This is a genomic window from Pararobbsia alpina (assembly GCF_902859895.1).
GTDB lineage: Bacteria > Pseudomonadota > Gammaproteobacteria > Burkholderiales > Burkholderiaceae > Pararobbsia > Pararobbsia alpina.
Genome location: NZ_CADIKM010000032.1, coordinates 1 through 56,094, shown reverse-complemented (window position 1 = coordinate 56,094; position 56,094 = coordinate 1). Strand labels below are relative to the sequence as shown.

The following is a 56,094-nucleotide window of genomic DNA, read 5'->3' as shown; positions in this document are numbered from 1 at the left end:
GTGAACTGAGTGCATCCATTGTTCACGAAATCGGCCAACCGCTTGCTGCCATCCTGATCAACGGCGATGCCTGCCTTCGATGGCTGGACCGGGCGACACCTCAGCTGGACGAGGCGCGGGCCTGCGTGCAGAGCATGGTGAGCGAAGGCGACCGAGCGAGCGAAATCGTCCGGCATATCCGCACGCTCATCAAGGGGGCGACCCCGCAGAAAACGCGGCTCGAGCTCAACGAGGTCGTCAACGAAGTTGTGTCGCTCGTTCAGCGCGAGGTGTCCAACCATCAGGTCTGGTTGCGTCTCAACCTCGCCCCCGAGTGCCTGCGCTGTTGGGCGACCGGGCCCAGCTCCAACAAGTGATCATCAATTTCGTCATCAATGGCATACAGGCGATGGCCGGCATCCGGGACAGGCCGCGGGAAATCTTGATCGAGTCTCGTCGTGCCGAGAATGGCAATGTGGTCGTCGCCGTGCAGGACTCTGGCACGGGCATCGATCCGAAAGACGCGGATCGGCTGTTCGAGGCTTTCTTCACCACGAAGTCCGACGGAATGGGCATGGGCTTGTCGATCTGCCGTTCGATCATCGAAGCCCACGGAGGCCAGGTTTGGGCGTCCAACAACGCGGGGCACGGTGCCATTTTCCAGTTCAGCCTGCCTTCGATCGGCGCGAGCGCCTCGTGAGGGGAGAGGCGTGTCGCTGTCACGCGTACTCCTTGGCGCGAGACATACTTGCAGTGCACGCTTGCTGAACGTGGCACAATCGGCACCTGGGAGGGATTTCAGGGATGCTGAAGAAAACCGAATCCGCCTGTTTCGTGATCGCCGATATTTCCGGCTACACCCGCTTTCTCGCCGGGGTCGAACTCGATCACGCACAAGACATTATCGCCGACCTGATGGACACGGTCGTGAGATGCCTGCGCCCCCCGTTGCGACTCGCCAAATTCGAGGGTGACGCAGCCTTTTTCTACGCGATCAACGAGAAGGTTGACGGATCGCTTCTCCAGGACGCCATCGAGTCGGCCTACTTCGCCTTCCGCAAGCGTCTGCGCAACATCAAGCAAGCATCATCCTGCGGATGCAGTGCCTGCAGGAACATACAGAACCTTGACCTGAAGTTCGTCGGCCACCATGGCGAGTTCATCAGGCAGAGGATGGCTGGCCGCGAGGAGCTTGCCGGTCGGGATGTCATCGTCATTCATCGTCTCCTGAAGAATGCAGTGAACGAGCGCCTCGGTGGCCACGCCTATGCGCTGTATTCCGACCCCTGCATCCAGGCGATGGGCATCGATCCATTCGCGCAGGGCCTCGTCGAGCACCGGGAGTCGATCGACATCATCGGCGAGGTGAAGTGCTGGGTGCGCGATCTCGAAGAGGCATGGAAGAAGGAGAGCGAGCGCCAGCGAAATGAAGTGACCCGCGGCAAGGCGGCCTTGGTGATCGAGTTCGACATCGCGGCCCGGCGTCCGATCGTCTGGGAATATTTCATCCTGCCTAGCCAACGGCCGAAATGGCGGGCCGCTGACGAGGTACGCGAAATGTCGGAGAGCGGCCGCCGAGGGGTCGGCACGATCAACCACTGCATGCATGGTCCCCACGCCGTCATCGAGGAGGTGATCGACTGGCACCCGTTCGACTATCTGACACTGACCACGCTGCTGCCCATGCCCGAAGCTCCCAAGGTGCTTATGACGTATGCGTTCTCGGAAAGCACGGGTGGCGGCACGCACATCGAGATTCGCGTGGCCCGGCCCAAGCCGAAGGACCAGGCGTTCCTCGAGCAGGTCGGGCCGGAATTCCAGAAGAACATCACCAATGAAGTCGCGACCCTTCGACAGATGCTCGAGGGGCAGCAGGGGAGCGCGGGGAGTGTCGAGGAGCCTGATTTACCGGTATCGGCGGAGCGATTCCTGACCCAGCCTGTTCAGTCGCGCTGAGATGCCGGGGGCGGCAAATCTTCAATTCTTGCTGCAAGAATTCGCTGATAGCTCGAATTGTGGGCAAGCACCAATCCGTTGGCTAAATGCATCGAGCCATCGCGAGTATTGATTTCATGTGCCATAGATTCACTTCTTGAACGGGATCGAGAACACCGGCGTCAGCGAATTTTGTACGCCGTGTATGCGCGTTTCTTGTTACCAGAAACGACGAACCTGGCTCGGGCCGGGCCCTGCTTCCCAGAAGTGCGGCTTCGCCTTCTCCGCGTGATTAATCGCCACTAGGAAGATCCCACCCCTCTAGAAGTAGTTCGAACTGTGCGAGACGATGGGAAACGTCTGGCGTCCCTCGAATGTTTGATTCCATTTCCCAGCGCTCAGGCCCGAGATCAATAGGATGAAGTAGTACGCATAGCTTCGCTTGTTCAATGGCTTCCACCAGTAGCCGATAGTTTGCCAGCCAATCGACATCAGGACTCCGGCCGAGATTGTCCTTTAGCGATAGTTCTAGTAGTTCTGCATACTTTTTAAGCTTGAGAGCATCCATCATCGGATCCCTTTAATTTCGCCAATCTTGTTAGCATTCGGGTCAGTCCACTGGTTGCGATGTGGAACGAGGACTTGCTGTGCCCCGCCCGTAGCCGAGTATCCGCCTTGTTGGACCGGTGCGACCTCACTGGTAAAGACCTTAGGTAAGCTTTCCGCGAAAGGCTTCATCGCATACACATCGAAGCCAAGCTGCGAACCTCGAGTCGCCTGTTCAGTAGGCAGACCAAGAATTACCCAATTTAACGACAAGACGCCTTCTTTTTGTAAATCCACATAATCACCGAGCAAACGGGAGAAATAATCAAAATAAACTTTCCCCACTTGTACAAGCGATCAATTGTTGGAAGTTCGTAGCCAGTAGCACCTAATTGCCATGAAAGAAAAGGCCAAAACAGAAGTTCGAAGAAGACCCCTGCTGCAAGCACTAGCCCCAAAAAGAACAGAAATAAGGATCCAATCGCAATTACCTCGCGCTTTACTCGAATCATTTTTTGGGATCCTTGGAGGGAGCATTAAAGATTGCGCTGACCGCGCCGCTTGTTCCTTCTGAACCAATAGCGCCAAACATTGTTCCACCAAGCGAAGATAATACATTAGGCGTAACGTATTTGGAGATACCCAAGCCCAAGTCAAGCCACTCCGGTCGGTACCACGGATTCAGTTTTGCGGTCAGCGCCCCCTCGAGCGAGCCGCCTGACTTGTAGCCGACCGCGGCACCTACAGCCGCTCCTGCATGCTCACATTCGGATTGTCGCCCTTGATACCCGAGCCGGCCAATGCACCTCCCGTATTCATCAGCAAGCCGGGTAGGAGGCCCGTGCCAAACGTCAGAGCTCCTGTCGCTCCGGCTATCGCAGTATCGGCTAGACTGATTTTCCCGTCGTTGAATACATACTGCGCTCCGGTGTTCGCCGCTGCGCCGATGCTGCTGCCGGCTGCCATTCCAATAAGTGTCGGCGCACCTCCTGCTGCAGCAACACCCATACCGCCGGCACCGCGCCGAGCAGCAGCATCGCGGCACGAGCTGTATGAGCGGCACGTGCAGTATGAGACCGTGCGAACCCTGACATGACCGCCGCACCGCGCGCGGCGGCGTCCGCTGCAGAGCGCGAGGCAGAGTCCGATGCAGAACCCCTTGCAAAACCCCTTACAAAGCCCGAGACAGAACTCACTGCAGAACCCGAGACAGAACCCATTGCAGCCGTCTCGTCCTGGCCGGCCTTGCCGGCGCCGCGCGCTGTTTCTTCCACGGCCACCCGCATGCCCCGCCGCCGGTTGAACACCAGGCGATAACGACGATCATTCATTTTTTTTGCACAACGTAGCGATGCCGCAGACGATATCGAAAGCCGATCTCGAATACTGTCAGAAGGCACTAATTCGCGACGCTCAACACAAACTCAAAACTATTCGGAATCGTCTGAATGCCCAGGCATGAGGACGATGGGTGCGGCATATCAGCGCACACCATCGATGCGTGGTGAGCGCAATCGGGCTGCGACCGGAAGTCGAAAGTTCAGGAAGTCGAAGGTCCCGCGCAGATTGATACCTTCAGGCGAGGTCGGCGCGCACGCGAGCAGCTTCACCGCACGCGCCGTTAAAGGAGGCCGTGTCTCTTCAAACGGTAGGCTAACTGAGCTCGCGTCAATCCCAGCTGGCGTGCGGCTGCGGCTACGTTGTAGCGGTTCGACGTGAGCGCATTCCGATAAGTCGCGACTTCCTTTGCGGACACAGTTGCCTGGGAATTCGAGCCGGGCAGGGGAGTTCCTGCCTTACGCGCCGGAACCTCAGGCGCGGACGCCGTCTCGACCAGGCGCCCCCCCTCGTTGAGGGAAAGCGTGTTCGCATGATGCGGCTCTTCACCGCGGAACATATGGTTGACGTCAATCGGTTCGCCGTGAGCAACCATGATCACGCCCCGCTCGACAAGGTTTTGCAACTCTCGGATATTTCCGGGGAAGTCATATTGCAACAGCGCCTGCACGGCGCGAGATGTGAACCCGGGCACCAAACGCTTGTGTTGCTCGGAGTAGCGGCGCAGAAACACTTCCATTAGCAGCGGAATGTCGTCACGGCGCTCCTTGAGCGGCGGAAGGACGATCGGAAACACGTTGAGCCGGAAGAACAGGTCTTCCCGGAACCGTCCTGCCGCCACCTCATCGCGCAGATCCACATTGGTTGCCGCAACGACACGTACGTCGACCTCGATCTCCCGGGTTCCTCCCATGCGTTCGATTCGGCGTTCCTGAAGCGCACGCAGCAGCTTGCCTTGCGCGACAAAGCTCAGTGATGCAATTTCGTCCAGAAACAGCGTGCCCCCGTGCGCCCGCTCAAACCGTCCGGGACGGGAGGCCAGGGCGCCCGTAAAGGCACCTCTTTCAACACCAAACAGCTCGGACTCGATGAGCGTGTCAGGGATGGCGGCGCAGTTGATCGCGATGAAAGGAGCGCCGGCTCGCGGACTGATGGCGTGGAGGGTCTGGGCGAACAACTCCTTGCCGGCCCCGGAAGGGCCTGTAAACAACACGGTGGCCTGTGTCGGCGCAACTCTTTCGCTGAGATGACGCGCGGCGCTGAAGCTCGAAGAGATCCCCACGAGTTTGGATGCCGCCGCGTCGTATCGGCCATCTTCCGAATTCGCCTGCTTACGCGACTTCGTCACTTCCGAGACCACGGGCACGAGGCTGCGGCGTACCCGCATCGCAGACGCCTCCGGCGCGAAGTAGTGCAGGTCTTGTTCCGGGTTGTCCCATTGATCAGCGGGGCGACCCACGATTCGGCAGACGTCGGCTCCACTCGAGCGGCAAGCCACTTCGCGGTAGATGATCATCTTTCCCATGAACGCACTGGCATACCCGCTCGCATAGCCCACCTGCATCCAGCAGGCAGGTTCCGCACCGATGCCAAACGCCGCAATGTTTTCGTCGTCTTCGCTTGAGTCATGCCACCAATAGTCGGCGAAGAAATCACCGCGCGCGATATCGAATTCGAAGGTGATGGTTTCGGGTCGAACAATGCCCTCGAGCTGGTGCATCCGAGGACCAGCATGAAATGCATTCGCATAGTCGCTGTCTGGCCACACGCGAAGGACGAGTTCGGCATCGCGCGCGCCCGCGGCATAGCCGACACGGGTCAGCAGGGATCGAGCTTGCTCCTGACCCATGCTCGAGATCAGCTCGCGTCGAAGGGCGCCATACGTTGAAGAACGCCATAACACCATACGTTGATCGTTGAGCCAGATTCGGCCATCGCCTGGCGAGAACACCAGGGACTCGGTCAGATCCCGGAGCGTCGGCGCGGCACCTTCGTCGATGTCGGCGCTGGTGCGGCTCAAGGCCGCCTGTTGCTGCAATTCAGCCAGCGACAAACGTGACGGCGTTTTCTTCACGAAGGGGAAACCATGAGATAGACCACCGGCTTGATCAGAAATTGATGATCAATTCTAGATTAAAACAAAACATTTGAACTTCGGGAATGTACCGACGCTCGTCGCGTAAGTGCATGTTTTAATTGTGGATGAAGCGGTGCCTCGTGGTTGGCACTAGCCTTGCGTTGAGTACGGCCACATCGCGTTTCATTTCAAAAACGGAGACCGTCTCACATGCTCAATGGCAAGACCATCATCGTAACGGGCGCCTCATCCGGGATCGGCGCTGCAACGGCGGCGTTCGTCGCGTCGAAAGGTGCGAGTGTCATCTCGGTGGATATCGTGCCCCCCGCCAATCCCGTGGGTCAGTTCGTCCAGGCCGACCTCGCCAGTCAGGACTCCATTGACCGGTTGGTCGCGCATCTGCCGCCCGGTGTAAATGGCCTCGCCAACATCGCGGGCTTGCCGCCTACTCGGCCCGCGACAGAGGTGATCAAGGTCAATCTCATCGGCCTGAAATACCTCACACGACAGCTTGTGCCGAAACTGGCCGATGGCGCGTCTATCGTCAATCTGGCGTCTCTCGCCGGGCTTGGCTGGGCAGACACGAAAGAAGCCATCCGTGCCAGCGAGACACTCAGTTTCGATGACGTCCCCGACTTTTGCGCTGCCCACAAAATCGAAGGGGCCCGCAGCTACTTCTTTTCGAAAGAGGCGCTGATTGTCTGGACGATGCAAAACCGTTGGACTTGGCGCTCGCGCGGGATACGGATGAACGCGGTCAGTCCCGGACCCGTCGATACGCCGATTCTCAAGGACTTCATCGAGACACTCGGCCAGCGAGCCGAAGAAGACATGCGAACCATGGACCGCGCGGGCACACCCGCCGACATTGCACCCGTAGTGGCCTTTCTGCTCTCGGACGAGGCTTTGTGGATCAGAGGCACCAATGTGCCGGCCGACGGTGGAATGTACTCCGACGTGCTATGCCGGATGCATGACTACTAGTCCACTGCTCAGTCTGGTTTAATCTCAACGCGCCCAAGTGGCTTGGCGCTACCCCATCCGAGGAGCCTTTCTCGAAGAAAACGCGATCGAGAAAGGCCAAAACAGAGGAAGTCGGCTCGTCCGACCGTTTGGAAAAATACATGAAAAAAATTTCGATGCTAATCAATGGCGAGCCTGTAGAGGCACGTTCGGGCGCAACCTTCACGCGCGCCAATCCGCTCGATGGGACTGCTGCGACTGTCGCGCCTGCCGCATCCGCGGAAGATGCGGTTGCCGCTGTCGATGCCGCTGCGGCAGCATTCCGAGAGTGGTCCCTCAAGGGGCCAGGCGAACGCCGCGCACTGCTGATGAAGGCGGCACGCGCATTGGAGGCGCGCGGTGCCGACATCGCTGCCGCGATGGCCGCCGAGACTGGCGCCTCAGGCATGTGGGCCGGCTTCAATGTACACCTGGCTTCTGAAATGCTGCTCGAGGCGGCGTCCCTGACGACGCAAATCAATGGGGAAATCATTCCCTCGGACGTCGCCGGAAACCTGGCGATGGCGGTTCGGCAGCCCGCTGGCGTGGTGCTCGGCATGGCGCCCTGGAACGCGCCGGTCATTCTCGGCGTACGCGCAATCGCGGTACCGCTCGCTTGCGGAAACACCGTGGTCCTTAAAGGTAGCGAGCTGTGCCCTGCGACTCACGGGCTCATCATTCAGGCACTTCAGGACGCGGGATTGCCCAAGGGGGTCGTCAATTTCGTGACCAACGCGCCGCAGGATGCCGCGGCGGTTGTCGAAGCGATGATTGCGCACCCCGCGGTCAAGCGTGTGAACTTCACGGGTTCCACGCACGTGGGTCGAATCATTGCGACGACCTGCGCCAAATATCTCAAGGCGTCGGTGCTTGAACTCGGCGGTAAGGCACCCCTGCTGGTACTCGACGATGCGGATCTCGATGCTGCCGTGAACGGCGCTGCATTCGGCGCATTCGCCAACTCAGGACAGATCTGTATGTCGACCGAGCGGATCATCGTTGATCGGCGTATTGCCGACGAGTTCGTCACAAGGCTCGCGGCCAAAGCGCAGGCCTTACCCATCGGTGATCCGCGAAATGGACCCACAGTGCTCGGCTCGGTGGTGGACATGTCGACGGTCCGGCGGTGTAACGAGCTGATCGACGACGCTCTTGCCAAAGGCGCACAGCTCGTCTGTGGCGGCAAGGCAGATAGCACGCTGATGCCCGCGACATTGATCGATCACGTGACGCCCGCGATGCGCATCTTTTCCGAGGAAACGTTCGGCCCGGTCAAGGCGATTGTCCGCGTCGAAGACGAGCAGGAGGCCGTTGCATGCGCGAATGACAACGCATACGGCCTTTCGGCCGCGGTCTTTACACGTGACACAGCAAGAGGATGGCGTGTGGCGAAGGGCATCGAATCCGGCATTTGCCATATCAATGGGCCGACGGTTCACGACGAAGCGCAAATGCCATTCGGCGGGGTGAAAGGAAGCGGCTGGGGACGTTTTGGCGGACGAGCGGGAATCGAGGCGTTTAGCGAATTGCGCTGGATCACGCTTCAAACGGTAGATCGGCACTATCCCTTTTAAGGTCAGCGGAACACGGATTTGATTGATTGACCAGGCGACTGTTTGCGATCCCTCGCATCGGTCGCCACGCGTCTGCGCTAGTGGACAAACCTAAAATATATATAGGAGACGAGCATGGCTGCTTCCAAAGACAACACACACTCCCCGCGCAGCGCGTCACGGCGGAGCGTACTCGGTGCTGCAGGCGCAACGGGCTTGGCACTGATGATGCCGAAGCTGGCAAAAGCCCAGGCAGCAGGAACCCTCAAGATCGGGTTCGTGAGTCCGCGTACCGGCCCCCTCGGGAGCTTCGGTGAAGGCGACGGCTACGTGCTTGATCTCGCAAGGAAGTCACTGGCGGGAGGCCTGGTTGTAGGCGGGAAAAAGTATGCCGTCGAAATTCTCGACCGCGACACGCAATCGGATCCGGCCCGCGCCACCCAGTTGGCCAAGGCGCTGATCAACACGGACAAGATCGATTTGATGCTCACGACCTCCACGCCGGAAGTCGTGAATCCCGTCTCGGACGCTTGCGAAGCAGCGGGCGTACCTTGCCTGGCCACCGTGATGCCCTGGGAGGCGTGGTACTTCGGGCGCGGCGCAAAGCCGGGTGAGCCGTCGCCGTTCAAGTGGACATACCTGTTCTCGTTCGGCGTATCGAACTTCGTGAAGTCCTACCTCTCGCAATGGGCGGCGGTCCCGAACAACAAGAAGCTGGCGACCCTGCTACCCAATGATGCGGACGGCAACGCAATCCGTGCAGCGATGCTGCATGAGTTGCGCAAGGCCGGCTACACGGTCATCGACGGTGGTCCGTACGAAACAGGGACAACGGATTTTTCGGCGCAGATCGCAAAATTCAAAGAGGCAAACTGCGAGATGCTGATGTCGTTCCCGATCCCCCCTGATTTCGCCACCTTCTGGCGTCAAGCTGCCCAACAGGGGCTGGCTCGCAAGATGAAGATCGTACAGGTCGCCAAGACGGGCTTGTTTGCGTCGACGATCGAGGTGCTGGGTCCACTGGGCTACAACATCTCGGTGGCGGCCTATTGGCACAAGAACTTCCCGTACAAGTCGACCCTGACCGGGGTGACGGGTGTGCAGCTCGCAGACGGTTATGAAAAGGGAACGGGAAAGCAGTGGAATCAGCAGTTGGGGGCGACGTTGTCATTGCTCGATGCCGGGTTTGCCGCACTGACAGCCAGCGCGGATCCGAGCAATAAGGCCGCTGTAGCGAAGGCGCTCGGATCGCTGCGGACATTGACGATGATGGGTCAGATCGACTTCACCAAAGGCCCGGTGCCCAATGTGTCGCCGACCGCGATGATCGGTGCGCAGTGGGTCAAGGCCCCTGCGGGTTCGAAGTTCAAGTACGAGTACATCATTACTGAAAACTCGAGCGATCCCTCGGTGCCTGTGTCGCACAAGCCCATTCCGTACGCGTAAGAACCGTGGAGTCTTCGAGTGCCATGTCAGAGCAAACACTTTTAGCGGCCCAGGGGGTCGTCAAACGGTTCGGTGCGAATACGGTGCTCGCCGGAGTGGACTTTACGGTCCGTTCTGGCGAGGCAGTTGGCATCGTGGGGCCCAATGGGGCGGGCAAGACGACTTTGCTTGCCGCGCTGTCGGGTTCAGTCAACGTGTCTGCCGGAACCATCAGTCTGCGCGGCCAGGATATTTCGATGCTTGATGCGGCGCGTCGCTGCCGCTTGGGCATTGCAAGAAGTCATCAGGTGCCGCGCCCCTTCGGTGGTTTGACAGTCTTCGAGAACGTGCTGACTGCCGCCCAGCAAGGCGGGGGTTTTCGCCGGGAAGAGGCCTACGACCGCAGTATCGACGCCATCGAGCTCTGCGGCATGATGTCCGTCGCCAACCGGCGGGCGGAAGCGTTGGGGCTGCTTGATCGCAAGCGTCTCGAGCTCACGCGCGCACTCGCGACAAATCCCGAGCTACTGCTGCTCGATGAGATCGGAGGCGGTTTGACCGATGGCGAAGCCATCGAGCTCGTTGGCACGATCCGTACCCTTAGACAACGCAATATCACGATTGTGTGGATCGAACACATCGTCCACCTTCTGGTTCAAGTGGTCGAGCGTTTGGTCTGCATGGACGCCGGACGCGTCATCGCGGACGGTCCCCCGAATGCGGTGTTATCCGACGCTGCTGTGGTGAGCGCGTATTTGGGAGGACATCCCGCATGAGCATATTGAAAGTCAGGGGGCTCGAAGCTCGCCATGGGCTTCTCCAAGCCGTCCGAGGTGTCGATCTGGACCTCCGGGAGGGAGAGCGCCTCGCGCTGGTGGGCGCGAACGGCGCGGGAAAGACAACGCTGTTGCGCACGCTGGCCGGGATTCATCCCGCCTCGGCAGGAATGATCGAGTTCGATGGCACCGACGTGACATCCGTGCCGGCCTATCGACGCGCAGCAATGGGGATTGCGCTGGTACCGGAAGGAAGGCGGCTATTTGCATCAATGACGGTGGCCGAAAACCTTCAGGTCGCGCTTTCAACCCGCCGGACGGGGCGTTGGAATCTCGATTCCGTCGTCGAGGCATTTCCGCAGATCAAACCGAAGCTCAAGGCGCTTGCAGGCTCCCTGTCGGGGGGGCAGCAACAGGCCGTTGCAATTGGTCGAGCGCTCATCACGAACCCGCGTGTCCTGCTGCTTGACGAGGTGTCGCTAGGCTTGTCGCCAGCCGCTGTGCAGGGCGTCTACGACTCGCTCGCAACGGTCGTTGCCGAGGGAACGACGTTGATCCTTGTCGAACAGGATCTTCAGCGCACCTTCGACGTCGCCGGGCGACTTCTGTGCATGCTGGAAGGCGTTGTCGTTGCCTCCGGACACACCGATGAAATGACCCGGGACGAAGTCATGGCCCACTACTTCGGGCATCACGTCACGGACGAAATCAAGGAGCGCGCATGAGCTGGGTCAATCAGATACTTCAGGGCGTGCTCCTTGGGGGCTTCTACGCGCTGCTTGCCTGTGGCGTGTCATTCATGTTTGGTGTGATGCGGATTATCAACCTGGCGCATGGGAGCCTGGCTGTGGTCGCGGCCTACGGCGTATTCTGGCTGGCGGAACGCTACGACATGAATCCCTTTGTCGGCCTCGCGATCGCGATCCCGGCGATGGCGGTTCTCGGATGGCTGCTGCACCGGTTGATACTCGAACGCAGTGCGCGCGCCGGCGAACTCGTACCCATTCTCGCAACCTTCGGGCTTGCTGTTGTTCTCGACAATAGCTTGTTCGTCACATTCGGGGCCGACACCCGGTCGCTTGCCCCCTACATTGACACCTTGGCCTATGACGGGATTGACATTGCGGGAATGAATTTCGGCCATCTCTCCCTTCTCACGTTTGGGGTGGCGGTCGTTCTGCTTGGCGGATTGCAACTGATGCTCAAACACACCTCCATGGGGCGCAAGATCCGAGCGGTCGCTGACGATGCGAGTACCGCGCAGCTCGTGGGTGTCAATGCTTTCGCAGTCAATGCTTTCGCCAGCGCCATCGCGATGGGAACTGTAGCGATTGCGGGTGCCTTTCTTGCGCTAAGAGCGACGGTCGATCCTTATGCCGGAGGCCCCCAACTCATCTTCGCTTTTGAGGCCGTGATGATCGGAGGCATCGGTTCACTCTGGGGCACCTTGGGCGGCGGCATTGCGCTGGGTGTCGCGCAAAGTCTAGGGGCAAAGGTCCACAGCCAGGGGTTCCTGATTGCGGGCCACGTCCTGTTTCTCCTCGTGCTGTTTGCCCGCCTTGTGCGGGACGGCCGCCCGCTTCGTTCCCTTTTTATTCGTTTTCGCTGAACCGATGAACGCTAAAACCACCGTGTCTCATGTTGGAACGATCAAGCCCGGGCAGCTCGACGAGGGCACTCGAAGTCATGCGCCCACGATCCAACGCTGGTCGCCCGTTTCAAGAGCCTCTGTAGCCGGGCTCATCCTTGGGCAGTGCGCGTTGGCATTGGCTCCTTTCTTTCTGGAGCCCGGGCTCGTCGACCGACTGACGACCTTGTACATTTACGGGATTCTGGCTTTGATGTGGAATGCCCTGGTCGGCTACGCGGGCCTCGTTTCGGTAGGTCATCAGGCCTTTTTTGGACTGGGCGCCTACGCCACGGTCCGATTGGCCAATGCAGGGGTGAACCCCTATCTCGCTCTGTTCGTGGCCGCGGTATTGATCGCCATGCTGTCGCTGCCAATCTCCGCTTTCATGTTACGTCTTCGAGGGGGGGAGTTCGCGATTGGCATGTGGGTCGTGGCTGCGCTGTCGCATTTGCTCGTCAACCTCGACACGCTTGTCCAGGGCGAGACGGGCACGTCGCTGATAGCGCTGCAGCAGTATGCTTCCCACGATCGCCGCCTGTATACGTACTGGCTCGCTCTTGGCGCAATGGCAGGCCTCGGTTGGTGCGTCTTTGGACTGCTGCGCAGCAGGACCGGAAACGCACTGCGGGCGATCCGGGACAGCGAAGAGGCGGCAGCATCCATCGGTGTGCGGGTCCTTCCCACGAAGCGTCTGATCTTCGTGCTCTCGGCGTTTGGCTGCGCGATGGCGGGCGCTTTGTGGCTTGCCACGTCGATCACATTCCAACCGAAAACGTATTTCAGCGTGCAGTGGACCGCATACATGCTGTTCATGGTTTTGGTCGGTGGCATTGGCACGTACGAAGGACCGATCATCGGTGCCCTGGTCTTTTTCACAGTCGAGACATTGTTCGGTGCTGCGGGTGTCGCCTACCTCATTGGGCTCGGCGTGATCGCGGTGACCTTTGCGCTTGTCCTTCCGAAAGGGATATGGGGTGCTGTCGAAGCAAAATTCGGGCTCCAGCTGCTTCCGGTGGGCTACAGGGTCCGTCGCGGCGAGACCCGCCAAGAATGATTCATCACCTTCGCGATTGCCCAAGGGCGACGGGCTGAAAGAAAAGCAGTCACAACGGGAGCAAAGAGGACACCGGGGTCCAGTGAAATGACTCAATTCGAATGTGCGTCGAATTCGCCGGTAGGCGGGGTGTCTGTCCATGCAGTAGACGATGGATGAGCGAAATCAGTTCGGGGGCGGAAGCGGGCTTTCGTGTGAATTCATCCCAGAGCGGCGGGTGAAGCCCAGGTCGATTCGCTGAGGAGGTGAGAACAACCTTGATCTGCCCTAGGGCGAAGTATTTTCTCAACTGCCGACATAGTTCGATGCCGTCCATGTGCGGCATCATCCAGTCTGTCAAGATCAAATGCGGGAATCGCGCCGACGCGATCCGGAAAGCTTCGGTACCGTCGCGCGCGACGAGAACGCGAAATCCCGACAGCGTCAGCATCACCCGAGTCGCCGTTAGGATGTCGGGTTCGTCGTCAACCACGAGAATTGTCAGCACGTGCACTCCTTCGATCCCCCATGTCGAGCATTCGCCATGCCTAAGGAGGCTCGGCTTTGCCAGCGATGGCGTGCCTATCGTCGAATGAAACTCCGCCCCGGCAATACGCAGCAGGATCGCGTCGCGGTGGCTGGCTGAAGAGGCGGGAAAATGGAGAGAGAATCGGTGGAGAGAGAATCGGCGCTTACGTGTGGCTTTCCACGCCAACACCAAACGGAGGGCGAAATGGACGATCCCTATCACCTTCAGCGCTTTGTCGACGCACAGGACCCTGTGTATGCACAGGTATGTGATGAATTGCGTGATGGTCGTAAGCGAAGCCACTGGATGTGGTTCGTGTTTCCGCAGATCCAGGGCCTCGGGGAAAGCGCAATGGCGCAGCGGTTCGCGATCTCGTCGTTGGCCGAGGCCGAGGCCTATCTGCTTCATCCCTTGCTCGGCCAACGGCTGCGGGAATCAACGCGACTGGTAAGTCTTGTCAAGGGCCGTTCGATCGAGGAAATTTTCGGCTACCCGGACTACCTGAAGTTTCGGTCGTCAATGAGCCTGTTCGCACGGGCCACGAGCGACAACGAGGTATTCACGGAAGCTCTGCGCAAATACTTCGCCGGTGAACCCGATCCGCGAACGCTGCAACAGCTTTAGACAGTCTTCGCGCTGCACTTGCGCATCGTTGCGCGCGATGCTATCGCTTTGGCCCCTTCATGCCTTCCGACTCCATTGCGGCATGCCATTCCTCGCTCGCCTCGATGGGTTCCATCGCTTCGTCGACTGACGACATTGCACGCTCGGAGGCCGCTTTCGTTTCGTCTGCCGACGCGTCGAATTCATCATTGCCGTCCGTGGGCGGTTGCAGCATGTCCTTGAGCATCGCGCTCAGTTCGGACGTGTCCCACGGCAAGCCACGCTGCTTTCTCACCTTTATGTAGTGTCTTACTTCGGAGTCCTGCTCCGGGGTAAGCGGCAGCCCTCGGAAGGTGCTTTTAGGGTCGGTGTTCCTCATGGCTCTCTCCTGTTCCCAGGCTCTCAGTGTAGTCCCATTGCAGCCACCCGAGCCGTGATCGCGGTGCGAAGTCGCTGGTGGACGGTGAGCTGGAAGCGTCGTGGGTCAAGTGAAACAACGCTCACGGGAAAGGGTTTTGATCGGGCGTATATTGACCACGAGGTGACCCATCTTCTACTTGTGCAACTTCCACCCCACGAGGAGCCGCGATGAACGAAGCGCCTGCGTACTGGCGGGGTCGGTATGCGTGGACGATCCTGAGCTTGATCGTTCTAGCAGCAAGCTCATACGCGCAAGCGCGGGCGATCAGGATCGTATCGGGCACTTACGGCCAGAACTGCGGAGCACCCATTGGCAACGCCACCCATGACCTCGCCCGTCAGTGCAATGGCCGGGAGACCTGTCGGTACATCGTGGGCAAGTCGCTCGCAGGTGATCCGGTGGTGGCTTGCCGCAAGGACCTTCTCGCCGAGTGGCTGTGCAGCGACACTGAATTCCATACCGCCGCGCTCAGCCCTGAAGCGTGGGGCAGCACACTCGTGCTGAGCTGCATCAGACAGACCGGTGCGGGCAGATAAGCACTGCTGTGCAAATGGCCACGTTTGAGACAGGAATCACTCGTGGACAACCCTTCGTTGATGAATGGTTCAAGCCCACGTCACTGTGATCGCGGTAGTCGCCTCGATGCAGGCCTATTGAATCGTTGTTCGATGCCGTCTTGAGGGAGGCGCTTGTCATCAACGCGACGTCGCAGATCTCGAGCTCAGGTAGACAGGGGCGTGAACCCATGCGGGTACGCGACGTTTACAACTGTCCGGCGGCGTACTAACATCAACTTACTATTTGCTTTCTTCCGGGCCGCTAGCCTTTGATCAAGGACCGTCGCGTTCCATCGAACTCCAGGACACCTTTCTGTCAGTCCATCTCTCGGTGCCAGCTTTTGCGAGGAAGCCGCCCATGAGTATCGTGATGCCAGTCGTTGTCGTTCTGGAAACGGCAATTATCTTGTGGTTACTGATGACGCCAACGCGTCAGCAGCGGGCTGAAGCATCCATCGCCAGTCTTGGTCCGTCAGGAGTCGTTGCGCCGTATACGTGGCGTGCATTCATATCAGGGATAGTGACGGGCGCCAGTGCTTCTGCCAGGACGTTTCGACGATGGTTCGATGGCATTGACAAACGGCTGACGGGCATCGAGGGGAATGATACCGGCGCTGCTGAACGGGCAAGCGGCGCGCGTTGTATTCGCGAGGTCATGGCACGACTGCCATTTGCGATCGTGATGATTGGCGAGCGTGGCCTGATGGTGACGGCCAATCAGCAAACCGCGAAGCTGTTCGGGTATGAGTGCGACGAACTGATCGGGAAGCCAGTCGATCTGCTGGTGCCTGATCTGCGGTTCAACAGCAATGCCCCCCTTGGGTCAGCCCCACATACTTTGCCGGAGTCCAGCGATGCCATGCCCTTGCACGAGCTGTCTGCACGGCACAAGGACGGCACGGAGATTCGTGTCGCGATCGGGCTCAATGCGTTTCGCTTCGGCGACGGCGAGAGAGACGACCTCACGCTCGCGTCCATCATTGACAGAACCGATCGATATGAACTACGTCGTAACCGACAGGACCTGGCGCATCTGACACGTGTGTCGACCATGGGTCAACTGGCCTCATCGTTGGCTCATGAACTCAACCAGCCGCTGACTGCAATTCTGAGCAACGTGCAGGCCGCGCAGCGCTTCATGGCGGCTGACCCCATCGATCTTCCCGAGGTGCGCGAAATCTTGAATGACATCGTGCAGGATGACTACCGCGCAAGCGAAGTGATACGACGCATTCGCGCGGTCGTCAAGAAGGGGGATCTGGAGGTTGCACCACTTCATCTTGCGGAAGTCATTCGCGACGTTATCTTTCTCGTGCATAGCGACGCGATTTTGCGCGAAACACGTGTGACACTCCATGTCGTTGGTGATCTGCCACCGGTGCGCGGTGATAAGGTGCAACTCCAGCAGGTCGTGCTCAATCTGTTGCTCAACGCGTTCGATGCGATGAGCGATGTGTCGCCGAGCGATCGAACCGTCTGCGTCACGCTCAAATCCGAGGACGATGACATGGTGAGCATCGCCGTTCGCGATTGCGGCCACGGACTGACCGCCGACAGGCTCGACAAGATCTTCAAGCCGTTCTTTACGTCAAAGCCCCAAGGCCTCGGTCTCGGATTGTCGATCAGCCGATCCATTGTCGACATGCACCGCGGGCGGCTCTGGGCCGAAAACAACGTTGATCGAGGCGCGACGTTCCATGTCACCTTGCCCGCCGGACATTCGACGGACCGGGACGAGTCGCGATAGGGCCATGACAGATTCCCGACTGCAAGTGTTTGTCGTCGATGATGACGAGTCTGTGTGCCGAGCGCTGGGTCGTCTGATCAAGTCCGCCGGCTACTGCGTGGAAACGTTCGGTTCCGCATCGGCTTTTCTCGACAGGGTGCAGGCCTATACCTGTCCTGCGTGCGTCGTACTCGACATTCAACTTCCGGATCTGAATGGTCTGGAACTCCAGCGTGAACTGGACGCGACGCTGCCGATTGTTTTCATCACAGGGCACGGCGACATTTCCATGACCGTGGACGCGATGAAGGCAGGAGCGACCGATTTCCTGCCCAAGCCGGTGCGCGATACCGATCTGCTTCGTGCGGTTGAACAGGCGCTCGAGCGTGCGGTCCAGGCCTACACCATCCAGTGTGAACTGGACGCGATCCATTGCCGCCTCGGGCGGCTGACGCCTCGCGAACGCGAAGTGATGGCGCTTGTCGTGACCGGGCGTCTGAACAAGCAGGTGGCGGGCGACCTGGGTACGGTCGAAAAGACAATCAAGGCCCATCGCGCGCGCGTGATGGCGAAGATGGAGGTCACGTCACTGGCTCAGCTCGTCCGCGTCGCGGACAGAATCGGTCTCGGCGCTCCTGCCGATATGCACAGTTAAGCTGAGCCTGGGCCATCCAGCGCCGGTCCGGTCCGGCGCTCCGCGTACCGGCCTTCGCACAGGACCAAGGTCCAATAGCCGTATCGTGCCACGGCTCGTAGTCTATGAATCTTGGGGGTGCTTTACCTCTGCATTCCCGGCACCGGACTACCTGCAATGGGAAAACCCAAACGATTCGTTGTCGTCGTCGATGACGATGAATCGGTGAGTCGAGCGATCAAGAGACTCCTGCGCTCCATCGGCATCGCGGCCGAAACGTTCGCAAGCGGCGACGTGTTTCTCGACGTCCTGTCGTCCATGCCGTCCTATCGCCCCGACTTCATCATTCTCGATGTGCAAATGCCCGGGCTTAATGGACTGGAGGTTCAGCGGCGTCTGTCCGGTAGCGGCACGCCGGTCATTTTTATCACGGCTCATGATGACATTGGGGTGCGCGAGCAGGCACTCGCAGGCGGGGCTGTGGCCTTTTTGCAAAAGCCATTCGACGACGAGCTGTTCATCAAGACCATACGCACGGCGCTCGAGGAGGGAGGGCGGTCATAGCCGGTGCATGTGGCGTCGATCCCGTATTGGACCAAAGGCCAATTGTTATCGAGTGGCGCGCCATCCAATAATGCCATGGTCACCCGCTGGCTGGCGAAGACGCGCGAGAAGGGGCTGTCACGCGACACATCACGCCGGCTCTCGAGCCGAGACGCAGAATGTCGGAGCAAACGTCATGACCGCTGGACGTCTTAATGCCTGCCAGTTCAATGTACTCGCAGCCGGCTCGGTCGCTGTTGCGTTCGGCGTGGTGGTGGTGCTGACGAGGTTCGCGACCCTGTCGCTCGACCAGCGCCTGATCCAGGACGCGACGGAGGACGATCGTGTCCAGACCTCCTGGTGAGTCGGAGCGGTCCGATATCCCCGAGGCCACCGCCGCGCCGCGCTCGCGCGGGCGCATGCAGATCGTGTGGCTGGTGCCGCTCATTGCCGTGCTGATTGGCGGCTGGCTCGCCGTCAAGGCCATCCTGGAGCAGGGGCCGACGATTACGATCAGCTTCGAGACAGGCGAGGGGATCGAGGCGGGCAAAACGAAGATCAAGTTCAAGAATGTCGACATCGGTATGGTCAAAAGCGTCACGCTCTCTGGCGACCACCGCGGCGTGGTCGCCACCGCCGAGCTTTCCAAGGATGCGACGTCGCTGCTGGTGGACGACACGCGTTTCTGGGTGGTGCGCCCGCGCATCTCCGGGGGCACCGTGTCGGGCATCGGCACCTTGCTCTCCGGATCCTTCATTGGCATGGATGTGGGAGCCGCGACGAAGGCGCGCCAACATTACAAGGGCCTGGAGACACCGCCTGTTATCGCGACCGGTGTGCCGGGCCGGGAGTTCGTGTTGAAGGGTGAGGATATCGGCTCGCTCGATGTTGGCTCCCCCATTTACTACCGACGGTTGCAGGTCGGCCAGATTACGTCGTACGAGCTCGACCCGAACGGAAAGGGTGTAACGATGCATGTCTTCGTGAACGCACCTTATGACCGCTACGTGAAGCCGGACACGCGTTTCTGGCAGGCCAGCGGTATCAACGTGTCGCTCGACACGAGCGGCGTGAAGGTCGACACGGAATCGCTGGTGGCTATCCTGATCGGTGGACTTGCGTTCCGGACGCCGGACGATACGGCCGATCAACCGCAGGCAGACATGCACACGGTATTCACGCTGTTTCATGACCGCGCAGAGGCGATGAGGCGCCACGAACGCATTGTCGATACGTATGTGCTCAATTTCAAGGAGTCGGTGCGGGGATTGACCGTGGGTGCACCGCTCGATTTCCTCGGCATCGAGGTGGGCGAGGTCGCAGCGATCCATACACGGTTTGACCGGGTCACCCGGCAATTCAGCATTCCCGTCGAGGTGCGTTTCTATCCGGAACGCTTCACGTCGCGCTATACAGCGGGCGAACCCGGAGGCAGGGTCGCAGGGGATCGTCGACAACTTGCTCAATGGTTGGTCGAGCATGGTCTGCGTGCACAGTTGCGCACCGCAAACCTTCTCACTGGCCAGCGCTATATTGCACTTGACCTGTTCCCGAACGCGCCCAAAGCAACGATGAACTGGAACACGAGTCCCCCCGAGATGCCCACCGTGCCTGGCGGACTGCAGTCATTGCAGGACTCGGTGACTACGCTCGTCGCCAAGCTGAACAAGATCCCGTTCGAGGGAATCGGCAACGATGCCCGTCAGACGCTGCGCGATGCGGACATGCTGGTCAAGCGGCTCGACAAGGAAGTCGCGCCACAGGCCCTGCAGACGCTGGCTGCGGCGCAGACCGCGCTCAACTCGGCAAACAACGCATTGCAGCCTGACACCGCGGTGCAGGCCAGCACCGCCGATGCGATGCAGGAGCTCGCGCGTACCGCAGCCGCTTTCCGCACCTTGGCGGACTACCTTGAACGTCATCCCGAAGCGCTGATTCGCGGCAAACCGGGGGACAGCAAGTGATGCGCCGCCAATACTTACCCCTGGTCGTCACGCTTGCTGCCGCCACCCTGGTTGGCTGCACCACGCAAAACGCAAGCTTTTACACATTGAGCCAGGAGGCGCCAGGCGAGAATGCGCGTCCCGTTACGCAGCTCACCGTCGTGGTCGGATCGGTTACGGTGCCTGAACTCGTCGACCGGCCTCAGATCGTGGTGAGCACCGGTGCCAATCAGGTCCATATCGATGAATTCGCGCGTTGGGCAGAACCGCTGAAGAGACAGATCCCCCGCGTGGTCGCCGGCGATCTTGCACAGATACTGAACAGCGCACGCGTCTCCGCATCTCCGATGGCGGGTGATGCCACGGTCTGGCGCGTGCGGCTGGACGTGCAGCGTTTCGATGCGGCTCCCGGCGATGCGGTCACGGTCGATGTGGTGTGGTCGGTGTCGGTCACCGGGAAAGGATCGCCGCTATCTGGACGAACCACGGTACGCGAGCCTTGTGCCAGCGCCGATTACGATGCCCTGGTGGCGGCGTGGAGCAAGGCCCTCGCCATCGTCAGCGGCGAAATCGGCGCCGCAATCAGCACGGCATCCGCGTCCTGAGTGCGTGCGGGCAAGCTTGGTGACCGGGTTTGGCCGGCAGCAGAAGCGCGTCGCGGAGGACGCGGCAGGAAGAGTCTCTGGTCGATGTTTTATTTTTCGGAGTAGTACGTGGCCTGACGTTGGCACCAGTCGTCGCATTCGTAGTCGACGTCGGTATGCAAGTCCATCTCGCTGAGGAGCACCATCATGGAACGCCGTAGCTTTACATCGCTGTCCGCCGTTGCGCTAGTGCTGGCGATCTCCGGCTGCACTACGACCACCGGTTCGAAAACCGATCCCGCGAGCAAGCGCCGGGAGATCGATGCGGGGGTCGACAGTTCGCTGAACAAGCTCTATGCATCGGCAAGGGGTTCGAACGAGCTTGCCGCAAAGGCGCAGGGGATTCTCGTATTCCCCAATGTGATCGCCGCGGGCCTGGTCGTCGGAGCGGAATATGGCGAGGGTGCCCTGCGCGTCGCGGGTCAAACGGTCGGGTACTACAGCACCACGACTGGATCATTCGGATTGCAGATCGGGGCGCAATCCAAGGCAGTGATCGTCATGTTCATGACAAAGACGTCGCTCGATAAATTTCGCAATAGCAAAGGCTGGACTGCTGGCGTCGATGGATCGGTGGCCTTGGTCAAAGTCGGCACGAATGGCAACGTTGATACGAGTACTGCCACTGGCGAGATCATCGGATTCGTGGTCACCAATGCCGGATTGATGGCCAATGCCACGCTGGAGGGTACGAAGGTCAGCAAGCTCGATCTCTAAGGGTTCAGACAGGCGGGTGCCGTTCCGGATACTGCTGGCCCGGGGAGCGAACGATCCATAAACGTTCTTTGGTGGTGAGTTAGGCGGAGTAAAATGATTACTCTGCTCACACAGCGCGGACATTTCGTCGTCAACTGTTAGAAAAACTCACCTATGCGGCACAAGCTTCCGCCTCTCAATGCATTGCGTGTTTTCGAAGTGGCTGCGCGAGCCGGCAGCTACTCGGCTGCTGCGCGCGAACTGAATCTCACGCATGGCGCCGTCAGTCGTCATATGGCCATTCTTGAAGACTGGTTGGGGCAACCGCTTTTTGTGCGCGAAGGGCAGAGCATGACCGCCTCTGCGCATGCCCGGGCGCTGGCCCGCGAGGTCAGCGCGGCATTCGATCACATCGCGGACGCGGCAGAGCGCTATGGAAAGAGCCGGCACTTGAAGGTCATCCGGGTGAGCGTGTCGGCGACGTTCGCGATGCGCTGGCTGATTCCCCGGCTGACCCTGTTCGCTGCCACGCATCCGAATATAGACGTTCGCATCTCCACCGTTTTGTCGACGGAGCCTGCGCTTTTAGGTAGCTTCGACTTGGCGATCCGTCGATATGTACCCGCCGATGGACAGTTTCAGGCATGGGCGCTATTTGAAGAACGCAATACCGTCATAGCAAGTCCGGCGCTTATTGCCCGATCCGGTATCACGGCCGTTGAGCAATTGGCCTCCGAAAACTGGCTGACTACCGAGACACGGCCCGGAGATTGGGAGGCCTGGCTCGAAGCCGCTCATCGACCCGCGCTCCGAGCGGGCCGAACCTTGCGGTTCGATCATTACTTCGTGACCTTGCAGGCCGCGATCGACGGTCTTGGCTTTGGCATCGGACCGTTTCCCACCCTCCAGGCCGATTGCGCCGCCGGGCGGCTGGACAGGCCGTTTCCCGCCTTGTCATCGCGGGGCTCGACTTACTACGCCCTCTTGCCACTGGATGCAGACAAGCCGGCGCATATGAGAGATTTTGTGGATTGGCTGCGCACGAGCGGCACGCAAGCGGGTGACTCGCCTGGCCTATAACGCTGGCCTGTTCTAGGCTACAGGGGAGAGGGAGCAAATGATGTTGATTTTTCGGCAGCTATTCGACCAGCAATCATCGACCTACACGTATCTCCTTGCCGATGGCGCCACAGGAGAGGCTGTGCTGGTCGATCCGGTATTTGAACAAGTACGCCGGGATACCGCGCTGATTGAAGAACTTCGATTGAAGCTGCGCTACACGATCGACACCCACGTCCACGCCGATCATGTGACCGGCGCATGGTTGCTCAAGCGCAGCACGGGTAGCCGGATTGCGATATCGGCTGCGAGCGGCGCCGAAGGTGCGGACCGCTATTTGAACCATGGCGACCGGTGTGAGTTCGGCTCACGGCATCTGGTCGTGCGCGCAACACCGGGTCATACGAGTGGATGCATCAGCCTCGTGCTCGATGACGAAACCATGGCATTGACGGGCGATTGTCTGTTGATCAGGGGAACGGGCAGGACAGACTTCCAGCATGGCGACCCGCATGCGATGTTCCGTGCGATCCACGAGCAGATCTTCACGCTACCCGAGACATGCTTGCTCTACCCGGCCCACGATTACCGCGGTTTGACGGTCACGAGCGTGGGTGAGGAGCGGCGTTTCAATCCGCGCTTGGGCGGTGATCTGTGCGAAGACGATTTCATCGGATACGTGACGAACCTGGGCCTGCCGCATCCAAAGCAGATCGACATAGCGGTGCCGGCAAACCTGAAATGCGGCGTCGCCTCGAACGATCTCTCGCAGATGGCCCAGCCCGAATGGGCGCCGCTGACGTATACCTTCGCGGGTATCTGGGAAATCAATTCCCAATGGCTTGAGGAAAACCTCCGTTCAGTTCAGGTCATCGACGTGCGCGAGTCGGACGAGTTCTACGGACCGCTGGGGCGCATTCCCGAGGCCAGGCTCATTTCACTTGGCGATTTGGCCAGGCGCGCCGCTGAACTGACCCATGCACGTCCTATCGTGACGGTCTGCCGGGCCGGCGGTCGTTCCGCGCAGGCCACGGTCATACTTCGGAAATCAGGATTCGAGGACGTTGCCAACCTCGCCGGCGGCATGCTCCGCTGGCGTGCGGAAGGCCGTCTCGTCGAAAACGGTGGCGTGTAGCCCGTCGCGCACATCAGCTCGAGATTTTCAGGACCACGTCAATAATCTGGAAACACCCAAGCAATGACATTTGTGATATTCGCGAATGGAAATAATGCGGTCGAAATGCACAGATCCGGTCTCCTTTCTCAGGTACAAACTACCGGAGCACCCAGGACAAACGTCGCTGATTAAAGGGGTTCTCGCGCATATCCGGTGGAGAATCGGCGTTCGGGAAAACCTCTAAAGAAATCGATTGATTGGTCTGGGTTACGAACTATATTTAGAGGACCAAAAAAGCTTGCACGTGTCGTGCGGCGCTCCTCAGAGCCGCTCAAACACGCGCTTGAAAGAAAGGCGAATAAGCAGATCGTAGCGAGTTTCGCCGATCACCCACAATATTCCTGCGCGCAAGGCAACGCCTGTCACGGTCGGCACAGGTGCAGTGCGCATTGCTATTCCTTGGGGGCTTCAGACATTCGCCTGCAGGCGAGGAGGTTCCACCATGGATCCGGCAAGCGCCATACCCTACGGCCGCAAGACCCAGCGCGCCCCAGCCCTCCAGGAAGTGCACATTCTGTGGATCACCGCGGGCCTCGGTTGCGACGGCGATTCCGTGTCGATCACGGCCGCGACGCAGCCCAGCATCGAAGACGTGCTGCTTGGGGCGATTCCCGGATTGCCGAAGGTCCATCTGCACAACCCTGTGCTGGCCTATGAAAACGGTGACGAATTTCTCGCTCCTTTCCACGCGGCCGCGCGGGGAGAGCTGGACAACTTCGTGCTGGTCGTCGAAGGCTCCATCCCGAATGAAAAAATCAATCGGGAGGGATACTGGGCCGCGATGGGAACCGATCCCAAGACTCAGGAGCCCATCACGATTCCCCAATGGCTCGATCGCCTGACGCCCAGGGCTCTGGCCGTCGTTGGCGCCGGCACGTGCGCGACTTATGGCGGGATTCACGCGATGCAAGGGAACCCCACCGGTTGCATGGGCCTGGCCGACTATCTCGGCTGGAACTGGAAATCGGTAGCGGGTTTGCCCATCGTCAACGTCCCGGGATGTCCGGTCCAGCCAGACAATTTCATGGAGACGCTGCTGTACTTGCTCTATCAACTGGCCGGCCTTGCACCGATGATCCCCCTCGATGGCGCGTTGCGACCCAAGTGGCTGTTCCAGCGCACCGTGCATGACGGCTGCGATCGGGCCGGTTCATATGAGCAGGGATTGTTCGCAAAGGAATATGGAACGCCGAACTGCATCGTCAAGCTCGGATGCTGGGGGCCGGTGGTCAACTGCAACGTACCGAAGCGCGGCTGGATCAATGGCGTCGGCGGCTGTCCGAACGTGGGCGGAATCTGCATCGGCTGCACGATGCCAGGCTTTCCGGACAAGTTCATGCCCTTCATGGAGCAGCCGCCCGGTGCCGTTCTATCGTCGAATCTCATCAGGTCTTACGGTGGCCTCATTCGCAGCCTTCGCAAGCTCACCAACTCGACCCTCAATGAAGAGCCGAAATGGCGGCATAACCGTTCCCGACTGACGACCGGCTACAGTCGCTGAAGCGTGGCGCGAAACAGGCGAATGCCCTTCATGGTGGGGCGGCATTGCGCGGAGACAGACGTATCAGGAGGCGGTGATGGCGGATATTGCGGCACCCGATTTGAAATCGGACACGACGGCGCAGCCGGGCAAGCTCGTCGAGATGAACTGGGATCCGATTACGCGGATCGTCGGCAGTCTCGGTATCTATACGAAGATCGACTTCGAGCAACGCAAAGTCGTGGAGTGCTACAGCACTTCGTCGATTTTCCGCGGCTACAGCATCTTCATGAAAGGCAAGGATCCGCGCGACGCGCACTTCATCACGAGCCGCATCTGCGGGATTTGCGGCGACAACCATGCGACCTGCTCGGTGTATGCGCAGAACATGGCCTATGGCGTGAAACCGCCGAACATCGCGGAGTGGATCGTCAATCTCGGCGAAGCGGCCGAGTACATGTTCGACCACAACATCTTCCAGGACAACCTGGTCGGGGTCGACTTCTGCGAGCAGATGGTGAAGGAAACGAATCCGGGCGTCTGGGCGAAAGCGCAGCAGAGCGCCGCGCCACACGCGGAGATTCACGGCTATCGGACCATTGCGGACATCATGACCGCGCTGAATCCGTTCACCGGCGAGTTCTATCGCGAGACCTTGCATGTGAGCCGCTATACGCGGGAGATGTTCTGCCTGATGGAAGGGCGTCACGTGCATCCGTCGACCCTGTATCCCGGTGGTGTCGGCACCGTGCCGACCGTGCAGCTCTTCACCGACTACATCACGCGGCTGATGAAGTACGTCGAGTTCATGAAAAAGGTCGTGCCGCTTCATGACGACCTGTTCGACTTCTTCTACGAGGCGCTGCCCGGCTACGAGGAAGTCGGCCGCAGACGGATCCTGCTCGGGTGCTGGGGTTCGTTCCAGGACCCGGATGTGTGCGACTACCGCTACCAGTCGATGACCGACTGGGGCCGCAGCATGTTCGTCACGCCGGGCGTGGTCGTCGACGGTGAGCTGGTGACCACGGATCTGGTCGAGATCAATCTGAACATCCGCATCCTGCTGGGCAGTTCGTTTTACGAAGACTGGGATCATGAAGAGACCTTTGTTCGTCAGGATCCCCTCGGCAATCCGATCGATCGCAAGCATCCGTGGAACCAGACTACGTTGCCGCGGCCGCAGAAACGCAAGTTCGACGGCAACTATACGTGGGTGATGTCGCCGCGCTGGTTCGACAAGCGCACAGGCGATTACCTTGCGCTCGATACCGGCGGCGGTCCGATCGCCCGGCTGTGGACGACCGCGCTTGCGGGGCTGGTGGATATCGGCTACGTGAAGGCGACTGGTCACAGCGTGAAGATCTATTTGCCGAAGACAGCGCTGAAGCCGGAAGTCGAGTTCGAGTGGAAGATTCCGAAGTGGAGCAACGCGATCGAGCGCGATCGCGCGCGGACCTACTTCCAGGCCTACTCGGCTGCCTGTGCATTGCATTTCGCCGAGAAGGCGCTGGCCGAACTGCATGCGGGGCACACACGCACCTTCACGCCGTTCGAGGTGCCCGACGAAGCGATCGGCTGCGGCTTTCACGAGGCCGTGCGCGGCGTGCTGTCGCATCATCTTGTCATTCGGGACGGCAAGATTGCGAACTATCATCCGTATCCGCCGACCCCGTGGAATGCGAATCCGCGCGATATCTACGGCACGCCCGGGCCTTACGAGGACGCGGTGCAGAACACACCGATCTTCGAGGAGAATGGCCCTGACAAGTTCAAGGGCATCGACATCATGCGCGCCGTGCGCAGCTTCGATCCCTGCCTGCCATGCGGCGTCCATATGTACGTCGGGGATGGCAAGACGGTCGATGTCGCGCATTCGCCGACCTTCGGCATCCCGCAGGGCATGAAGCCGGGAGGGCACTCATGAGCGACGCGCGCGTGCTCGAGGAGCAACAACGGCGCATCGACGAACTCATTGCAGCACTGACGGCACTCGAGGACACGCGTGGGCGCGATATCGCGCAGGCGCTGCTCCAGGTAGTGCTCGAACTGCATGCGGGCGGGCTTGCCCGGCTCGCCGAGATCGTGACGGAGGTGGACGGCGCGGACGGACCGATCGTCCAAAGGCTGATGCAGGATAAACAGGTCACCGCGTTGTTGCTGCTGCACGGCCTGCACCCGCAGGATCTGGCTGATCGCGTGCGCCATGCGGTCGAGGGTCTCCATGCGTCGCTCGGCGCGTACGGCCTCAGGATCGAACTGATCAATGCGCGCGAGGATGCCGTGCGCGTTCGCTTGTCTGGCGTGCTGACCGGCAAGCACGCCACGCCTGCGCAGGTGCAAGGCGATATCGAGCGAACGATTTTCGAGCACGCGCCGGATGTCGCGCGTGTCGAGATCGACGGGATGCCGGATGTCAACGTTCACGAGCTGCGGTTTGTCGCAACACCACTACCATGAATACGCGCGACGTGAACGCGCACGCGACGGCGCAACGCGGCTGGGTTGCCGCAATCCGCACATTGACCCGCCAAGCGGCCACGACGCCATGCGAGCTGTGCGGCGAACCGCTCGACGCAGTTCATCCGCATCTGGTCGAACTGGAACCGCACGCGCTGCGTTGCTGCTGCCGCGCGTGTGCATTGCTGTTCGGCAACCAGCAGAACGCCCGGTATCGGCGCGTGCCGGAACACGGTAGCCGGCTCGATGGATTTCGTCTCAGCGACGAACTATGGGACGCCCTGGCTATTCCGATCGGTATTGCATTCTTCTATCGGGATTCGGCGGCACAACGCCTGATCGCCATGTACCCGGGCGCGGCCGGCGCGATGCAGTCCTCGCTCGATCTGGGCGCCTGGGATTGTCTCGTCGCCGATAACCCCGTCCTGGAGACCCTCGAGCCCGACGTCGAAGCTCTGCTGGTCAACCGCGTGGAAGGCGCGCGCGAGCATTTCCGAGTGCCGATCGACCAGTGCTACGCCCTCACGGGCGTGATCCGCGCGCGCTGGCGCGGATTGTCCGGAGGCGTGGATGCGTGGCGTGCGATTCACGCGTGTTTCGCGGCGTTGAACGCGGGCGAGCGCTTGTCGGAAGGGGGGGCGAATGCCTGAACTTGACTTTGTCGTCGAAGGTGCGGAGGTTGCCTTGCATTCGGTGTCGCCGTTGCTGTTGTTCAAGCTGCGCCTGACGAATACGCAAGCCGCGGCACGTGCACCCGAAGAGATCGCGAGTCTCGCGCTGCAGTGCCAGATCCAGATAGAAGCGACGCGGCGCAGCTATCAACCGGCCGATCAGGCTCGGCTCGCCGAACTTTTTGGCGTACCGTCGCGCTGGGGGCAGACGGTGCGGACCTTGTTGTGGACGCACGCGAATGCGGCGGTGCCTCCGTTTTCCGACACCTGTTCGATCGATTTGCCGGTGCCATGCACATTCGACTTCAATGTCGCGGCGGCCAAGTATTTCGATGCGCTCGAAGACGGTGAGATTCCGTTGATGCTGCAGTTCAGCGGCACGATTTTTTATCGTGAGAGCGACGGCAGGCTCCAGGTCGCACGCGTGCCCTGGCACAAGGAAGCGGCGTTTCGTCTGCCGGTGGCGACGTGGCGCGCGATGCGCGACTACTACTACCCGAACGGCGCCTGGCTTTGTGTGCAGCGCGACGTATTCGAGCGCATGGAGCGTTACAGGATCGAACATGGGCTGACCGGCTGGGACGATTCGCTCATGGCATTGCTGGACCGTGCCGGCACCGCACACGCAATACCCGTATCGAGGGAGGCCTCATGAATGCCATCGACGGCGTCGTCCAGGCCGTGCTGTACGAGGGCTACATGCTTTATCCCTACCGGGCATCGTCGGTCAAGAACCGGCAGCGCTGGACATTCGGCAGCGTCTATCCACGTGAATGGGCAGACTGGTCCGGCAGCGACCCGTCAATGGTGCAAACAGAATGCGTGATCGAAGGCGCTGACGAGGCCCGCGTCACAGTGCAGCCTTGCTTCCTGCATCTGATCGAGCGCGACGTGCGCAGACTCGATGACCCCGTGTCGTCGTGGCCGGGTGGCAGCGAACCTCCGTCGCGGCCGATTGCATCGCTGGAAGTTGATGGCCGGCGTTTCGATGCCTGGCAGGAAGCCGGTGAACACCATGTCGAGGTTCCAGGGCTGACCCTCGGCGAACTGTGCGTCGCGGGGCTGCGTTTGCCGTTCTCACTGCCGGCAAGCCGCGCCGTCGAACCGCTGAGGGAAGCCGAGGGGCCCGTGAAAGGCGTACTGGTGCGCACGCGGGAGGCGATTGACGGCCGTATCGAGTGTTGCGCAACGCGTCTCGCTGCCCGCACGTTCCGGCTCACGGTACGGGTGGTCAACGTGACACCGGTTGAGGATCCGCAGCGCTTGAACCGCGATGCGGCCTCTGCGTTCGCGCTGCTGTCGTGCCATGCCGTACTGGCCGTGGAGGGCGCCGTATTCATATCGTCGATCGATCCACCGGACGAACAGGCCGGAGCGGTCGCGGCTTGCCGTAGCATCGGTTTGTGGCCCGTACTGGTCGGCTCCGCGGAGCAGCGCGACACGATGCTGGCGGCGCCGATCATTCTCTACGACTACCCGCAGATTGCGCCGGAAAGCGCCGGCGATCTGTTCGACTCCACCGAGATCGACGAGATCCTGACGCTGCGTATCCTCGCCATGACCGATGCTGAGAAGCGGGAGATGGCCGCCGGCGACGAACGTTCACGGGCACTGCTCGAGCGGACGGAAAAGCTGTCGGCCGGTGAGTTGCAGCGACTGCACGGAACCCTGCGCGAAGTGCGCGCGCAGACCGCTTGGACAAACCCTTCATATGACACGGCACACGACGCCGGCTCGCTACCGGGTGAGGCGGCACCTTGGGCCGAGCTCGACGCCAAACCGCGGCTCGCGCGTCTCGATGTCGACGGCGTGGCCTTGCAGGTCGGTTCGCGGGTTGTGCTGCATCCGCGCTCGCGCGCCGACATCTTCGATCTCGCCTTGCGCGATCAGATCGCAACGATTGAGTCGATCGAACGCGATTTCGAGGATCACGTTCACGTCGCCGTGACGATCGACTGCGATCCCGGTCGTGACTTCGGGCTCGAGCGAATGCCCGGACATCGCTTCTTCTTTGCGCCGGATGAGATCGAGCCGTTGCGCGAGGGGAGGCGGTCATGACGTCGATCCTGGTAGCGGGAGTCGGCAATGTTTTTCTCGGCGACGACGGTTTCGGCGTCGAGGTCGTGCGGTGCCTGCACGCCAGGCAGACAGGCAAGTGGCCGCCGGACGTGCGCGCAATCGACTTTGGAATCTGTGGGATCGATCTGTATTACGCCTTGCTCGATGGAGTGGACCTTGCCATCCTCGTCGACGCGACTCATCGCGATGGGCCGCCAGGCACCGTGTATGTCATCGACCCTTCCGTAATGCACGCTGAGGCCGATTGCGCAAACGATGTTCCGCCCGTCCTGCTTTCACCCCACGATCTCGATCCGGCGCAGGTGCTGCAGGCGGTGCAAACCATGGGCGGCAAGGTCGGACGCATCGTGCTGATTGGCTGCGAACCCGGCACCTTTGGTACGGAAGAAGGGCGGGAGGGCCGCATGGGACTCAGCGAGCCTGTCGCGGCGGCTGTCGGCGAGGCGGTCGATATGATCGAGGCGATGATCGGGAACATGCAGGCTCATGCCACGGAAGTCGATGGGGGTCCTGTCTCGCAAAACCACTGGAGAGGATGATGAAGTACGCAATGAAGTACCTGTTTCTGTCGGCGCTGATCATCGGTGTGGCGGCGAACCTGAAGGATCTTCGCCGCTATATCCGTATCCGCAATATGTGAGGGGCCGGCGATGAGCCTGTACCCGCCACCGGTTCGCGAGGAGCCGCCCGTCATGACACGGGTGGGCGAAGCGATTCGCGTGCGCGGATTGGTGCAGGGCGTGGGCTTCAGGCCCGCGGTGTGGCGTCTGGCGCGCGAGCACGGCGTCAGCGGCGACGTGTGCAACGATGGCGAAGGCGTGCTGATCCATGCATGGGCCGATGCGGCGACCCTCGACGGTTTTGTCGCGGGCTTGCGCAGCGCTTGTCCACCACTAGGGCGAATCGATTCGATCGAACGTTACGCACTGCGCGATGCGCCGCCCATCGCGGGTATGTTCAGGATCGGCTCGAGCGCGGGCGGCCGTGCGCGTGCCGGCGTGGTGCCGGACGCGGTGACGTGCCGCGCGTGTATCGAGGAGACTTTCGATCCATCGAGCCGCCGCTATCGTTATGCGTTCACGAACTGCACGCATTGCGGGCCGCGCCTGTCGATTGTCGAAGCGATCCCGTATGACCGTCCCAATACGACGATGGCGGCATTCCCGCTATGTGAGGCGTGCCGCCGTGAGTATGACGATCCGGCTGATCGACGCTTTCATGCGCAGCCGGTTTCCTGCCCGGCCTGCGGTCCCCACCTATGGCTGGAGCGATCCGACGGTTCGCTGGCACCGGGTGATCCGGTTCAGGCCGCGTGCCAGTACATCAAGCACGGGAAGATTGTCGCGATCAAGGGGCTTGGAGGCTTCCAGCTAGCGTGCGCCGCGGCCGATCATGCTGCCGTCGCGAGATTGCGTGCGCTGAAGCATCGCGAGCGCAAGCCCTTTGCGCTTCTCGCGAGTGGCGTATCGATGATCGAGCGTTATTGCGTGGTCAGCGACGCAGACAAGGCCTTGCTCACCTGCGCGGCCGGACCGATCGTCATCATGGCGATACGCAGCGACGATAGAAATGAATACTTCCCCGGTGTGGCGCCGGGAATCGCAACGCTCGGTTTCATGCTCCCCTCAACCCCGCTGCACCATCTGATCATGCACTCGTTTGACGATCCGATCGTGCTGACCAGCGGCAATCTTGTGGACGAGCCGCAATGCATCGACAACGCGGATGCTCGCACACGCCTCGCGGGCATGGCCGACGCACTGCTGATGCACGACCGGGACATCGCGCGGCGGGTCGACGATTCCGTCGCACGAGTCGTGGGCGATGTCCCGCGAGTGCTGCGCCGCTCGCGCGGTTATGCCCCCGCGCCGCTGCGCATGCCCAAGGATTTCGCGGCCGCGCCGCCGATACTCGCCATGGGTGCGCAGCAGAAGAACACGTTCTGCCTGCTGCGCAATGGTGAGGCCATCCTCTCGCATCACATCGGTGAACTCGCGAACGGCGAGACGTATCGCGACTATGCGAAGGCGCTGTCTCGTTACCAGCATCTGTTCGAACACGATGCGTCGCTCATCGCGGTTGACCTGCATCCGGAGTATCTGTCGCGCAAGCTCGGTCTCGATATCGCACGCCAGCGGCGTTTGCCGCTTGCCGGGATTCAGCACCATCACGCGCATTTCGCCGCTTGCCTGGCGGAAAACGATATCGGCTTGGGCATCGATGTTCTCGGCATCGTGCTCGACGGTCTGGGCATGGGCGACGACCAGGCATTGTGGGGAGGCGAATTTCTGTTGGGCGGCTATGCGGGGTATCGGCGCCTGGCGAGCTTCGCTCCCGCCGCGCTGCCGGGCGGTGCACGCGCGATCGACGAACCGTGGCGCAACACCTACGCCCATCTGCGCGCGAGCCTCGGCTGGCCGCGCTTCGCGGCAGAGTACGCGACACTCGAGCTTCATGATTTTCTCGCTGCGCGGCCGCTCGCGCTGATCGATCAGATGATCGACAAGGGCATCAATAGTCCAACGGCAAGTTCGACGGGACGTCTGTTCGACGCCTTCGCGGCGGCGCTCGGCGTGTGCCGCGAACGGGCGCAATACGAAGGACAGGCCGCGATTGAACTCGAAGCACGAATCGACAGACGCACACTCCACGACGAAGACGACGCACAGGCCTATCCGTTCGGCATCGTGGACACGGGAGGCCCGCTTTTGATCGACCCTCGGCCGATGTGGCTGGTGATGCTCGAAGACTTGCGGCGCGCGACGCCTGTGCCGTCGATGGCCGCGCGTTTTCACAAGGGGCTCGCGATTGCCATCGTACGAATGACGCAGCGTTTGCTCGCCCCCACGGCGGTGCGCATCGTGGCGCTTTCCGGCGGCGTCATGCAAAACCGCGTACTCGTCGAACAACTCGCCGCGCGCCTTGCCGCGTGTGGCCTGACAGTCCTGCAGCATCGCCTGGTGCCGGCGAACGACGGCGGCATCGCGCTGGGGCAGGCCGCGATTGCCGCCGCGCGCGCACTTGTGCCGGCGCCTGCGTCACCATGGAGTACGTCATGTGCCTAGGCATCCCGGGGCAGATCATCGAGATTCACGACGCGGACCAAAACCTTGCACTCGTCGAGGTCGGCGGGGTACGGCGAGTCATCAACATTGCCTTCGTGGTCGAGGACGACCGGCCACCCGCCGCGTGCATCGGTGACTGGGTGCTGGTGCATGTCGGTTTCGCGATGAGTCGTCTTGACGAGACCGAAGCCCACCGTACGCTCGCGCTGCTGCGCGAGCTCGGCGAGGCACAGGCGGAGCTGGCCGCCATGATGGAAGGCGGCGGGGAAGCCCCGGTGGCGTACAGCGCCGACAGGCGCAACGGAGCGCGTGATGACTGAACATCAGGCATTGCAGGGCCTTTATCCATTCCTGCATGGCGAGCGTCAGGACCCGGCAAAACTCGATGCCGCGCTGCTCGAATCGGTCGCGCAGAAGGCGTCGGCGAGCGTCGACGCCAAGCGTGCCTTCTTCGCACACAATGCCACCGCGGTGGTTGCCGTCGCGCACGCGATCGCGGATGTGTATCGTCATGGCGGCAAGCTCTTTGCGATGGGCAACGGCGGTTCCAGTTGCGACGCCGCGCATATCACGGTCGAGTTTCTGCACCCGATAACGGCGGGGCGTCCCGCACTCGCTGCGATCAACCTCGTCGCCGATACCGCGATGATGACAGCGGTCGGCAACGACGTCGGCTTCGCGCATATCTACGTGCGGCAACTGGTGGCGCAGGCGCAGCGTGGCGACGGCCTGATCGGTGTATCGACGAGCGGCAATTCCGAGAACCTCCTCGCCGCATTCGAGAAGGCGCGCGAGATGGGCGTGACGACAATCGGCCTCTCGGGGCATGACGGCGGCAGGATGGCCGCGCAGGGCGCGCTCGACCATTGCCTCGTGGTACCGAGCGACAGCATTCACCGTATCCAGGAAACTCACGTCGCGATTTATCACATCCTGTGGGACCTCGTCCATACCTTGCTGGCTGACGAGCGAGGCAGCCTCGCCGTTCGCGATGCATCGGAGCATGCATCATGAAATACGTCGATGAGTTTCGCGATCCGGAGAAGGCGCGCACACTGACATATGCAATCCACCAGCTGGTCGAGCGGATCGTACGCGAACGTGGCGGCCTGCAACGGCCGCTGCAGATCATGGAAGTGTGCGGCGGCCACACGCATTCCATTTTCCGGTACGGGATTCACCAGATGCTGCCGCCCGAGGTCGAATTCGTGCATGGCCCTGGTTGTCCCGTCTGCGTGCTGCCGATGGGGCGCGTGGACGACTGCGTTGCGCTTGCCGAGCGGCCCGAAGTGATCTTCACGACCTTCGGCGACGCGATGCGCGTGCCAGGCTCCCGTAAAAGCCTGCTCAAGGCAAAGGCCGACGGTGCCGACGTGCGTATGGTCTATTCGCCGCTCGATGCGCTGGCAATTGCACGCGAGAATCCACACCGTGAAGTGATCTTTTTCGGGCTGGGTTTCGAGACCACCATGCCGAGCACGGCGATGACCGTGCTGCAGGCCCATGCGGAGCGTATCCGCAATTTCTCGCTGTTCTGCAACCACATCACGATCATCCCGACGATCAAGGCCATTCTCGATTCACCCGACCTGCATCTGGATGGCTTTCTCGGACCGGGACACGTCAGCATGGTGATCGGCACGAGGCCGTATCGGTTCATCGCGGAGCATTATCGGCGGCCGATCACGATAGCCGGCTTTGAACCACTCGACGTGCTGCAATCCGTGTGGATGGTCTTGCGGCAGATTGCCGATGGCCGCTGCGAAGTGGAGAACCAGTACGGCCGCATCGTGCCGGAGGATGGCAATGCGCAGGCGCTGTCGGCAATCCAGCAGGTGTTCGAGTTGCGCGAGTTTTTCGAATGGCGCGGACTCGGATCGATCGATCATTCGGGCGTGCGGATCCGCGAATCATTCGCCGCGTTCGATGCCGAGCGCAAGTTTCCCGTGGCGAACTTGAAGATTGCCGATCCGAAATCGTGCCAATGTGGAGAAGTGCTCAAGGGCGTCATCAAGCCGCAGCAGTGCAAGGTTTTCGGCACCGCATGCACCCCGCAGACGCCGCTCGGTTCGCTGATGGTATCGAGCGAAGGCGCGTGCGCGGCGCACTATCGCTATGCGCGCATCGATACCTCGGCGCTGTTCGCCCATGCTACGGATGCGTCGCACGCGCTTGGGCAGGGAGTAGGGGCATGAACGACCGGCTCGGCAGGCTGCGGGACACCACGATCAACCTCGCGCACGGCAGTGGCGGCCGGGCGATGCGCGAGCTGATCGAGGACGTGTTCGTCATGGCCTTCGACAATCCCGCACTCGCCGCACTCGAGGACCAGGCCGTATTCCCGCTCGCGGATCTCGTGCGGCATGGCGACCGGCTCGCGTTCACGACCGACAGTTACGTGGTCGACCCTTTGTTCTTCCCAGGCGGGGATATCGGCACGCTGGCGGTATCGGGCACGGTCAACGACCTCGCCATGTCGGGCGCGAAACCCCTTTTCCTGTCGTGCGGGATGGTGATCGAGGAAGGGCTGGCCGTCGATATCCTGCGTCGCGTCGCGGCGAGCATGCAACGCGTCGCGATCGAAGCCGGCGTGTCGATCGTCACGGGCGACACCAAGGTCGTCGAACGTGGCTGCGCGGACAAGTTGTTCGTCAATACGGCAGGCGTCGGCGTCGTGCCGGCTGGCGTGAGTATTTCCGCGCGCCGTGCGCAAGCGGGCGATGTGGTGATCGTCAATGGCTTTCTTGGCGATCACGGTACGGCCATCCTGGTCGCCCGGCAGCAACTCGCCTTGCAGTCCGATATTGAAAGCGACTGTGCACCGCTCGCCTCACTGGTTGCCGCCATGTTGGACACGCGTGAGGACATTCACTGCATGCGCGACGCAACGCGTGGCGGCGTGGCGACGGTGCTGAACGAGTTCGCATTGTCCTCGGGCGTCGCGATCCGCATCCATGAAGCCGCGTTGCCGATCCGCGAAGAAGTGAAGGGGGCGTGCGAGATCCTTGGGCTCGATCCGCTCTATCTGGCCAACGAGGGCAAGCTGGTCGCGGTGGTGCCCGCGCACGCCGCTGAGCGCGTGCTCGCGGCGATGCATGCCCATCCGGCCGGCAGGCACGCAGGGGTGATCGGCGAGGTCGTCGCGCAACCCGCGGGAATCGTGGTGCTGCACACGGGCTTTGGCGGACAGCGGATCGTCGACATGCTGGTAGGGGAGCAATTACCCCGGATCTGTTAGCGAACCCGGGACGCAGGCGCGGGGGCACGGTCATGCATGAATTGAGCATCGCGAATAGCGTCGTTGAGCTGTGTGCCGAGCGCGCGCTGGGTGCCAAGGTACTGCGGGTCACGTTGGAGATCGGCAGGCTGTCGGCGGTGATGCCGGACGCGGTTCGCTTTTGTTTCGACGTCTGCGCCAAAGATACGGTGGTGGAGGGCGCGGCACTGGAGATCGTCGAGACACCGGGGCGGGCGCGTTGCCGGGACTGTGGCAACGAGATGACGTTGGCCGATTTGCTCGAGCGGTGCGTGTGCGGAAGTGTGGACCTCGAACTGCTGGCCGGCAGCGAGTTGAAGATCAAATCGATGGAGGTGGCGTGATGTGTACCACATGCGGGTGTTCCAAAGGCGCGCACACGGTTTATACGGATTCGCAAACCGGTGAGCGGATCGAGACGCCACGCGATGGCGCGAGCGGCGCGGCGCCAGAGCCGGGTTCGTGGCGACAGCTCGCGACTCGGGCAAGCGCAAGCAGCGTGGCCGCGCATCTGCATGCGCGTGCACACGCGCACTCCCATCCGCACTCGCACCCGCACCCACATGATCGGGCGCACCCTGACGCTCACGGGGGCAATGAAGCTAGCCTCGACGATACGCGGGCCCCCGGCGCTGAAGCCGCGCTCGTTGCAGCAACCCATGGTACGACGATCGCACTCGAACAGGATGTGCTCGCGAAAAACCAGTCGATCGCCGAAGACAATCGTGCCTGGCTGGCAAGCCGCGAGATCGTCGCGCTGAACCTGGTGAGCTCGCCGGGCGCCGGCAAGACCACGCTGCTCGAGCGCACGATTCGCGATCTACGCGGTACCCTCCCGATCCAGGTCATCGAAGGAGATCAGGCGACGCTCAACGATGCCGAAAGAATTCGCGCGACCGGTTGCCGCGTGGTCCAGATCAACACGGGCACCGGTTGCCATCTCGACGCCGGCATGGTGTCCCGGGCGCTGGAGCAACTCGATCCGCCGCCCCGCTCGTGGCTGATGATCGAAAACGTCGGCAATCTCGTATGCCCCGCGTTGTTCGATCTCGGCGAGCAGGCGAAGGTCGTGATCCTGTCTGTCGCCGAGGGCGAAGACAAGCCGCTCAAGTATCCGCACATGTTCCGCGCAAGCCGCCTGATGCTCTTGAGCAAGATCGACCTCCTGCCGCATTTGCACTTCGATGTCGAGCGGTGCATCGCTTATGCGCGGCAGATCAATCCCTTGATCGACGTGTTGCAGGTATCGGCGCAAACCGGGGCAGGCATGCAAGCCTGGTATGCGTGGCTCCAGGCGGTGGTCTCGGACACGACGGAGACGGTACGCTGACACGGGGAGGGCGCACGCTGGCCGTGCGTCACATCGGCTTGCGCTGGGCGAGGCTCACGATGCCAAGAAAAATGTCTCAACTTTTTGACGATCGCCCCACGGGCCTGCAACGAAAAGTTGCCGGGATCTACGCGCTCCTGCTTGTGTTCAATGTCGCTGCCTGGGCCTGGGCGCTCGCGGCATTCAACGGACATCCGGCCCTGTTGGGCACGGCGCTGCTTGCCTACACATTCGGCTTGCGTCACGCCGTGGATGCGGACCACATTGCTGCGATCGACAATGTGACCCGCAAGCTGCTGCAGGTCGGGCGCAGTCCACTCGGCGCCGGACTGTTTTTTTCACTCGGGCACTCGACCGTGGTGATCGCACTGACCGTTGCCGTCGCGCTCGCTGCCACGGCACTGACAGCGCATTTCGATAGCCTCAGGAATATGGGTGCCGTCATCGGTACGAGCATCTCGGCCGGGTTCCTGTTCGTTCTGGCTTTTGCGAATCTGGTCGTCCTCGTGTCCGTGATTCGGACGTTTCACGCCGTTCGCCGTGGAGAGCCACTGGCCGAAACCGATCTCGATCTTCTACTCAACAATCGCGGCTTTCTTTCGCGGTTGCTTCGGCCAGTGCTGGCACTGGTATCGCGCAGCTGGCATCTTTATCCAATCGGCTTTCTGTTCGGACTTGGCTTCGATACCGCGACCGAGGTGGCGCTGTTCGGCATTTCGGCGTCTCAGGCCTCGCATGGTCTGTCGTTCTGGTCGGTGCTCGTACTGCCGGTTCTGTTTACAGCAGGCATGTCGTTGGTGGATACGACAGATGGTATTTTGATGCTGGGTGTCTACCGTTGGGCTTTTGTCCGGCCTTTGCGCAAGCTCTACTACAACATCACGATCACGTTCGTCTCGGTGCTCATCGCGGTACTGATCGGCGGTATCGAGGTACTGGGTTTGCTCCAGGGCCGACTCGGGCTGAGTGGCGTGTTCTGGAGCGATATCGGCAGCCTGAACGAGCACTTCGGGCTATTGGGTTACCTCGTCATCGGCGTGTTTATCGCGAGTTGGGTCGTGTCGATCGCCATCTACAAGCTAAGGCGCTATGACGATGTGACCGGCTAGCATCACGGACTTGCTTCTGTGCCTGCGGACACGATCTCATGCAGCCTCACGCGTTCGCGCGTCCGCGCGGTCCGGTCTCGCGTATGAACATCGCAAGCACCATGGCGAGCACGATGCCACCGAGCAGCCACGAGCCGGCGGTGCGGAACACCGACAGGTCCATTGCGCCGCCGTTCGCGAAGTGGGCGAGGAGCTTGCCATACACGGGTGTGAGTAAGGCGCTGAACGTGAAGACCAGGAAATTGATCGCGCCGCTGGCGCTGCCTTTCACGTTGTCCGGATTGACTTCCTTGATCACCGTGTAGGGCAGCATGGCCGCGCCGGAGCCGATGCCGAGCAGCAGGCCGAGCACGTAAGGCGGCGCCACGCCGGCGGGCAGATAGAAGATGCCCGCCCCCGACACAAGCATGAGCAGCGCGCCGGCGATCAATACTGGCTTGCGGCGGCCCAGACGGTCAGACAGGTAGCCTAGCAGTGGGCAGCCGATCACCCAGCCGAGTGGCACCATGCTCGCTCGATTGACGGCCTCCGCATAGCTGACGTCGAGACCGTTGTGCAGGAACGGAATACCCCAGATCATGTCGCCTATCGTAGTCGGCAAGAACAGCAGGCCGGCGCAGAAGCCGCAAAGATACGATTGCGGATTGGTCAGCACTTCCTTGTACGGCGCAAACATCTTGATCCACGAGCCCTGGCTGGGTGGACTGTCGTCATGGCTTGCCGGCGTCACGATGAATACCAGTACGGCAATCAAAAGGATGACGAGGCCGGACAGCCACCAGAACCGCTGCCAGGTGATGACGCCGTGAATGAGCGGCGCAACGGCGAACTGGCCTGCGGAGCCGCCGAGCATGCCGAAGCATTGAGTGAAACCGACCGCCGTCGCGAGAGAACGCGGGGGAAAGCCATGCGTGGCGAGGTACACCGCGCCGATGAACCCGCACGCCGATCCCGCGCCTTGCAGCAGGCGGCCGATTTGCGCGGCCTCCAGGGTGCCCAGGCCGAACAGAGCCGCCCCGACAGCAACGAGAACGATGCCGGCCGGAATGACAGCCTTGCCGCCGAGCCGATCGAGCAAAGCACCGCAAACGATCGAGAACAGCGCATAGGTGTAGTAGTACAGGCCGACGAGCGCGCCCACGCCCAGCGCATCGCGGGAGAACGCCGCACTCAACTCGGGGATCATCACGCCCGGCGCGGAGCGCAGCATGTACTGCATGAAGTAGAACGCGGCACAAAAAAGCCAGGCGATGACGAAACCCATGTGTATGGAATCGCGGGCTAATGGAGTACTGACAGTGCTTGCGACCTTGCTGGACATGGTTCGATTTCCATTGAGTTGCCGGTCGACCGAGTACGGGCCAACGCGCGATGGAGCTACCCATCAAGCTATCTAAATACCGGAATCGGTCAGCTACCGTTCGACCGTAGTTCGGCGCGACATACCCTCGGACAACCGTCATCACACACGGGCCCGGATGAAATGAATGACGTTGCAAGTGAAGGGATCCGGATAACGGTCCCTATACACTTGCGGACTGCCTACCGGAACAGATTGACCTTTGCGAGGTCGATGAGCTGGTGGCCTCGACCGTCCATGACGGCACGAAGCATGAACAGCCCAAAATGGTAGGCTTGGTCAGGGGTGGTCGCAGGTGGCATCACGAGTTCCTGGCGTGCGCTCACGACGTCGACGAGAGCCGGACCCGGATGGGCGAATGCTTCGCGAAGGGCGCCTTCCAGCTCCGCAGGGTGCTCGGCGCGCACGCCTTTGATTCCGATCGCATTGGCCATCGCGGCGAAGTTCGGATTTGTCAGGTCACATCCCGTATCAAGGAAGCCACTCGCCTTCATCTCCATTTCCACGAAGCCCAGCGTTCCATTGTTGAGCACGACGACTTTGACCGGCAAACCTGTTTGAATCAGCGTCAAGAACTCACCCATCATCATGGCGAAGCCGCCGTCGCCCGACATCGAAATCACCTGTCGGTCCCTGAAAGCGGCCTGCGCGCCAATCGAGTGCAACAGCGAGTTGGCCATCGAGCCGTGATTGAACGAACCGACCAGTCGTCGTTTGCCGTTCATCTTCAGATATCGGGCTGTCCATGCGACGGGGGTGCCGACGTCGCAGGAGAAGATCGCATCCTCGTCGGCAAGTTCGCTGACGAGCCGGGTCACGTACTGCGGATGGATGGTGCTGTCGCCCGCTTCCGGCTCCGCCAGCGCATCCAGACTCTTGCGAGCCTTGTGATAGTCGTCGAGCGCGCGCTTCAGGAAGGTGCTGTCCGCTTTCTCCTGAATCATTGGAAGAAGTTCATCGAGCGTATCCTTGACGGTTCCCAATACGCCGAGCTCCAGCGGGCATCGATTGCCGAGCGCTTCCGCCCTTGTATCGACTTGCGCGATGGTCACTTTCTCCGGGTAGAACTGTCGATACGGGAAGTCGGTACCCAACATCAGGAGCATGTCGCAACTCTTCATCGCGGTATAGCCGGAGGCGAAGCCGATCAGGCCGGTCATTCCCACATCGAACGGGTTATCGTATTCGATGTACTCCTTTCCTCGCAGCGAGTGCACGATGGGCGCTTGCAGCTTGCGGGCGAGTTCCACGACTTCCGCGTGGGAATCCTTGCAACCCGCCCCACAAAGCAACGTCACGCGCGACGACTGGTTCAACAGACGTGCGAGTTCCGCGACTTCGTCGTTCGGTGGGCGAATCACCGGAGCGGAAGGCACGCTCCAGTTCGGCACAGGTATTGCGAGAGGCGCGAGTGCGACGTTTCCAGGTACGACGACAACAGCGACGCCTTTGCGCGCAACCGCCGTCCGCATGGCACGGAGCAAGATTTGCGGGAGCTGGTCGGCACTGTGGACGAGTTCGACGTAGTGGCTACATTCCTTGAACAGCACTTCGGGGTGGGTAGCCTGAAAATAGTCGATGCCGATTTCCGTACTCGGGATATGCGCGGCGATAGCTAGAACAGGAACCCCGCTGCGCTGGCAGTCGAACAAGCCGTTGATAAGGTGCAGATTCCCCGGACCGCAGCTACCACAGCAGACTGCGAGTTGCCCCGTGAGATGGGCCTCGGCGCCGGCGGCGAAAGCCGCGCTTTCCTCATGCCGCATGTGAACCCATTCAATCGAACCATCCTTGCGCAGGGAATCCGTGAATCCGTTGAGCGAATCCCCCACCACACCATACACACGCTTCACTCCGGCTTTTACTAGTGCACTAACCATGTAGTCGGCAGCTATCGTCGCCATTTCACATCTCCATAGGTCAAAAGGATTTCTACACGTTGGATGCTTCCCAGAGAACCAGAATAGATACACCCGGCGTGAGCGCACCGTCCTTTAAGCCGTAGTGACTGAATTGAACGGTCCATAGTGCAATGTTCTTGATAATAGTTGGTGATGCGAACGATGGCTATTACATGAATCTGGAACCAGACCAATGAGGCTCGGCGATCGACGCTTGTCAAGCAACGAGGTCACGCACCTGGACGTGCCTCGGATTACATAAACATGCAATGTCCTTGTCGAGCACAACGTTCTATGTTGCTGCTGTGGACGCTTCACCCGGGTCGTAGTGCCCGTGCGGACTTGTGAGCCTCGCGCGCAAGCCGCACTGGAATGCCGTTCGCATCCGCCTTGCCGATGCAACGTCGACTGGACTCACCCACTAACCGGACGCTGGCGCGGTTGCCTTCATGCAACCGTGTGGGTCCTTGCATTCTCGCAAAATGGAGCTACTCATGGCTTATGAATTGTTGACCCCTGACACGTGCGCGCTCGCCCTTATCGACCATCAGCCGCAAATGTTTTTCGGCACGCACTCGCACGAGCGCACGACCATCTTGCACAACGTCCAGATCCTCGCGAAGAGTGCGAAGCTCTTCAAGGTGCCGACCGTTCTGACGACGGTCGCCGCCGAGTCCTTTAGCGGCGATCTACTGCCGGAAGTGCAGTCGGTGTTTCCAAAGACGAAGCCGATCGATCGCACGTCGATGAACTCATGGGAAGACAAGGCCTTTCGCGACGCGATCAAGGCGACGGGCCGCAAGAAGATCGTGATCGCGGGCCTGTGGACAGAAGTGTGCGTCGCGTTCCCGACTGTGCAGATGCTGGCCGAGGGCTTCGAAATCTACGTGCCGACGGACGCCTGCGGCGACATCACCGTAGAAGCCCATGAGCGTGCCGTGCAGCGCGTCGTCCAGGCGGGCGCGGTGCCGATAACGTCGGTGCAGTTCCTGTGCGAACTGCAGCGCGACTGGGCGCGTGGCGAAACGTACGACGGCGTCATGGAGATCTTCAAGGCGCATACCTCGTATGGCATCGGCGTGCGCTACGCGAAGCAGATACTCGGCGAGCACGTGAGCGAGGCGAGCTGATCGGCGCCGATCACCCCACGTATTCCCTGCCATGCGTCACGCGCGACGTCGCTGTCGTCGCGCGTGAGACACGCCTGCACAAGACAACGGAGAGCGACGATGACCGCACCCATTCAGCCCGCCCGCACTGCGGACCTGGTGATCTATAACGGCAAGATTGCGACGCAGGACGACAAGCGATCGTTCGTGACGGCGCTCGCCATCGCGAAAGGCGAGATTATCGCGCGCGGCACCGATCACGACATGATGCAATGGACGAACCCTTCCACGCGCCGCATCGATCTGAAGGGACGCACGGTCATTCCCGGTCTCAATGATTCGCATCTCCATATCATTCGCGGCGGCCTGAACTTCAATTTGGAACTGCGCTGGGATGGCGTGCCAACGCTGCGCGACGCGCTCGACATGCTACGTGCGCAGGTTGCGCGCACGCCTGCGCCGCAATGGGTGCGAGTGATCGGCGGCTGGAACGAATTCCAGTTCGCGGAGAAGCGCGGGCCGACACTCGAAGAAATCAACGCGATCGCGCCCGATACGCCAGTCTTCATCCTGCACCTCTACGATAGCGCGCTGTTGAATGCGGCGGCGCTGCGTGCCGTCGGCTATGAACGCGACACGCCGAGTCCGCCCGGCGGCGAAATCCAGCGCGACCGCCGCGGCAATCCTACGGGCATGCTGATCGCGCGTCCGAACGCGGGGCTGTTGTACGCGACGCTTGCCAAAGGACCGAAGCTCCCGTTCGACGATCAGCTGAACTCGTCGCGCCAGTTCATGCGCGAGCTGAACCGCTTGGGCGTGACGAGCGCTATCGACGCGGGCGGCGGCTATCAGTCCTATCCTGACGACTATGCGGTCATCATGGAACTCGCGAAGCGCAACGAACTGACGGTGCGCATCGCCTACAACCTGTTCACGCAGAACGCCAAGAAGGAAATCGAAGACTTCGCGAAGTGGGCCAAGGTCACAAAGCCCGGCGACGGTGACGACTTTCTGAAAATGAACGGTGCAGGCGAAATGCTCGTGTTTTCCGCGGCGGACTTCGAAGATTTTCTGGAGCCGCGTCCCGATCTGCCGGGCGCGATGGGAAGCGAACTCGAAGCCGTCGTGCGGCTGCTCGTGCAAAATCGCTGGCCGTTCCGGTTGCATGCCACTTACGACGAATCGATCGAGCGTTTTCTCGACGTGTTCGAGCGCGTCAACGAAGACACGCCCTTCGACGGCCTGCGCTGGTTCTTCGATCACTGCGAAACCATTTCGGCGCGCAATATCGAACGCATAGCCGCACTGGGCGGCGGCATCGCGGTCCAGCACCGGATGGCGTATCAGGGCGAATACTTTATCGCTCGCTATGGCGCCCAAGCCGCCGCGCGCACGCCGCCCGTGCAGCGGATGCTGGCGGCGGGGCTGCCCGTCGGGGCGGGGACGGACGCGACGCGCGTCGCGAGCTTCAATCCCTTCGTTTCCTTGTATTGGCTCGTTTCAGGACGCACGGTGGGCGGCACGCCGATGTACGCCTTGCGGGACCGGCTGGATCGCATGGAGGCGCTGCGCCGCTATACGGTCGGCAGCGCCTGGTTCTCGAACGACGAGACGCGCAAGGGCGCGCTCGTGCCTGGCCAGCTTGCCGATTTCGCGGTGCTCTCGGACGACTATTTCACGATCGACGAAGACGACATCAAGCATCTGAGCTCGGTGCTGACCGTGGTCAACGGCCGCGTCGTCTACGCCGCCGACGAGTTCGAAACGTTCGGCCCGCCCGCGCTGCCCGTCAGCCCGGAGTGGTCGCCCGTCGCGGAGTTCGGCGGCTATGCGCGTTATCGGGCCGCTGCACCGGTGCAGCAGTCGTGTAACGACGCGTGCGTGAACCTGTGCGGCGTGCATCGTCATGCGCATGCGTGGGCGTGGCGCAGCAACGTGCCCGCGAGCGACGCGAACGCGTTCTGGGGCGCGCTCGGTTGCAGCTGCTTCGCGTTCTAGGCGCAAACTGGCCATGAAGCGCTTTTCCGCCCCCGACGCCGCGCTGCTTTTCCTGCGCGTCTCAGCGAGCGTGCTCGTGCTGCTCGTGCATGGACTGCCGAAGGCGATCCACTACGCGAGCCAGCTCGATGCAATCGAAAACCCGCTGCATTTCGGCAAGACGCTGACGCTGGGCTTCGCGATCTTCGCGGAGGTTTTGTGTCCGCTGCTGATGATCGCGGGCATCGCGACACGGCTTGCCGCGCTGCCGATCATGCTGGTCTGCGTGATCGCGCTGGGTCTCGTACATCGCGAATGGACGCTGGAGCAGGGGCAATTCGCGTGGATGCTGTTGATCATGTTCGGAACGATCGCGATTGGCGGCGCGGGACGCTACCGGATTACGCTGCGGCCGCACGCGTCCTGGCCATGGCAGGCCCGAGCGGCACGGTCCGGCGCGGCGCGTGAGGAGTGAGCGATGTCATATCTGATTTCATTGGGCGCGGGTCTCGTGGTCGGCCTGTTGTATTACCTCGTGCGCGTGCAATCGCCTGCGCCGCCACTGATCGCGCTTGCCGGGCTGTTGGGCATTGTCATTGGCGAGCATGCGATTCCGTTCGTGCAGGCGCAGATACGCACGCCCGATGCGCGAATCCAAAGCGCGCCGCCCGTCGCCAGTAGCAAGCTGACCTCGTCATGCAGCGAGGATCAGTAGACGCGGAAGCGCCGCGCGCGGCGCAGCTCGATCACGTGCCCGGCGAGGACACGTGGCTGGCCTCGATAGCAGGCTATGTCGATACGTTTGGCTTCGTCGCGCTGTTCGGTCTGTTCACCGCGCACGTGACGGGCAACTTCATCATGATCGGCGCGGCATTCGCGGGCGCGGACCATGGCCTGCTGATCAAGTGGCTCGCGTTTCCCGCATTCGTCGCGGGGGTCGTGTTCGCTCGCGTGCTCGACAACAGGCTGCTTCACCGCGGACATGGCGTGCACGCATGCGCCTTGTATGCGCTGCAGGCGGCGCTGCTGGCGGGCTTCATGGCGGCCGGCGTATTGGCGATGCCCGTCATCGATGCCGACGCGCCGATGACCATCGCCTGCGGCCTGCTCGGCGCAGCGGCGATGGGCGTGCAAAACGCGCATGGGCGCTTGACGGCGCGCTCTGTCGTGCCGAACACGGTGATGACGGGCAACGTCACGCAGGCCGTGATCGACGCATTCGATCTGCTGTTTTCATCCGGCGAGCCGAAAGCGCGGCAGGCGGCGCGCAGCCGGTTGTTGCGCACGCTGCCGCCGGTCGCCGGTTTTGCAATCGGCGCGGGTGCGGGCGCGGCGGGGTATCTGTTCGCGTCATTCTGGGCGCTGCTTTTGCCGCTCGCCGGCTTATGCGTGCTCGCTGTGCTCTCGAGAAGGACGGGCGCGGGGCAAACAGGAATCTGATTGCGCCGCGCGAGGCTGCGGCATCCATCATCAGCAAGGAGCGTTTTTATGAGTACCGTCACGATGTATCGATTGTTGCGGGCCGCGGTCGTGTCGATCGCGGTGCTCGGCGTGGCGCTGGCCGGCTCGCCGGCTTCCGCCGAGGCCGACCCGCACGAGGCGGGCAAGAGCATGCCCGTCGTGTCTGTCGGTCCGCAGTACGACACGACACACGTTTATGTGGCGAGCCAGGACATCGACGCGTTCGTCGACAGCTTTGTCGCGACGTTCGGCGGCAAGGCTTCGCAGCGCGCCGTGTTTAAGGTGACGCCGACGCCGAGCAAGACGGCTTCGCAATACATTCAGACGCCTGTCGGCATGTTGTCGGTGTTTGCGTTCCAGACGCCGATACCCTATCCGTTCGGCAGCGAGCGCACGGGCTATCTCGTCACCGACATGGACGAGGCCGTTCGCACCGCGCGCGCCGCGGGCGCGGACGTGGTCGTCGATACGTTCGACGATCCGATCGGCAAGGACGCGATCATCCAGTGGCCGGGGGGCCTGTACATGCAACTGTACTGGCATACCAAAGCGCCTTCTTATGGCCCGCTCGAAACGGTGCCCGACAATCGCGTCTATGTCTCCGCGCACTCCGCGGATGATTTCATCAGGCGCTTCCTGCGCTTCTCGCACGGCAAGGTCGTCTCCGACAACCGCCATGCGGACGGCAGTGAACTCGGCCGGCCCGGCGAGACGATCCGGCGCGTGCGCATCACGTCCGGCTTCGGCAATATGCTCGTGTTCGTGACCGACGGCAAGCTGCCTTATCCGTTCGGACACGAGATGACGGGCTATCACGTCGCCGATCTCGACGCGACGCTCGCGAAAGCGCAGGATGTGGGCGTGAAGCTGCTGTCACCGGCGAACCCTACGGCCGAAGGGCGGACCGCGATGGTCGAGTTTCCCGGCGGCTATGTCGCCGAGATTCACGAACTGACGAAGTGACGGTGTGTCGATCGATGCGGCGCGCGACGTCGAAGGCCGCCGCCTGCGCTACGCTGGCCGTGTGCGGATTGACGGAGGGCGTGAGCGGATTTGCCGCCGACAATACGACAGAGGCGGCCGCGGCCGTTGCGCCTCGATGCACTGCGAAACGGCCGTCGTCGCTGTCGTTCAACCGCTGGCAGGAAGACTGGTCGGTGCTGGCGAATCCGTGCGTGCCGCGCGAGCCGTTCGATGGGCTCAAGTACATCCCGCTCGGCGGCGATCCGTCGTCGTATTTGTCGCTCGGCGCGAACCTGCGCGAGCGCTTCGAGCTGAACAACACGCCGCTCTTCGGGCTCGGCAGCGCGCAGCCCGACAGCTACGTGATCCAGCGTGCCGAAGTGTTCGCCGATGCGCGTTTCGGTCAGCATGTGCAGGCGTTCTTTCAACTCGAGGATGCGCGGCCCTTCGGCAAGGATTCCGTTACGCCCGTCGACAAGAATCCCCTCGATATCGAGCAGGCGTTCGTCGCGTTCGTCTATGGGGTCGGCAGCGGCACGTTCAAGGCGCGCGTTGGCCGCCAGGAGATGGCGTTCGACTTGCAGCGGTTCGTCTCGGTGCGCGACGGGCCGAATGTGCGTCAGGCGTTCGACGCGGTGTGGGCCGACTATGAGATCGACAAGTGGCGCTTCATCGGCTACATGACCCAACCCGTGCAATACCGCGACGTCAGGGCCTTCGACGATGTGTCGAACCGGCAACTCACGTTCAGCGGCGTGCGCGTCGAACGCGCGAACACGGGGCCAGGCGATCTGTCCGCATACTGGTCGCGCTACAACCGTGAGAACGCTCACTTTCTCGATGCGACGGGCACCGAGCATCGCGACGTATTCGACGTGCGTTACGCGGGCAAGGTCGCGCCGTTCGACTGGGACGCGGAAACGATGGTGCAGACGGGGCACGTCGGCCAAAGCACGATTGGCGCATGGGCGTTCGGGCTCATCGGCGGCTATACGTTCGCGTCGGTGGCGGGCTCGCCACGTGTTGGCTTGCAAGTGGATGGCGCGTCGGGCGACCGGCATCCCGGCGATGGACGTGTCGAAACGTTCAATCCGCTCTTTCCCAACGGCTACTACTTCACGTTGGCGGGATACACCGGCTACACCAACTTGATTCACGTGAAGCCGTCGATCACGTTCAAGATATCGCCGAAGCTCACGCTGCTCACTGCGCTGGGTTTCCAGTGGCGCGCGACGACGGCCGATGCGGTCTACGGCCAGGGCTCGGCTGTGGTGCCGGGCACGGCAGGGAAGGGGACGAGCTGGACCGGGATGTATGCACAGGTTCGAGCCGACTGGCTCGTCAGCTCGCACGTGGCGTTCGCACTGGAAGCCGTGCACTTCCAAGTTGGCGATTCGATTCGCGCCTTGGGGGGGAGCAATGCGGATTATGTGGGCGTCGAAGCGAGGTTCGGATGGTGAGCCGCTAGCCGCCGTCCGATGCATAGGGCGTGAGCGTGATCGACGACTGGTCGAGCTTCCACTCAAGACACATTCGATTGCAGGCCGAACACTGCAGGCAAGTCGCGCCCTGGACTGCCACGGGTTTCACCTTGCATCCGAACGCTCAGTCGGAAGACTGAAGCTGAACGTCACGCCACGGATCTCATTGCACACGACCCAAAGACGGCCGGCGTGTGCTTCGACAATCGACCGGCAGATCGCCAGCCCGATGCCCATGCCCGTTTCCTTTGTGGTGGCAAATGGCTCAAATAACGTATCCGGATTCGCCAGTCCCATGCCTTCATCCTGAACGTCGACCACCACGTTATCCCCGTCGCGCCGAGAGCGGATCAAGAGCGACTTCGGTAGTTCCACCGTCGCTGACAACGCCTCGATGGCGTTGCGGACAAGGTTGACGATCACCTGCTGAATCTGCACCGCATCGGCTCTGATCATCGGCACGTCCTGGGCTAGCTGAGTCTTGAGCAAGATCCCGTTCCCGTGGATTTCGTCAGCCATCAGCGTACAGACCTGAAGGATCAGCTTGTTGATGTCAAGATCGACCTTGGTGGGAGCCGTGCGCTTGAACAGTGCGCGAATACGACTTATCACGTCCGCTGTGGCATATCCGTCACGGACGATGGCTTCGGCGCTGAGTCGGGCTTTGTCGATGTCGGGCGGCGTTGCAGCGAGCCAGCGCCGGCACGCCTGCCCATTGGCCACGACGGCCTGCAGCGGTTGGTTGATTTCGTGGGCGATGGACGCGGACAGCTCGGCTACCGTCGCCATCCGTGACGCCTGCGCAAGCTTTTCCCGCGCATGCCGCAGCGCGTCTTCCCTTGTGCGCAGCGCATCCTCGCTCACAAGCAGGTTGCGGTGCGCGAGCGCGCTCGTCAACGCATCTTCGAGGCGTCTGGCAATCTCCTCGAAAAGCCGTCGCTCCACGGTGGTCCAGGAGCGCAAATGCGAGCACTGATGCAGCCCGAACAGGTACGGCCTGTCGCCCCTGGGGCAAACCGCGATGGCGATCATCGACACGATGTTGAACTGCTCGCGGATCTCCGACGGGATGTCTGGATCCACCAGCGCACCTGGGGCATGCAGCATGGCGCGCAGGAATTCGGCGCCCCGGGCGTCCACCGGCAGCTCTTGGTCGAGCGCGAAGGCGCCCGGATAGTCCGGATGCGTATGCTCCATCACCGCGCGACACACTGGCGCATCGGGATCGCAGGGATAGACCAGCCAGGCCCTATCGCAATCGAAGATCGCCAGCGCCTCCTCGAGCACACCGCGCGTCATGCCCTCGACCTCGTTCGTTCGCTGCATGGCACGGTTGATGCGGTCCATGCACTCGAGGAACCATAGATGGTCCTCGCGCGCCTCCTCTGCGCGCTTGCGCTCCGTGATATCGATCACGGTGCCGATGTATTCGAACGTCTGGCCCGAGCGGTCCAGAATCGGATGCCCCATGGAACGGACGGTTCTCACTCCGGTATTGAAGTTCCCAAGTCGGTACTCGGCTTCCCAGTCGGAACCTTCGCGCACAGCCTTCCCAAAACTCTCCAGGACGCGGGTACGGTCATCCGGATGAACATCTTGCACCAATTGTTCGAACGAAGGCAGCCCCTTCGCAGGGTCGTGGCCAAGGACGCAATAACACTCGTCCGACCAATAGAGAACGGCATTGGAAACGGGACTCCATGCCCAGCTTCCGGTGTGGCTGACCTTCTGCGCCTGCGCGAGATACTGGCGGCTGCGCCGCAGCTCGCGATACAGGCTGCTGTTCTCGAGCGAAATCGCCGCTTGGGAGGCAAGCACCTTCAGGACAGCCATCCCACCGGGCGTAAAAGCGCCTCGAGCAAGCCTGTTCTCCAGGTACAGCAGTGCAACCAGCGCACCCTGCTTCATCAACGGCAGGCAGAGTACCGACCGGATGCCCTGCGCACCGAGGTACGGATCGGTGGAATGCTGACATGGGACTGAAGTATCGTCGAGCATCACGATCTCCCGGGTGCGCGCGGCATAGCGGACCACCGACTCGGGAAACTCGTCCGCGGAAACTGGCGTCTCGCGTAGGCTGACCGAAACGGACCTGTCGCCAGTCTTCGCTTCCGCCTGAATCAGGAATTCGCTGCCACGCGGGAGGATCAGCAGCCCACGTTCCGCTCCGGCATGCTCGACGGCTGTACGCAACAGTGTTTCGATGAGCTTTTCCGGGACGATCTCGCCTGACACTGCCTGCGACACTTTGATCACAGTGGCCAGATCCAGATCTTCGACCGGCGCGTCGACCATGCCCGCGGGGTCCGGGGCACGATCGTCCTGCCTCAATCCAGGATGGAGCTGATCGAGTTGTCGCACCTTCCCATCGGCTCCCCACCGCAGATAGGCACGCCGTGCGTTTTCCAGGTAGAGATGCGCTATCTCCTCAAGGCCGCGCGCGGCATAGCAGCGGGCAGCCAGTTCGTAGGACAGCGCCTCGTTTTGAACGAAGCCATTCGAACGCGCCGAGCGAATGGCGCGCTCGTACAGATCCATTGCCTCGGGCAGGCGCCCCTCGATGCGCGCAATCTCTGCGCCGACCAACACCGCACGATCCTCGAAGTTCTGGGGGCAGTTTTCCGCCCATGCCCGGAGTTGTCGCTCATGTGCCGACAGCGCGTCCCGATACTTCGCATACGGATCGGGACCGATGGGCTCGCAGCAGGCGGCCCGGGCGAGGGCGGCATAGAGGTGGTATTCCGCTCTCTCCATCAGCATGACCGAAAGCGAGGCTGACGTCGAAAAGCATTTTTCCGCTTTTTCCGCGGCATCGATAGCCGATGCGTAGTCGCCAGCGAAGAAGCGCGCCTGCAGCTTTCGGATCCAGTAGAAACATTCAGGAATAGCCAGAGCGCGGTGACCCGTGAGGCGCCCCTCGAACGAGTGTTCCGTGAACGAGCCAACCTCGAGCGAGCCGAATGTCACGGTTTCGCCACGGAGCGTGCGCACGAGCGCGAGCGGCGCGGAGATCATGTCGGCCGCGTATCCAAAACGCAGCGTGCGCGCAAACTCCAATCCGTGCTCGGCTTCACGCTCGACCCGATCGAGGGGATCACCAAGGCGAGAAGATTGGAACTGATCTTGCGGCAGGCATACGCGGCAAACGTCGGGTCGCCTTGTTCGTTCGCCATCTGAAAGGCACGTCGAGCCGGGTCCATACTCTCCCGCAGCGGTCGTGTCCAAGGGACCACGAGTGCGAAGACCGAATAGGTCTTTCCTCCGAAGCGCGTCAATCCGCGACGTTCGGTCAGATCGCAGGCCATCTTTCCGAGTCGATAACCTTCGTCGTAATGGCCGAAGCGGTCGCCGGCAATCAGCCCGACCGCGGCGTAATGCGCCGGTGCGGCATCGCTGTTGCCACGCTCCAGGCTCAGATTTACCGCCCGGCAGGTGGTGAGCGCGTACAGATTCTCGTCGGTGTATAACGTCGGTGCTCCAAGGGTGGTGAGCACCTCGAGCGTGGCAAGAGACACCGAATCCTCCATGAGCGGCAGGTCGATGAGATCCTCGATCGCCCGACTTCCGACCTGGGACCAGATCCGCTCGTACTCGAGACGCGCTTCCAGCGGGGTGGGATGGGCTGCCCAATCGATGCCCACATGCCGGAGGAATTCCAGACCCACCGCGACCGCGCGCTCGCCAGCCGCGAGCATCGTGTAAAGATCCACGCGCCGGCTCGCGACGGCCGCTCGTTGGACCGTGTCGGCAGCGCGCGTAGCAAGCGCCGCGAGACGTTCCCCCACGCACGGCAGTGCGCCCATCCAGAGCTCGCAGTCGGCCCGATGCAGTTCCAGGGCGAAGGCAAGCGACTGCCGGCGCTCCCACGCATCCTCCCGCATCAGCGCCGCGCCGGCGCTGAGGTACGCCAGCGCGGAAGCGTAGGCGGACGAGGCCTTCGCGCGCTTGCCAGCGATCAGGTTCAGTTCGGCGAGTTGCTCGCGCTCGTTCTGTGACGTGATGAGCGGTACGCCGCGATTGAGCTGGTTGACGATCTCGAAGATCATCTCCGGCAGCTTTTCCGGCGGGATGCAGGCAGCAAGCACCCTGCCTATCCGTAGATGGATCTGCGCACGCGCCTCCTTCGGGATCAGGGAATACGCCGCCTCCTGAACCCGGTCGTGCACGAAGCGACAGGAATCCTTCGTGCAGACGATGAGGCCTGCTCGAATTGCTTCCCAAAGCCGGCCATGGAGATCGCCGCCCGAGCGCCGGGAAACGGTTTCCAGCAGGGCAAGTTCGGCGCTGTTCCCCATGCAAGCAAGCAACTGCATGTCTTGCTGCGTTTGCGCGGACAGGCGACTCAGCTTGCCAACCATGAGCTCCACCACATTGTCGGTGTAACCCTTCGTGTGGATGCGATCGAGGTTCCACGACCAGCGCGCCGCATCATGATCGAAGGCAAGCATTCCGGCTTCTGTCAGCGAAGAAATGAACTGAATGGCAAAGAACGGATTTCCGGCGGTCTTGTCGTGCACCAGCCACGCGAGTGGGGCGACCCGCTCCGGCTTGCAATGCAGAGCGTCCGCGATCAACTGTTCGAGATGCTCTCGGGCAAGTGGCGCGAGCGCGATCTCCGCCACCTTGCCGCCGGCGGCCTTGATGGCATCGAGCTTGTGTCTCAGCGGATGTGCGGAATCGACTTCGTTGTCGCGATAGGCGCCGATCAGCATGAGGTTCTGCAAATGGGACCGGGTCAGCAGGTCCTCCAGCAGGTCGAGCGTCGCCACATCGAGCCATTGCAAATCGTCGAGAAAGAGCACCAGCGGATGTTCCGGCCGGGCGAAAACTTCAATGAACCGCCGGAACGTGAGCCGAAACCGCTGGTGCGCATCTTGTGGCGGCAACTCGGGGACTGGCGCGGGCTGTCCGATGATGTGCGCCAGTTCAGGAACGAGATCCACGACGAGTCCGGCATTCGGTCCCAGTGCATCCCGAAGCGCATCGCGCCAAGCCGCAAGCTCCGCCTCGCTTTTGCCAAGCAGCGGCCGTAACAGACTTCGAAAAGCTTGCGCCAGCGTCGAATCGGGGATGTCGCGTTTGTACTGATCGAATTTGCCCGCGCAGAAGAGCGCGCGCGAAGGCACTAGCACCTCGCGCAGTTCGTTGACGACAGACGACTTGCCGATGCCGGAATATCCTGAGACCAAAACCAGTTCTGACGTTCCGCTTTCGACGACGCGATAGAAGGCACCAAGCAAAGCCTCGACCTCGTGCGACCGCCCGTACAGTTTCTCGGGAATCGTCAGTTGGTCCGGCGTGTCGCGCTCGCCAAGCGGGAATTCACCGATACATCGTTCGGTTTCCCATCGCGCAAGGCCGCGTCGCAGGTCCGCTTCAACGCCTGCCGCGGTCTGATAGCGCTCCTCCGGGGTTTTGGCGAGCAACTTCATCACAAGCGCGGAAAGGACCGGTGCCAAATGGGCCACGCGCTCGTGCGGCGGCACCGCCTCTCTTGCGATGTGGCAGTGCACCCATTCCATCGGATCGGTAGCGGTGAATGGCAGACTTCCCGTGAGCATCTGGTAGAGCGTGACGCCGAACGCGTAGAGATCGCTGCGGAAGTCGACCGAACGATTCATCCGCCCGGTCTGCTCCGGCGCCATATAGGCGAGCGTACCGGCCATGGAATCGGGCGGCTCGGGCCGTTGACGCTCTCGCGTAAGCCGCGACGCGAGGCCGAAACCCGTGAGCCTGACTTCACCACTATCGGGATTTACCAGAATGTTGGCCGGCTTGACATCCTTGTGCACGAGCCCGCTCTGGTGGACTTTGGCCAGCGCCGACGCAATCCCAATAGCGAGGCGCAGGAAGGTCCCGGCGTCCATCGATGCATCGAGGAAATCGTCGAGTGACTGGTCGCCGGAATCTTCGGGAACAAGGACTGTTCGGTCGCGCGCGCGGCGCCACGCAGCGCGATCCGCATCGAGTTCGATCTGGTTCATGAAATGCCGGCTGCCATTGGAAGAGAGACTGAATGGCGTGAGCGACTGTTTACCGCCGAATCACCACCGCAGTGAGTGAATTGAAGGTCTCTTGTTATGCCAAATGGTAGCTGGCGCGGCAAAGGACGGCTATTACATGAATATGGAATCAAACCTCCTGTGGGGAAGTCTGGACAGGCGAGACTGGCAGGACGACGCTGAAGGTCGCTCCGTATCCCTCGCTATTGGCGGCAGTAAGACGACCCTCATGAGCTTCGATAATGGATCGGGACACCGCAAGCCCGATACCCATTCCCTTGCTCTTGGTCGTGACGAATGCGTCGAAGATGCTGTCGCCACCGACGATGCCCGAACCGTTGTCGATGACCTCGAGCAGCACGGACCGGTCGTCGAGGGGGCTCGCGGCAATGAGAATCTTAGGTGCGCGTCCCGAGTTTTCCGTAGCCTCTATCCCGTTCGTGATCAGGTTAAGAAGTAAGCGAGGATCGATTACCGCCTATCCAGGAGTTGAAAAAATCGTCAGGCTAGTACCCACCACAATGTGATGGGTACTAGATCGATGGAAGCAAAAGCACCGGGCCGGCG

At 61.4% G+C, this 56,094-nt stretch carries 57 protein-coding genes and 1 pseudogene; 44 read left to right on the top strand and 14 right to left on the bottom strand.

Annotated features, from left to right (window positions below):
* From HV670_RS31220 to HV670_RS22760, 3 genes are all read left to right on the top strand, one after another.
* On the top strand, positions 1 to 356 hold a 356-nt coding region (locus tag HV670_RS31220), incomplete at its 5' end, for a histidine kinase dimerization/phospho-acceptor domain-containing protein (protein WP_281362445.1).
* The gene (locus HV670_RS31215; protein ID WP_175107271.1) at positions 353 to 679 is read left to right on the top strand and encodes an ATP-binding protein; all 327 of its coding nucleotides are present in this window, start codon (positions 353 to 355) and stop codon (positions 677 to 679) included. The genes HV670_RS31220 and HV670_RS31215, both read left to right, overlap by 4 nt.
* A gap of 104 nt (positions 680 to 783) precedes the next feature.
* The gene (locus tag HV670_RS22760) at positions 784 to 1,935 is read left to right on the top strand and encodes a DUF2652 domain-containing protein (RefSeq protein WP_175107270.1); all 1,152 of its coding nucleotides are present in this window, start codon (positions 784 to 786) and stop codon (positions 1,933 to 1,935) included.
* Here the strand turns inward: HV670_RS22760 and HV670_RS22755 are convergent.
* The 6 genes and pseudogenes from HV670_RS22755 to HV670_RS22730 form a co-directional block, all read right to left on the bottom strand.
* Positions 1,923 to 2,060, bottom strand: a complete 138-nt coding sequence (locus HV670_RS22755; protein ID WP_175107269.1) for a hypothetical protein — start codon at positions 2,058 to 2,060, stop codon at positions 1,923 to 1,925. The genes HV670_RS22760 and HV670_RS22755 overlap by 13 nt on opposite strands.
* Positions 2,061 to 2,235: 175 nt before the next feature.
* Positions 2,236 to 2,406: a hypothetical protein gene (locus HV670_RS22750; protein ID WP_175107268.1), complete on the bottom strand. Its 171-nt coding sequence runs from the start codon at positions 2,404 to 2,406 to the stop codon at positions 2,236 to 2,238.
* Between the two features lie 75 nt (positions 2,407 to 2,481).
* Entirely contained in the window at positions 2,482 to 2,805 is a 324-nt protein-coding gene (locus HV670_RS22745; protein WP_175107267.1) for a hypothetical protein, read from the bottom strand.
* Positions 2,806 to 3,201: 396 nt separating this feature from the next.
* Entirely contained in the window at positions 3,202 to 3,468 is a 267-nt protein-coding gene (locus tag HV670_RS31210) for a hypothetical protein (protein ID WP_246257840.1), read from the bottom strand.
* A gap of 185 nt (positions 3,469 to 3,653) precedes the next feature.
* A pseudogene (locus HV670_RS31910) lies at positions 3,654 to 3,791 on the bottom strand (ESPR domain-containing protein); the annotation flags it as partial.
* Between the two features lie 290 nt (positions 3,792 to 4,081).
* Entirely contained in the window at positions 4,082 to 5,872 is a 1,791-nt protein-coding gene (locus HV670_RS22730) for a sigma-54-dependent Fis family transcriptional regulator (RefSeq protein ID WP_175107265.1), read from the bottom strand.
* Positions 5,873 to 6,085: 213 nt separating this feature from the next.
* Between HV670_RS22730 and HV670_RS22725 the strand changes: the two genes are divergently transcribed.
* The 7 genes from HV670_RS22725 to HV670_RS22695 all read left to right on the top strand — a co-directional run bounded on the left by HV670_RS22725 (position 6,086) and on the right by HV670_RS22695 (position 13,315).
* The gene (locus HV670_RS22725) at positions 6,086 to 6,859 is read left to right on the top strand and encodes a coniferyl-alcohol dehydrogenase (protein ID WP_175107264.1); all 774 of its coding nucleotides are present in this window, start codon (positions 6,086 to 6,088) and stop codon (positions 6,857 to 6,859) included.
* A 140-nt stretch (positions 6,860 to 6,999) separates the two neighbouring features.
* Positions 7,000 to 8,451, top strand: coding sequence for an aldehyde dehydrogenase (locus HV670_RS22720; protein WP_175107263.1), 1,452 nt, complete (start codon positions 7,000 to 7,002; stop codon positions 8,449 to 8,451).
* Positions 8,452 to 8,565: 114 nt separating this feature from the next.
* Positions 8,566 to 9,876, top strand: coding sequence for an ABC transporter substrate-binding protein (locus HV670_RS22715; RefSeq protein WP_175107262.1), 1,311 nt, complete (start codon positions 8,566 to 8,568; stop codon positions 9,874 to 9,876).
* A 23-nt stretch (positions 9,877 to 9,899) separates the two neighbouring features.
* A complete protein-coding gene (locus tag HV670_RS22710; RefSeq protein WP_175107261.1) occupies positions 9,900 to 10,631 on the top strand; it encodes an ABC transporter ATP-binding protein in 732 nt (243 codons plus the stop codon).
* On the top strand, positions 10,628 to 11,356 hold the full coding sequence (locus tag HV670_RS22705) for an ABC transporter ATP-binding protein (RefSeq protein WP_175107260.1): 729 nt from the start codon (positions 10,628 to 10,630) through the stop codon (positions 11,354 to 11,356). Before HV670_RS22710 ends, HV670_RS22705 begins: the two co-directional genes overlap by 4 nt.
* A complete protein-coding gene (locus tag HV670_RS22700; RefSeq protein WP_175107259.1) occupies positions 11,353 to 12,240 on the top strand; it encodes a branched-chain amino acid ABC transporter permease in 888 nt (295 codons plus the stop codon). Before HV670_RS22705 ends, HV670_RS22700 begins: the two co-directional genes overlap by 4 nt.
* A complete protein-coding gene (locus tag HV670_RS22695) occupies positions 12,182 to 13,315 on the top strand; it encodes a branched-chain amino acid ABC transporter permease (protein ID WP_246257837.1) in 1,134 nt (377 codons plus the stop codon). The genes HV670_RS22700 and HV670_RS22695 overlap by 59 nt, the downstream gene beginning before the upstream one ends.
* A gap of 49 nt (positions 13,316 to 13,364) precedes the next feature.
* Here HV670_RS22695 and HV670_RS22690 read toward each other — a convergent pair whose 3' ends face one another.
* On the bottom strand, positions 13,365 to 13,802 hold the full coding sequence (locus HV670_RS22690; protein ID WP_175107258.1) for a response regulator: 438 nt from the start codon (positions 13,800 to 13,802) through the stop codon (positions 13,365 to 13,367).
* Between the two features lie 225 nt (positions 13,803 to 14,027).
* Here HV670_RS22690 and HV670_RS22685 point away from each other — a divergent pair, with 225 nt between their 5' ends.
* Positions 14,028 to 14,447 carry a DUF1810 domain-containing protein gene (locus tag HV670_RS22685; RefSeq protein WP_175107257.1) on the top strand — a complete coding sequence of 140 codons (420 nt, stop codon included), beginning with the start codon at positions 14,028 to 14,030 and terminating at the stop codon, positions 14,445 to 14,447.
* Between the two features lie 40 nt (positions 14,448 to 14,487).
* Here the strand turns inward: HV670_RS22685 and HV670_RS22680 are convergent, their stop codons facing one another.
* Entirely contained in the window at positions 14,488 to 14,805 is a 318-nt protein-coding gene (locus HV670_RS22680; protein WP_175107256.1) for a hypothetical protein, read from the bottom strand.
* A gap of 209 nt (positions 14,806 to 15,014) precedes the next feature.
* On the opposite strand from HV670_RS22680, the gene HV670_RS22675 reads away from it, so the two are divergent.
* The 10 genes from HV670_RS22675 to HV670_RS22630 all read left to right on the top strand — a co-directional run bounded on the left by HV670_RS22675 (position 15,015) and on the right by HV670_RS22630 (position 23,784).
* Positions 15,015 to 15,383 carry a hypothetical protein gene (locus HV670_RS22675; protein WP_175107255.1) on the top strand — a complete coding sequence of 123 codons (369 nt, stop codon included), beginning with the start codon at positions 15,015 to 15,017 and terminating at the stop codon, positions 15,381 to 15,383.
* Between the two features lie 676 nt (positions 15,384 to 16,059).
* Positions 16,060 to 17,151: a PAS domain-containing sensor histidine kinase gene (locus HV670_RS22670; protein ID WP_175107254.1), complete on the top strand. Its 1,092-nt coding sequence runs from the start codon at positions 16,060 to 16,062 to the stop codon at positions 17,149 to 17,151.
* A gap of 4 nt (positions 17,152 to 17,155) precedes the next feature.
* Complete coding sequence (locus HV670_RS22665; protein ID WP_175107253.1) at positions 17,156 to 17,785, top strand: response regulator transcription factor; 630 nt, start codon at positions 17,156 to 17,158, stop codon at positions 17,783 to 17,785.
* A gap of 156 nt (positions 17,786 to 17,941) precedes the next feature.
* Positions 17,942 to 18,328 (top strand): response regulator transcription factor, encoded by a 387-nt coding sequence (locus HV670_RS22660; protein ID WP_175107252.1) that lies wholly within the window; start codon positions 17,942 to 17,944, stop codon positions 18,326 to 18,328.
* A 175-nt stretch (positions 18,329 to 18,503) separates the two neighbouring features.
* On the top strand, positions 18,504 to 18,671 hold the full coding sequence (locus HV670_RS22655; protein WP_175107251.1) for a hypothetical protein: 168 nt from the start codon (positions 18,504 to 18,506) through the stop codon (positions 18,669 to 18,671).
* Positions 18,652 to 20,271 carry a PqiB family protein gene (locus tag HV670_RS22650; RefSeq protein WP_425511456.1) on the top strand — a complete coding sequence of 540 codons (1,620 nt, stop codon included), beginning with the start codon at positions 18,652 to 18,654 and terminating at the stop codon, positions 20,269 to 20,271. The genes HV670_RS22655 and HV670_RS22650 overlap by 20 nt, the downstream gene beginning before the upstream one ends.
* The gene (locus HV670_RS22645; protein ID WP_175107250.1) at positions 20,271 to 20,855 is read left to right on the top strand and encodes a PqiC family protein; all 585 of its coding nucleotides are present in this window, start codon (positions 20,271 to 20,273) and stop codon (positions 20,853 to 20,855) included. Before HV670_RS22650 ends, HV670_RS22645 begins: the two co-directional genes overlap by 1 nt.
* Positions 20,856 to 21,041: 186 nt before the next feature.
* A complete protein-coding gene (locus tag HV670_RS22640) occupies positions 21,042 to 21,611 on the top strand; it encodes a BPSL1445 family SYLF domain-containing lipoprotein (protein ID WP_175107249.1) in 570 nt (189 codons plus the stop codon).
* A gap of 153 nt (positions 21,612 to 21,764) precedes the next feature.
* Positions 21,765 to 22,670 (top strand): LysR substrate-binding domain-containing protein, encoded by a 906-nt coding sequence (locus HV670_RS22635; protein WP_175107248.1) that lies wholly within the window; start codon positions 21,765 to 21,767, stop codon positions 22,668 to 22,670.
* A gap of 43 nt (positions 22,671 to 22,713) precedes the next feature.
* Complete coding sequence (locus HV670_RS22630) at positions 22,714 to 23,784, top strand: MBL fold metallo-hydrolase (RefSeq protein ID WP_175107274.1); 1,071 nt, start codon at positions 22,714 to 22,716, stop codon at positions 23,782 to 23,784.
* Between the two features lie 303 nt (positions 23,785 to 24,087).
* Here HV670_RS22630 and HV670_RS31905 read toward each other — a convergent pair whose 3' ends face one another.
* Positions 24,088 to 24,216 carry a hypothetical protein gene (locus HV670_RS31905; protein ID WP_281362443.1) on the bottom strand — a complete coding sequence of 43 codons (129 nt, stop codon included), beginning with the start codon at positions 24,214 to 24,216 and terminating at the stop codon, positions 24,088 to 24,090.
* Between the two features lie 52 nt (positions 24,217 to 24,268).
* Here HV670_RS31905 and HV670_RS22625 point away from each other — a divergent pair, with 52 nt between their 5' ends.
* The 16 genes from HV670_RS22625 to HV670_RS22555 all read left to right on the top strand — a co-directional run bounded on the left by HV670_RS22625 (position 24,269) and on the right by HV670_RS22555 (position 39,273).
* Positions 24,269 to 25,327 (top strand): NADH-quinone oxidoreductase subunit B family protein, encoded by a 1,059-nt coding sequence (locus HV670_RS22625; RefSeq protein WP_175107247.1) that lies wholly within the window; start codon positions 24,269 to 24,271, stop codon positions 25,325 to 25,327.
* 76 nt (positions 25,328 to 25,403) lie between these two features.
* Positions 25,404 to 27,230, top strand: a complete 1,827-nt coding sequence (locus tag HV670_RS22620) for a nickel-dependent hydrogenase large subunit (protein ID WP_175107246.1) — start codon at positions 25,404 to 25,406, stop codon at positions 27,228 to 27,230.
* Positions 27,227 to 27,763 (top strand): NifU family protein, encoded by a 537-nt coding sequence (locus HV670_RS22615; protein WP_175107245.1) that lies wholly within the window; start codon positions 27,227 to 27,229, stop codon positions 27,761 to 27,763. Before HV670_RS22620 ends, HV670_RS22615 begins: the two co-directional genes overlap by 4 nt.
* Complete coding sequence (locus tag HV670_RS22610) at positions 27,760 to 28,413, top strand: DUF5947 family protein (protein WP_175107244.1); 654 nt, start codon at positions 27,760 to 27,762, stop codon at positions 28,411 to 28,413. Before HV670_RS22615 ends, HV670_RS22610 begins: the two co-directional genes overlap by 4 nt.
* Positions 28,406 to 29,089, top strand: coding sequence for a DUF6084 family protein (locus tag HV670_RS22605; RefSeq protein ID WP_175107243.1), 684 nt, complete (start codon positions 28,406 to 28,408; stop codon positions 29,087 to 29,089). Before HV670_RS22610 ends, HV670_RS22605 begins: the two co-directional genes overlap by 8 nt.
* Positions 29,086 to 30,492 carry a hypothetical protein gene (locus tag HV670_RS22600; RefSeq protein WP_175107242.1) on the top strand — a complete coding sequence of 469 codons (1,407 nt, stop codon included), beginning with the start codon at positions 29,086 to 29,088 and terminating at the stop codon, positions 30,490 to 30,492. Before HV670_RS22605 ends, HV670_RS22600 begins: the two co-directional genes overlap by 4 nt.
* Positions 30,489 to 31,052 (top strand): hydrogenase maturation protease, encoded by a 564-nt coding sequence (locus HV670_RS22595; protein ID WP_175107241.1) that lies wholly within the window; start codon positions 30,489 to 30,491, stop codon positions 31,050 to 31,052. The genes HV670_RS22600 and HV670_RS22595 overlap by 4 nt, the downstream gene beginning before the upstream one ends.
* On the top strand, positions 31,049 to 31,153 hold the full coding sequence (locus tag HV670_RS32300) for a DUF6893 family small protein (RefSeq protein ID WP_425511455.1): 105 nt from the start codon (positions 31,049 to 31,051) through the stop codon (positions 31,151 to 31,153). The genes HV670_RS22595 and HV670_RS32300 overlap by 4 nt, the downstream gene beginning before the upstream one ends.
* Positions 31,154 to 31,163: 10 nt before the next feature.
* On the top strand, positions 31,164 to 33,578 hold the full coding sequence (hypF, locus tag HV670_RS22590; protein ID WP_175107240.1) for a carbamoyltransferase HypF: 2,415 nt from the start codon (positions 31,164 to 31,166) through the stop codon (positions 33,576 to 33,578).
* Entirely contained in the window at positions 33,569 to 33,898 is a 330-nt protein-coding gene (locus tag HV670_RS22585; RefSeq protein ID WP_175107239.1) for a HypC/HybG/HupF family hydrogenase formation chaperone, read from the top strand. The genes hypF and HV670_RS22585 overlap by 10 nt, the downstream gene beginning before the upstream one ends.
* A complete protein-coding gene (locus tag HV670_RS22580; protein WP_175107238.1) occupies positions 33,891 to 34,592 on the top strand; it encodes a D-sedoheptulose-7-phosphate isomerase in 702 nt (233 codons plus the stop codon). The genes HV670_RS22585 and HV670_RS22580 overlap by 8 nt, the downstream gene beginning before the upstream one ends.
* Positions 34,589 to 35,773, top strand: coding sequence for a hydrogenase formation protein HypD (gene hypD / locus HV670_RS22575; RefSeq protein WP_175107237.1), 1,185 nt, complete (start codon positions 34,589 to 34,591; stop codon positions 35,771 to 35,773). The genes HV670_RS22580 and hypD overlap by 4 nt, the downstream gene beginning before the upstream one ends.
* Positions 35,770 to 36,816, top strand: a complete 1,047-nt coding sequence (gene hypE / locus HV670_RS22570) for a hydrogenase expression/formation protein HypE (protein WP_175107236.1) — start codon at positions 35,770 to 35,772, stop codon at positions 36,814 to 36,816. The genes hypD and hypE overlap by 4 nt, the downstream gene beginning before the upstream one ends.
* A 32-nt stretch (positions 36,817 to 36,848) precedes the next feature.
* Complete coding sequence (gene hypA, locus HV670_RS22565; RefSeq protein WP_175107235.1) at positions 36,849 to 37,178, top strand: hydrogenase maturation nickel metallochaperone HypA; 330 nt, start codon at positions 36,849 to 36,851, stop codon at positions 37,176 to 37,178.
* Complete coding sequence (gene hypB, locus HV670_RS22560) at positions 37,178 to 38,164, top strand: hydrogenase nickel incorporation protein HypB (protein ID WP_175107234.1); 987 nt, start codon at positions 37,178 to 37,180, stop codon at positions 38,162 to 38,164. The genes hypA and hypB overlap by 1 nt, the downstream gene beginning before the upstream one ends.
* Positions 38,165 to 38,223: 59 nt before the next feature.
* Positions 38,224 to 39,273, top strand: a complete 1,050-nt coding sequence (locus tag HV670_RS22555) for a HoxN/HupN/NixA family nickel/cobalt transporter (RefSeq protein ID WP_175107233.1) — start codon at positions 38,224 to 38,226, stop codon at positions 39,271 to 39,273.
* 46 nt (positions 39,274 to 39,319) lie between these two features.
* Here HV670_RS22555 and HV670_RS22550 read toward each other — a convergent pair whose 3' ends face one another.
* Both HV670_RS22550 and poxB read right to left on the bottom strand, forming a co-directional pair.
* The gene (locus HV670_RS22550; protein WP_425511457.1) at positions 39,320 to 40,492 is read right to left on the bottom strand and encodes an MFS transporter; all 1,173 of its coding nucleotides are present in this window, start codon (positions 40,490 to 40,492) and stop codon (positions 39,320 to 39,322) included.
* 323 nt (positions 40,493 to 40,815) lie between these two features.
* On the bottom strand, positions 40,816 to 42,537 hold the full coding sequence (gene poxB, locus HV670_RS22545) for a ubiquinone-dependent pyruvate dehydrogenase (protein WP_175107231.1): 1,722 nt from the start codon (positions 42,535 to 42,537) through the stop codon (positions 40,816 to 40,818).
* Positions 42,538 to 43,028: 491 nt separating this feature from the next.
* Between poxB and HV670_RS22540 the strand changes: the two genes are divergently transcribed.
* The 7 genes from HV670_RS22540 (at position 43,029) to HV670_RS22510 (ending at position 49,504) form a co-directional block, all read left to right on the top strand.
* Complete coding sequence (locus HV670_RS22540) at positions 43,029 to 43,664, top strand: hydrolase (RefSeq protein ID WP_175107230.1); 636 nt, start codon at positions 43,029 to 43,031, stop codon at positions 43,662 to 43,664.
* A gap of 99 nt (positions 43,665 to 43,763) precedes the next feature.
* A complete protein-coding gene (locus HV670_RS22535) occupies positions 43,764 to 45,641 on the top strand; it encodes an amidohydrolase (protein ID WP_175107229.1) in 1,878 nt (625 codons plus the stop codon).
* 13 nt (positions 45,642 to 45,654) lie between these two features.
* A complete protein-coding gene (locus HV670_RS22530; protein WP_175107228.1) occupies positions 45,655 to 46,095 on the top strand; it encodes a DoxX family protein in 441 nt (146 codons plus the stop codon).
* 3 nt (positions 46,096 to 46,098) lie between these two features.
* Complete coding sequence (locus HV670_RS22525) at positions 46,099 to 46,335, top strand: DUF1427 family protein (protein WP_175107227.1); 237 nt, start codon at positions 46,099 to 46,101, stop codon at positions 46,333 to 46,335.
* Positions 46,317 to 47,060, top strand: coding sequence for a YoaK family protein (locus HV670_RS22520; protein ID WP_175107226.1), 744 nt, complete (start codon positions 46,317 to 46,319; stop codon positions 47,058 to 47,060). Before HV670_RS22525 ends, HV670_RS22520 begins: the two co-directional genes overlap by 19 nt.
* Positions 47,061 to 47,108: 48 nt before the next feature.
* A complete protein-coding gene (locus HV670_RS22515; RefSeq protein ID WP_175107225.1) occupies positions 47,109 to 48,044 on the top strand; it encodes a VOC family protein in 936 nt (311 codons plus the stop codon).
* Positions 48,045 to 48,058: 14 nt separating this feature from the next.
* Positions 48,059 to 49,504: an alginate export family protein gene (locus tag HV670_RS22510; RefSeq protein WP_175107273.1), complete on the top strand. Its 1,446-nt coding sequence runs from the start codon at positions 48,059 to 48,061 to the stop codon at positions 49,502 to 49,504.
* Positions 49,505 to 49,630: 126 nt separating this feature from the next.
* On the opposite strand, the gene HV670_RS31200 is transcribed toward HV670_RS22510, so the two are convergent.
* The 3 genes from HV670_RS31200 to HV670_RS22500 form a co-directional block, all read right to left on the bottom strand.
* Positions 49,631 to 52,492, bottom strand: coding sequence for a GAF domain-containing sensor histidine kinase (locus tag HV670_RS31200; protein ID WP_246257832.1), 2,862 nt, complete (start codon positions 52,490 to 52,492; stop codon positions 49,631 to 49,633).
* A 44-nt stretch (positions 52,493 to 52,536) separates the two neighbouring features.
* Complete coding sequence (locus HV670_RS31195; protein ID WP_246257831.1) at positions 52,537 to 55,509, bottom strand: ATP-binding protein; 2,973 nt, start codon at positions 55,507 to 55,509, stop codon at positions 52,537 to 52,539.
* 148 nt (positions 55,510 to 55,657) lie between these two features.
* Complete coding sequence (locus HV670_RS22500; RefSeq protein ID WP_175107272.1) at positions 55,658 to 55,999, bottom strand: ATP-binding protein; 342 nt, start codon at positions 55,997 to 55,999, stop codon at positions 55,658 to 55,660.
* Positions 56,000 to 56,094 lie beyond the last annotated feature (95 nt).

Coding starts and splice junctions, on each gene's coding strand:
- HV670_RS31905 (WP_281362443.1), bottom strand. CDS start 24,216: ATGCGCACTGCACCTGTGCCGACCGTGACAGGCGTTGCCTTGCGCGCA.
- HV670_RS22645 (WP_175107250.1), top strand. CDS start 20,271: ATGCGCCGCCAATACTTACCCCTGGTCGTCACGCTTGCTGCCGCCACC.
- HV670_RS22700 (WP_175107259.1), top strand. CDS start 11,353: ATGAGCTGGGTCAATCAGATACTTCAGGGCGTGCTCCTTGGGGGCTTC.
- hypB (WP_175107234.1), top strand. CDS start 37,178: ATGTGTACCACATGCGGGTGTTCCAAAGGCGCGCACACGGTTTATACG.
- hypE (WP_175107236.1), top strand. CDS start 35,770: ATGAACGACCGGCTCGGCAGGCTGCGGGACACCACGATCAACCTCGCG.
- HV670_RS22625 (WP_175107247.1), top strand. CDS start 24,269: ATGGATCCGGCAAGCGCCATACCCTACGGCCGCAAGACCCAGCGCGCC.
- hypA (WP_175107235.1), top strand. CDS start 36,849: ATGCATGAATTGAGCATCGCGAATAGCGTCGTTGAGCTGTGTGCCGAG.
- HV670_RS22725 (WP_175107264.1), top strand. CDS start 6,086: ATGCTCAATGGCAAGACCATCATCGTAACGGGCGCCTCATCCGGGATC.
- HV670_RS22670 (WP_175107254.1), top strand. CDS start 16,060: ATGGCACGACTGCCATTTGCGATCGTGATGATTGGCGAGCGTGGCCTG.
- HV670_RS22680 (WP_175107256.1), bottom strand. CDS start 14,805: ATGAGGAACACCGACCCTAAAAGCACCTTCCGAGGGCTGCCGCTTACC.
- HV670_RS22520 (WP_175107226.1), top strand. CDS start 46,317: ATGCAGCGAGGATCAGTAGACGCGGAAGCGCCGCGCGCGGCGCAGCTC.
- HV670_RS22600 (WP_175107242.1), top strand. CDS start 29,086: ATGAATGCCATCGACGGCGTCGTCCAGGCCGTGCTGTACGAGGGCTAC.
- HV670_RS22510 (WP_175107273.1), top strand. CDS start 48,059: ATGCGGCGCGCGACGTCGAAGGCCGCCGCCTGCGCTACGCTGGCCGTG.
- HV670_RS22755 (WP_175107269.1), bottom strand. CDS start 2,060: ATGGCACATGAAATCAATACTCGCGATGGCTCGATGCATTTAGCCAAC.
- HV670_RS22535 (WP_175107229.1), top strand. CDS start 43,764: ATGACCGCACCCATTCAGCCCGCCCGCACTGCGGACCTGGTGATCTAT.
- HV670_RS22635 (WP_175107248.1), top strand. CDS start 21,765: ATGCGGCACAAGCTTCCGCCTCTCAATGCATTGCGTGTTTTCGAAGTG.
- HV670_RS22595 (WP_175107241.1), top strand. CDS start 30,489: ATGACGTCGATCCTGGTAGCGGGAGTCGGCAATGTTTTTCTCGGCGAC.
- HV670_RS22715 (WP_175107262.1), top strand. CDS start 8,566: ATGGCTGCTTCCAAAGACAACACACACTCCCCGCGCAGCGCGTCACGG.
- HV670_RS22705 (WP_175107260.1), top strand. CDS start 10,628: ATGAGCATATTGAAAGTCAGGGGGCTCGAAGCTCGCCATGGGCTTCTC.
- HV670_RS22555 (WP_175107233.1), top strand. CDS start 38,224: ATGCCAAGAAAAATGTCTCAACTTTTTGACGATCGCCCCACGGGCCTG.
- hypD (WP_175107237.1), top strand. CDS start 34,589: ATGAAATACGTCGATGAGTTTCGCGATCCGGAGAAGGCGCGCACACTG.
- poxB (WP_175107231.1), bottom strand. CDS start 42,537: ATGGCGACGATAGCTGCCGACTACATGGTTAGTGCACTAGTAAAAGCC.
- HV670_RS22550 (WP_425511457.1), bottom strand. CDS start 40,492: ATGCAGTACATGCTGCGCTCCGCGCCGGGCGTGATGATCCCCGAGTTG.
- HV670_RS22640 (WP_175107249.1), top strand. CDS start 21,042: ATGGAACGCCGTAGCTTTACATCGCTGTCCGCCGTTGCGCTAGTGCTG.
- HV670_RS22675 (WP_175107255.1), top strand. CDS start 15,015: ATGAACGAAGCGCCTGCGTACTGGCGGGGTCGGTATGCGTGGACGATC.
- HV670_RS22620 (WP_175107246.1), top strand. CDS start 25,404: ATGGCGGATATTGCGGCACCCGATTTGAAATCGGACACGACGGCGCAG.
- HV670_RS22585 (WP_175107239.1), top strand. CDS start 33,569: ATGTGCCTAGGCATCCCGGGGCAGATCATCGAGATTCACGACGCGGAC.
- hypF (WP_175107240.1), top strand. CDS start 31,164: ATGAGCCTGTACCCGCCACCGGTTCGCGAGGAGCCGCCCGTCATGACA.
- HV670_RS22760 (WP_175107270.1), top strand. CDS start 784: ATGCTGAAGAAAACCGAATCCGCCTGTTTCGTGATCGCCGATATTTCC.
- HV670_RS22655 (WP_175107251.1), top strand. CDS start 18,504: ATGACCGCTGGACGTCTTAATGCCTGCCAGTTCAATGTACTCGCAGCC.
- HV670_RS22660 (WP_175107252.1), top strand. CDS start 17,942: ATGGGAAAACCCAAACGATTCGTTGTCGTCGTCGATGACGATGAATCG.
- HV670_RS22615 (WP_175107245.1), top strand. CDS start 27,227: ATGAGCGACGCGCGCGTGCTCGAGGAGCAACAACGGCGCATCGACGAA.
- HV670_RS22610 (WP_175107244.1), top strand. CDS start 27,760: ATGAATACGCGCGACGTGAACGCGCACGCGACGGCGCAACGCGGCTGG.
- HV670_RS22580 (WP_175107238.1), top strand. CDS start 33,891: ATGACTGAACATCAGGCATTGCAGGGCCTTTATCCATTCCTGCATGGC.
- HV670_RS22750 (WP_175107268.1), bottom strand. CDS start 2,406: ATGTCGATTGGCTGGCAAACTATCGGCTACTGGTGGAAGCCATTGAAC.
- HV670_RS31195 (WP_246257831.1), bottom strand. CDS start 55,509: ATGAACCAGATCGAACTCGATGCGGATCGCGCTGCGTGGCGCCGCGCG.
- HV670_RS22685 (WP_175107257.1), top strand. CDS start 14,028: ATGGACGATCCCTATCACCTTCAGCGCTTTGTCGACGCACAGGACCCT.
- HV670_RS32300 (WP_425511455.1), top strand. CDS start 31,049: ATGATGAAGTACGCAATGAAGTACCTGTTTCTGTCGGCGCTGATCATC.
- HV670_RS22515 (WP_175107225.1), top strand. CDS start 47,109: ATGAGTACCGTCACGATGTATCGATTGTTGCGGGCCGCGGTCGTGTCG.
- HV670_RS31210 (WP_246257840.1), bottom strand. CDS start 3,468: ATGGGTGTTGCTGCAGCAGGAGGTGCGCCGACACTTATTGGAATGGCA.
- HV670_RS22525 (WP_175107227.1), top strand. CDS start 46,099: ATGTCATATCTGATTTCATTGGGCGCGGGTCTCGTGGTCGGCCTGTTG.
- HV670_RS22540 (WP_175107230.1), top strand. CDS start 43,029: ATGGCTTATGAATTGTTGACCCCTGACACGTGCGCGCTCGCCCTTATC.
- HV670_RS22710 (WP_175107261.1), top strand. CDS start 9,900: ATGTCAGAGCAAACACTTTTAGCGGCCCAGGGGGTCGTCAAACGGTTC.
- HV670_RS22720 (WP_175107263.1), top strand. CDS start 7,000: ATGAAAAAAATTTCGATGCTAATCAATGGCGAGCCTGTAGAGGCACGT.
- HV670_RS22605 (WP_175107243.1), top strand. CDS start 28,406: ATGCCTGAACTTGACTTTGTCGTCGAAGGTGCGGAGGTTGCCTTGCAT.
- HV670_RS22665 (WP_175107253.1), top strand. CDS start 17,156: ATGACAGATTCCCGACTGCAAGTGTTTGTCGTCGATGATGACGAGTCT.
- HV670_RS22530 (WP_175107228.1), top strand. CDS start 45,655: ATGAAGCGCTTTTCCGCCCCCGACGCCGCGCTGCTTTTCCTGCGCGTC.